37 protein-coding genes (1 of these 37 running past the window's edge) are annotated in these 57,671 nt (G+C 40.2%); 14 read left to right on the top strand and 23 right to left on the bottom strand.

Features of this window, described 5'->3' with window-relative positions; genetic code table 11:
• A protein-coding gene (locus tag F1E73_RS03875; protein WP_150451136.1) for a PAS domain-containing sensor histidine kinase crosses the window boundary here: on the top strand, positions 1 to 1,244 show its 3' portion. 844 nt of this gene lie to the left of the window's left edge; only the last 1,244 of its 2,088 coding nucleotides appear in the window; the start codon falls outside the window, past its left edge; the stop codon is at positions 1,242 to 1,244.
• A 203-nt stretch (positions 1,245 to 1,447) separates the two neighbouring features.
• On the opposite strand, the gene F1E73_RS03870 is transcribed toward F1E73_RS03875, so the two are convergent.
• Both F1E73_RS03870 and F1E73_RS03865 read right to left on the bottom strand, forming a co-directional pair.
• Positions 1,448 to 2,869 (bottom strand): nicotinate phosphoribosyltransferase, encoded by a 1,422-nt coding sequence (locus F1E73_RS03870; protein WP_086476914.1) that lies wholly within the window; start codon positions 2,867 to 2,869, stop codon positions 1,448 to 1,450.
• A 155-nt stretch (positions 2,870 to 3,024) separates the two neighbouring features.
• Positions 3,025 to 3,489, bottom strand: coding sequence for a copper resistance protein NlpE (locus tag F1E73_RS03865; RefSeq protein ID WP_176328478.1), 465 nt, complete (start codon positions 3,487 to 3,489; stop codon positions 3,025 to 3,027).
• 223 nt (positions 3,490 to 3,712) lie between these two features.
• Here F1E73_RS03865 and F1E73_RS03860 point away from each other — a divergent pair, with 223 nt between their 5' ends.
• Both F1E73_RS03860 and F1E73_RS03855 read left to right on the top strand, forming a co-directional pair.
• Positions 3,713 to 3,928, top strand: coding sequence for a hypothetical protein (locus F1E73_RS03860; RefSeq protein ID WP_086476916.1), 216 nt, complete (start codon positions 3,713 to 3,715; stop codon positions 3,926 to 3,928).
• A gap of 455 nt (positions 3,929 to 4,383) precedes the next feature.
• A complete protein-coding gene (locus F1E73_RS03855; RefSeq protein WP_086476917.1) occupies positions 4,384 to 5,304 on the top strand; it encodes an NAD(P)-dependent oxidoreductase in 921 nt (306 codons plus the stop codon).
• On the opposite strand, the gene F1E73_RS03850 is transcribed toward F1E73_RS03855, so the two are convergent.
• Together F1E73_RS03850 and F1E73_RS03845 are read right to left on the bottom strand one after the other, a co-directional pair.
• On the bottom strand, positions 5,282 to 6,082 hold the full coding sequence (locus F1E73_RS03850; protein WP_223883347.1) for an aspartate dehydrogenase domain-containing protein: 801 nt from the start codon (positions 6,080 to 6,082) through the stop codon (positions 5,282 to 5,284). The genes F1E73_RS03855 and F1E73_RS03850 overlap by 23 nt on opposite strands.
• A 230-nt stretch (positions 6,083 to 6,312) precedes the next feature.
• On the bottom strand, positions 6,313 to 6,579 hold the full coding sequence (locus tag F1E73_RS03845) for an ATP-binding cassette domain-containing protein (RefSeq protein WP_086476918.1): 267 nt from the start codon (positions 6,577 to 6,579) through the stop codon (positions 6,313 to 6,315).
• 978 nt (positions 6,580 to 7,557) lie between these two features.
• On the opposite strand from F1E73_RS03845, the gene F1E73_RS03840 reads away from it, so the two are divergent.
• On the top strand, positions 7,558 to 9,048 hold the full coding sequence (locus tag F1E73_RS03840) for an acyl-CoA dehydrogenase family protein (RefSeq protein ID WP_150451135.1): 1,491 nt from the start codon (positions 7,558 to 7,560) through the stop codon (positions 9,046 to 9,048).
• 235 nt (positions 9,049 to 9,283) lie between these two features.
• Here F1E73_RS03840 and F1E73_RS03835 read toward each other — a convergent pair whose 3' ends face one another.
• The 6 genes from F1E73_RS03835 to F1E73_RS03810 form a co-directional block, all read right to left on the bottom strand.
• Positions 9,284 to 9,697 carry a response regulator gene (locus tag F1E73_RS03835; protein WP_086476920.1) on the bottom strand — a complete coding sequence of 138 codons (414 nt, stop codon included), beginning with the start codon at positions 9,695 to 9,697 and terminating at the stop codon, positions 9,284 to 9,286.
• Between the two features lie 170 nt (positions 9,698 to 9,867).
• Positions 9,868 to 10,575 carry a hypothetical protein gene (locus F1E73_RS03830; protein ID WP_150451134.1) on the bottom strand — a complete coding sequence of 236 codons (708 nt, stop codon included), beginning with the start codon at positions 10,573 to 10,575 and terminating at the stop codon, positions 9,868 to 9,870.
• Positions 10,572 to 13,916 carry an alpha-amylase family glycosyl hydrolase gene (locus F1E73_RS03825; RefSeq protein ID WP_150451133.1) on the bottom strand — a complete coding sequence of 1,115 codons (3,345 nt, stop codon included), beginning with the start codon at positions 13,914 to 13,916 and terminating at the stop codon, positions 10,572 to 10,574. Before F1E73_RS03825 ends, F1E73_RS03830 begins: the two co-directional genes overlap by 4 nt.
• A gap of 56 nt (positions 13,917 to 13,972) precedes the next feature.
• The gene (locus F1E73_RS03820; protein ID WP_150451132.1) at positions 13,973 to 15,331 is read right to left on the bottom strand and encodes a SusF/SusE family outer membrane protein; all 1,359 of its coding nucleotides are present in this window, start codon (positions 15,329 to 15,331) and stop codon (positions 13,973 to 13,975) included.
• A gap of 15 nt (positions 15,332 to 15,346) precedes the next feature.
• A complete protein-coding gene (locus F1E73_RS03815) occupies positions 15,347 to 16,882 on the bottom strand; it encodes a RagB/SusD family nutrient uptake outer membrane protein (protein ID WP_086476972.1) in 1,536 nt (511 codons plus the stop codon).
• Positions 16,883 to 17,003: 121 nt separating this feature from the next.
• Positions 17,004 to 20,087 carry a SusC/RagA family TonB-linked outer membrane protein gene (locus tag F1E73_RS03810; RefSeq protein WP_086476924.1) on the bottom strand — a complete coding sequence of 1,028 codons (3,084 nt, stop codon included), beginning with the start codon at positions 20,085 to 20,087 and terminating at the stop codon, positions 17,004 to 17,006.
• Between the two features lie 266 nt (positions 20,088 to 20,353).
• Here F1E73_RS03810 and F1E73_RS03805 point away from each other — a divergent pair, with 266 nt between their 5' ends.
• From F1E73_RS03805 to F1E73_RS03785, 5 genes are all read left to right on the top strand, one after another.
• Positions 20,354 to 21,403: a LacI family DNA-binding transcriptional regulator gene (locus F1E73_RS03805; protein WP_086476925.1), complete on the top strand. Its 1,050-nt coding sequence runs from the start codon at positions 20,354 to 20,356 to the stop codon at positions 21,401 to 21,403.
• A 116-nt stretch (positions 21,404 to 21,519) separates the two neighbouring features.
• Positions 21,520 to 22,896 (top strand): MFS transporter, encoded by a 1,377-nt coding sequence (locus F1E73_RS03800; RefSeq protein WP_086476926.1) that lies wholly within the window; start codon positions 21,520 to 21,522, stop codon positions 22,894 to 22,896.
• A 173-nt stretch (positions 22,897 to 23,069) separates the two neighbouring features.
• Positions 23,070 to 25,376 (top strand): glycoside hydrolase family 65 protein, encoded by a 2,307-nt coding sequence (locus F1E73_RS03795; RefSeq protein WP_150451131.1) that lies wholly within the window; start codon positions 23,070 to 23,072, stop codon positions 25,374 to 25,376.
• A gap of 11 nt (positions 25,377 to 25,387) precedes the next feature.
• Positions 25,388 to 27,307, top strand: a complete 1,920-nt coding sequence (locus F1E73_RS03790; RefSeq protein ID WP_191088979.1) for a glycoside hydrolase family 13 protein — start codon at positions 25,388 to 25,390, stop codon at positions 27,305 to 27,307.
• Between the two features lie 16 nt (positions 27,308 to 27,323).
• A complete protein-coding gene (locus F1E73_RS03785; protein ID WP_086476929.1) occupies positions 27,324 to 28,754 on the top strand; it encodes an alpha-amylase family glycosyl hydrolase in 1,431 nt (476 codons plus the stop codon).
• A 230-nt stretch (positions 28,755 to 28,984) separates the two neighbouring features.
• On the opposite strand, the gene F1E73_RS03780 is transcribed toward F1E73_RS03785, so the two are convergent.
• The 9 genes from F1E73_RS03780 to F1E73_RS03740 all read right to left on the bottom strand — a co-directional run bounded on the left by F1E73_RS03780 (position 28,985) and on the right by F1E73_RS03740 (position 40,597).
• Positions 28,985 to 30,445 carry a potassium/proton antiporter gene (locus F1E73_RS03780; protein WP_150451130.1) on the bottom strand — a complete coding sequence of 487 codons (1,461 nt, stop codon included), beginning with the start codon at positions 30,443 to 30,445 and terminating at the stop codon, positions 28,985 to 28,987.
• A gap of 230 nt (positions 30,446 to 30,675) precedes the next feature.
• Positions 30,676 to 32,082, bottom strand: coding sequence for an efflux transporter outer membrane subunit (locus F1E73_RS03775; RefSeq protein ID WP_150451129.1), 1,407 nt, complete (start codon positions 32,080 to 32,082; stop codon positions 30,676 to 30,678).
• A gap of 4 nt (positions 32,083 to 32,086) precedes the next feature.
• A complete protein-coding gene (locus F1E73_RS03770) occupies positions 32,087 to 35,230 on the bottom strand; it encodes an efflux RND transporter permease subunit (RefSeq protein ID WP_086476932.1) in 3,144 nt (1,047 codons plus the stop codon).
• Positions 35,231 to 35,251: 21 nt separating this feature from the next.
• Complete coding sequence (locus F1E73_RS03765) at positions 35,252 to 36,382, bottom strand: efflux RND transporter periplasmic adaptor subunit (RefSeq protein WP_086476933.1); 1,131 nt, start codon at positions 36,380 to 36,382, stop codon at positions 35,252 to 35,254.
• A 227-nt stretch (positions 36,383 to 36,609) separates the two neighbouring features.
• Positions 36,610 to 37,095, bottom strand: a complete 486-nt coding sequence (locus F1E73_RS03760; RefSeq protein ID WP_086476934.1) for a GbsR/MarR family transcriptional regulator — start codon at positions 37,093 to 37,095, stop codon at positions 36,610 to 36,612.
• 180 nt (positions 37,096 to 37,275) lie between these two features.
• Entirely contained in the window at positions 37,276 to 38,172 is an 897-nt protein-coding gene (locus F1E73_RS03755; RefSeq protein ID WP_086476935.1) for a DMT family transporter, read from the bottom strand.
• A 115-nt stretch (positions 38,173 to 38,287) separates the two neighbouring features.
• Positions 38,288 to 39,118 (bottom strand): META domain-containing protein, encoded by an 831-nt coding sequence (locus F1E73_RS03750; protein WP_086476936.1) that lies wholly within the window; start codon positions 39,116 to 39,118, stop codon positions 38,288 to 38,290.
• 225 nt (positions 39,119 to 39,343) lie between these two features.
• Positions 39,344 to 39,832: a GbsR/MarR family transcriptional regulator gene (locus F1E73_RS03745; RefSeq protein ID WP_150451128.1), complete on the bottom strand. Its 489-nt coding sequence runs from the start codon at positions 39,830 to 39,832 to the stop codon at positions 39,344 to 39,346.
• A 261-nt stretch (positions 39,833 to 40,093) separates the two neighbouring features.
• A complete protein-coding gene (locus F1E73_RS03740; RefSeq protein WP_150451127.1) occupies positions 40,094 to 40,597 on the bottom strand; it encodes a GreA/GreB family elongation factor in 504 nt (167 codons plus the stop codon).
• 362 nt (positions 40,598 to 40,959) lie between these two features.
• Here F1E73_RS03740 and F1E73_RS03735 point away from each other — a divergent pair, with 362 nt between their 5' ends.
• Positions 40,960 to 41,778 carry an HAEPLYID family protein gene (locus tag F1E73_RS03735; protein WP_140157739.1) on the top strand — a complete coding sequence of 273 codons (819 nt, stop codon included), beginning with the start codon at positions 40,960 to 40,962 and terminating at the stop codon, positions 41,776 to 41,778.
• Between the two features lie 108 nt (positions 41,779 to 41,886).
• On the opposite strand, the gene F1E73_RS03730 is transcribed toward F1E73_RS03735, so the two are convergent.
• On the bottom strand, positions 41,887 to 42,726 hold the full coding sequence (locus F1E73_RS03730; protein WP_150451126.1) for a helix-turn-helix domain-containing protein: 840 nt from the start codon (positions 42,724 to 42,726) through the stop codon (positions 41,887 to 41,889).
• 237 nt (positions 42,727 to 42,963) lie between these two features.
• Here F1E73_RS03730 and F1E73_RS03725 point away from each other — a divergent pair, with 237 nt between their 5' ends.
• The 3 genes from F1E73_RS03725 to nhaA all read left to right on the top strand — a co-directional run bounded on the left by F1E73_RS03725 (position 42,964) and on the right by nhaA (position 47,421).
• Positions 42,964 to 44,163, top strand: a complete 1,200-nt coding sequence (locus F1E73_RS03725; RefSeq protein WP_150451125.1) for a CynX/NimT family MFS transporter — start codon at positions 42,964 to 42,966, stop codon at positions 44,161 to 44,163.
• A gap of 171 nt (positions 44,164 to 44,334) precedes the next feature.
• Complete coding sequence (locus tag F1E73_RS03720) at positions 44,335 to 45,918, top strand: arylsulfatase (RefSeq protein WP_150451124.1); 1,584 nt, start codon at positions 44,335 to 44,337, stop codon at positions 45,916 to 45,918.
• A 189-nt stretch (positions 45,919 to 46,107) separates the two neighbouring features.
• Positions 46,108 to 47,421, top strand: coding sequence for a Na+/H+ antiporter NhaA (gene nhaA / locus F1E73_RS03715; protein ID WP_086476943.1), 1,314 nt, complete (start codon positions 46,108 to 46,110; stop codon positions 47,419 to 47,421).
• A 228-nt stretch (positions 47,422 to 47,649) separates the two neighbouring features.
• Here nhaA and F1E73_RS03710 read toward each other — a convergent pair whose 3' ends face one another.
• The 3 genes from F1E73_RS03710 to F1E73_RS03700 form a co-directional block, all read right to left on the bottom strand.
• Entirely contained in the window at positions 47,650 to 49,245 is a 1,596-nt protein-coding gene (locus F1E73_RS03710; RefSeq protein ID WP_150451123.1) for a sulfatase family protein, read from the bottom strand.
• A gap of 277 nt (positions 49,246 to 49,522) precedes the next feature.
• On the bottom strand, positions 49,523 to 51,262 hold the full coding sequence (locus tag F1E73_RS03705; protein WP_150451122.1) for a RagB/SusD family nutrient uptake outer membrane protein: 1,740 nt from the start codon (positions 51,260 to 51,262) through the stop codon (positions 49,523 to 49,525).
• Positions 51,263 to 51,276: 14 nt separating this feature from the next.
• Positions 51,277 to 54,390, bottom strand: coding sequence for a SusC/RagA family TonB-linked outer membrane protein (locus F1E73_RS03700; RefSeq protein WP_150451121.1), 3,114 nt, complete (start codon positions 54,388 to 54,390; stop codon positions 51,277 to 51,279).
• Between the two features lie 260 nt (positions 54,391 to 54,650).
• On the opposite strand from F1E73_RS03700, the gene F1E73_RS03695 reads away from it, so the two are divergent.
• The gene (locus F1E73_RS03695) at positions 54,651 to 57,638 is read left to right on the top strand and encodes a ligand-binding sensor domain-containing protein (RefSeq protein ID WP_150451120.1); all 2,988 of its coding nucleotides are present in this window, start codon (positions 54,651 to 54,653) and stop codon (positions 57,636 to 57,638) included.
• Positions 57,639 to 57,671: the final 33 nt, after the last annotated feature.

Genomic DNA, 57,671 nt, shown 5'->3' with positions numbered 1-57,671 from the left:
GCACGGATATTCAAGACCAAAAAATGTTTACTTATGAACTGGAGAAACAGGTAAGGGAACGAACTTCGGAGCTACTCCAATTAAACGAGTCCCTAAAAAAAGGCGAACAACGCTATCATTTAATGGTAGAGGAAGTACAGGACTATGCCATCCTATATCTCAATAGACATGGGATTGTAGAGAATTGGAACACAGGAGCAGAAAAAATTAAAGGGTATAAGGCTGATGAGATTATTGGTAAAAGCTTTTCAAATTTTTATACCGAAGAGGACCGGAAAAACGGCCTTCCACAAAAACTATTGAAAAGAGCCATTAAAAATGATCGGGCGGTACAGGAAGGGTGGCGCGTAAGGAAGGATAAGACCTTGTTTTGGGCAAGTGTGGTGATCACCGCAGTGCATGGACAAAACAATGAGGTAATAGGGTTTTCTAAGGTTACGCGCGACTTAACCGCAAAGAAGGAGGCCGATGATGCCTTAAAAGAAAAAAAGATTGAGCTAGAACAAAAAAACAATGAACTTCAGGAGCTGAATAAAGAGCTTCAATCCTTTGCATATATCGCTAGCCATGATCTTCAGGAACCACTAAGAAAAATTCAGACCTTTACATCGCGAATTGCTGAAAAGGAAGGACATGTACTTTCTAATTATGGTAAAGATCTTTTTGCCCGTATGCGACTTTCAGCAGAACGCATGCAAACACTTATTGAAGATTTGCTTGCCTACTCTAGAACGCATAATCAGGAAGGGGAGTTGAAAAAAACATCCCTCAGAAATATTGTTGCACAAGTAGAGGAAGATCTCGCCGAAGAGTTGTTAAAAAAGGAGGCAGTAATAGACTTCCAATCAAATTACGAGCTGCTTATTATTCCCTTTCAAATAAAACAACTCTTCCACAATTTGATTACCAATTCCTTAAAATTCTCCAAGCCTAGTGTCCCCTTACGAATAACCATAGATACTGAAGTGGTTGCAGGAAGTGCTATTGAAAATAAATCCCTGTTAAACCACAAAAACTACTGTCGTATATCTGTTTCCGATAACGGAATAGGATTTGACCAACAATACAGCAAAAAGATTTTTGAGCTTTTCCAACGACTCCATGGGAAGTCAGAGTATCCGGGTACTGGAATTGGACTTGCCATTATTAAGAGAATAGTGGAAAATCACCACGGCGTAATAACAGCTACCGGAGAATTGGGTGTAGGGGCAACTTTTTATATTTATCTACCAGTGGAATCTTAAACACCTAACATCCTAAATCCAAACTATTTAATTTTACAAATAGGAAGCCATTTTAAAAAGTACGCTTCCTATTTGCTAAATCGTTACAACCTGCTATATAGGTAGTGGTTAGCTTCTCATCTTTGCCATTTAGGGGTAAGGAAGATACCAAAAATCTATGGTATGCATGGATACGAACTTCTTTTCCATGTATTTCACGGTCACTATTTATTGCTTTTGATATTTAGCAATAAGGAATCTCTCAATTCAATTAAGGAATTACTCAAACCTACCTTGTAAACATGGGGAAACTCAAATCTTTTATGTTCGTCCGATAACTGGGAAACCCTATGCTTTCTATACTCGGAGATTTCACTCACCTGTAGTTCTGGAATCAATACATTTCCATTTTCAACTACTTTTGAAGTCAAAACCTCACTCTTTAATCCGGCAATTACAGATTGCTTATCAGGATATTGGGGGTGATAAATAGTGTGTATATCCGATACCTTTTCTTCTGCCAATACAATAGCATCTGCATACAATTTATCTTCATCGGTGTAATACCTCGCAATCTTTTTCTTTCCTGGAAGTGTCAACTTATATACATCTTCAGACAGTTTTATAGTGGGTCTCTTGTTTACCTGACTAAGCTTATAGACTCCGTCTAAAGCTCCATCTTTTTGACCGGTAATAAGACTGGTACCCACCCCAAAACCGTCCAATTTAGCTCCCTGATCTATGAGGCTTTTAATGATATATTCGTCCAACTGGTTAGACGCAATAATTTTCACCTCTTTCAATCCGGCATCATCCAATAGCTGCCTAGCTTTTTTGGATAAGTAGGCCAAGTCTCCGCTATCTAATCTAATGGCTGCTAGTTGCTCTCCTTTTTCAGCCATTTCTTTGGCAACAATAATAGCATTGGGAACGCCACTTTTTAGCGTGTGATACGTATCAACCAACAATACACAGTTTTTGGGTCTGGTCTCTGCATATACCCTAAAGGCCGTTAGCTCATCTTCAAAACTTTGCACCCAGGAATGTGCTTGTGTCCCGGAAGCCTCCAGTCCGTATAAATGAGCACTAAGTACGTTAGAGGTAGCATCTACGCCACCTACTACCGCTGCTCTACTACCGTGAATTGCGGCCCACCCCTGGGCACGGCGCATTCCAAATTCCATTAATGCCTTATCCCCAGCTGAAAGGCGAAGCCGGTTGGCCTTTGTTGCGATCAGTGACTGATAATTAATGGTGTTCAGCAACAGTGTTTCTAACAATTGGGCCTCTATGATTGTGCCTTCCACAGTGATTACCGGCTCATTGGGAAAAATAACTTCCCCTTCCTTAGGAGCATATAGGGTTCCTTTGAACTGAAAGTCTTTTAAATACTCCAAAAAGCTACTTTGGAAGCCTCTTTGGTGTAGAAAATCAATAGCCTCTGAACTGAACTTAAAATCTTGTATTAGCTCTAATAGATCTTGTAGTCCCGAAAAGATGGTATATCCCCCTCCAAAGGGATTTTTCCTAAAGAAATAATCGAAATTAACCGTATCTCCCGCCCTTCCCGACAAAAAGTAGCCTTCGGCCATGGAGAGTTGATAGAGATCGGTGTAGAGGCCAGAAAATTTATTGGTTAAATTCATTATATCCAATTTTAAATTGGTTGCTCAGCTATTTAAGTTTATGGTAGTGAAATACCCACTAGAAAAGGTATACGCTCAAAATTAACGGTTATTCTACCTTCCTCCAAGCGGGTTCACTAGTACCGCAATACAACTACTTGCTATGCCCAAGCAGCCTATTGTTTGGATAGTACATAATGGGATGCCAGATCCCCGGTATTGACCTTCCCATCCTTATCTAACATAATGATGGCATTCTCTACTACTTTGTAATGTTTTGTTTCTCCGTTGACTTCTAGAAGTGTTATGGTATTCCCGTCCTCATTCCAGGTGAATTTTCCATTATCGGTAAACTTCCCATCTTCTTTCCCTAGGTACTCTAGCTCGGACTTATAGCTACCATCGGCAGTAAGGGTAATCTTGGTATGTATACCCTCACAACTGGCACAAGGTAGGGTCCCCTCATAGGTTCCTTCCCAATCCAAGGATATTTGCGAAGTGTGCATATCTGGAACTTCATTTTTATCTGCCGGAATTTCGGAAGTAGTTTCACTCTTTATGGAAGCGTATTTATCAGCGCTATTTTTACAGGAAACGGTTATAAGGCCCATGAGTCCTAATGCTAAAATTGTTTTTTTCATTTCTATATTATATTTCAGTTGCTTTAAAAATATCAAACTGCTTGCCAAAACAGGGTTATAAAAAACATAAAGTTTAATAAAATAGTTGTCATCCCCCATTATTTTTATTTATCCCTCTATTAACTAAGGGCACAATCTCTCATATCCCCGTAGGTGTCTATTCTACAAGTGATTATGACAACTTATAATATTATAACTTGAGTATAGGAGTAGGTTCTATGTTATGATCTCCACCATTGTAAAGGAATTAATACAATCTAAAACAACCTCTTTTCGGTATTTTCTTATATTTCCGGCCATTGTATTTATACTTCTTATAGCTAGAATTGGCTCTTACGATTTAGAAGAAACCAGTGAGACCAGATATGCGGAAATCAGTAGGGAGATGTTGGTATCTAGTGACTACTTACCTTCCCAATTATTAGGGATATACCATTAGCATTAACCGCCACTCACCTATTATTTCACCACCCTCGGTTACCACATCATTGGGTTAAACCAGTTTGGGGCCAGGTTCTTTCTTCAGCTGGCCTTTATATTACCATAACTCCTTTTGTACAGGATAGCCAAGTTTTTGTTTCAGGATTAGGAGATAGCTTTTTTTAGCTGGACTCATTTATTATTCTATTCCGATATTATTACTACCAAATCAATTTAAACATGGAAAAGAGTTTAAAAAGTGATGGGTGTATTACAATAATTAGGAACTATTTATGTTGCAATATTTTTTCCTATAGCTAATGCATGGGACTACAAAGACACCCTATGTAGCCTGATGAAATTTTGATTCATTAACCTTTTTCACCTCAATATCTTCCATACTTTTCCTACCCTTTCGTTTGTTTTTCCATAAAAGATGCGTTATCATACGCTAATAAAGAAATACGCTGTAGCATGTTCAATAAACTTGTGGCCATAGAGCCGTTAAATTTAATCCCATCAGCAGAAAAGGACCTTCATAATTACGCAAAAGAAGTAGTACTCTATAGGGACATCCCTAAAGACGATATGGAAATGGCAATGCGAATTGGCGATGCGGATGCAGTTTTATTAAGTTACACCTCCCATCTTGGGAAAGCCACATTAATGAAGTGTTTAAATGTAAGATATATTGGGATGTGTTGTTCCTTGTACTCCCCTGAAAGTGCCAACGTAGATATCGCCTATGCTACTGAACGCGGAATTACGGTGACGGGAATTCGCGATTATGGGGATGAAGGAGTTGTGGAATACGTAATTAGTGAGCTTGTCCGTTGCCTTCACGGTTTTGGCACAAAACCCAACGGAGAGCCCGAAAAACCTTGGGATGGAGTACCAAGGGAGATAACCGGAATAAAAGCAGGAATCGTAGGTTTGGGAGCCTCTGGAGGAATGGTGGCAGATGCCCTTCATTTTTTTGGAGCCGAGATAGCCTATTTTTCACGAGGTGAAAAACCGGAGGCCAAGGCAAAGGGGTATCGTTATTTGCCTTTAAAAACCCTGCTTGCAGAGTGTGAGGTAGTCATCACCTGTCTTAATAAAAACACCGTGCTATTACACGAAGAAGAATTTACACAGTTAGGAAACCGTAAAATTCTTTTTAATACTGGTCTTTCTCCAGCTTGGGATGAAACTCCCTTTCAGCAGTGGCTAGAGGGTGATAATCGTCTCTATGCAGATACCCTTGGCGCATTGGGAAACAAGAAGTTCTTAAGTCACCCTAATGTATATTGTATGCAGGTTTCCGTAGGGAGAACAAGACAGGCGTTTGACCGACTTAGCAAAAAGGTTTTAGCGAATATTGATGACTATTTTAAAAAACAATTGGCGAAGTAATGTTGCGTAGGGTGTTCACCACGCTCCACCCAGCAATCTGCGACGTTTTGCTATAGACATCCACTACTGCATCTATTTGCTCACTTTTAACCTCTATCCGATGCCTGTCACCAATGTAACCTGGTGTAGAAGTAACCGATACTTTCATATTTTCAGGACCAACAGTGGCAAGGGAGGCTGCAACCGACACATTCACTTTGGATGGGAAAAGAGCAATGGCCTCCTGAGCGTTCCCTTTCATAACCGTTTTCTTTTCGGTTTGTAGGGACTCTTCGTATACGGGGGTGTTTTTTAAGGAATCAGGACTTTTTTCAGTAGCAAAAGATGCCGTACATTTCTCCATGAGAGAAATGGTTCTCATTACATCAAAACCTCCAATAGCACCAGAAACCAAATGTACGCGAGTATTATTCTCACTGGCAGCCTTTTTTACCGCTTCATAGTAATCCGTATCGGCTAGGGCACCAATGGAAAGTGTTACAATGGAAGAACCTTTGGTTAATGCAGGTATGGCGAACTCTCGAAAGGCATCAGGAGATGCTGCCTCCACAATATAGTCTGGTTTAAGGGCAAGTAATTCATCCATCGTGTTACAGGCTGTACAGGTGTTTTTGGACTGTGAACTGGAAATCATATCCACAATTCGTTCGGCTTTTTCAAATGTTCGGGAATAGCATCCTATAAGCTTGTACTGGGGCAATAGTCCAGAATTCATTGCTTCTACAACAATGTGGGCAAGTTTCCCACAACCAACGATAGCTAGTGTATTTATTTTCATGCCGACCAATATAGCAAGTTCTTATCCATAAACCAAAATGGACTATTCTCCTTGAAGTTTAGTTAATGCGTAAGAAATATACAGGGATAGGCACCATGCTTTTTTACCAATTAAAGTATTCGGAATTATGGACATCTTAGCCACCCTACAGGGAAAGACGGGAAGAAGAGGATAAGCCATATACTGTAAGATGGGTAGTAGCAAGGCTACATTTTATAAGTCCGCATCCCTTAGTTAGTTCCTGCCAATTCCTCAAAGTTTAGAATACGATCACAGATTTTTTTCAATAAAGGAAGCTCGTGACTAATAACCAACATTCCAAGTTGCTGGCGCTCTACCAGCTGCAAAACAGTTTGCCATATTTGTGTTTGGGTAATGGCATCGAGCATAGTTGTCATCTCATCTGCGATTATAAATTTTGTTTCTGGTGAAATGGCTCTAGCAAGGCAAAAACGCTGTAATTCCCCACCGGAAAGCTGTGATGGGAAACGCTGCATCCACTCCTGTTGTAAATTGTATCCTTTTTTATTATGACCACCATTATATATGAGTTAGCTTAACCGCTACCCAATACATAACTCTAATAAAAAAAGCTACTTAGCTTATCTTAAATAATCCTTTGAAGTATTCTGGAATATTTTTGCTTTGCTAATCTTTTGAGTGCTTTTTGAAAAGCATAATCTTCAAATTTATTTTATTAGAATAAACGAGAAATTTGAAAAAATCTATTTTGCTAATCTTAACACTCATGGCAAAGTTAGTACCTTATATGTTGACAACAATAACAAACATCGCACATTTAGCAATTTTATAACACAATCATTAGCGAATCATTAATTATGCCTTACAGTATTTAATCCATCAAAAGTCCCTTTGAAATAAATTTGGGAAACATACTTACCTGACATAGAACATCCTTGGTTAAGGTACCTAGGTACACCAGTGTGATTTTGGCATAAAACAAAGCCAACCCAATTACAGGATCCTACAAAATATTTCTTAACAGAAATAGGACAACAACCCTATTTATAATGAATACTTTAACACATATTCCTACACCAAATCAAGTAGTATTCTGATTTTTAATTTTAGTGGAGGTACGCAAAGTCTAAATCCCAACAATTGGAGGCAACTTCTTATTGGGGGAATACTGATTAATATCAGCAGTTATATAAATTGACTATCCTAATTTTGCATATTTATAAAAGAGTTTATTAATTTTGATTACTTCTAAAAGGTCTACAGTTAAATGGCAACTACAGGCAACTAGATCACACATAGCTTTTTTAATTTCATTAAACTAATAGGCTGAGCAGTTACATTTTACATACATTTCTAGAATAAAGCGACTTCCTTCCCATAGCAATCCTATAATTCCGACATAAAAATTGATGTAAGGACTTAAAAAAGTATGGTTAATAAGGTATAGAAGGAGTAGATTTGCAAAAACAATTATTTATTTATTACAATACAGTATGCATAAAAATTTCCAAGAGTATATAAAGGAATTTGAAAAGGTTCTTAAGAGCGTTTTTCACGAAAGATATAATATTGATCAATTTAGTAACGAACGAGGGATACCCCCTGTAGCCCTAAGGGAAATTATGGGGAAGTCTCCTTTATCCGTGGCTATTCCTGAAGAATTTGGAGGAAGAGGCCTAAAGGTTAAGGAATGCTTGGGCATCTTATCCTCGGCTTCGTACGAATCCCTTTCCTTATCTCTGACCTTTGGAATAAACATCGCATTATTTTTGGAGCCGGTAGCCAAGTATGCCAATGCTGATATAAAAGCCAATATTTTTGATCGGTTTCTAAAGAAACAAAATATGGGGGGTCTTATGATCACCGAACCAGATTATGGTAGCAATGCACTTGGAATGGAAACCTATAATGAAAAGGAAGGCGACAGTTATAGGGTTAAGGGTACCAAACACTGGCAAGGATTAACGGGTATGGCAGACTATTGGCTTATTGCCTCTCGTGAAAAGAATAGTAAGGGGAACCTAAATAGAGACATCGATTTTTTCATTTGTGATGTAACCCAGCCCAATCAGCAGATTATAGTAGAGGAATACTATGACAATCTAGGGCTCTATATGATTCCTTATGGTAAAAACAAGGTAGATATTCTTGTTCCTTCGCAATATAAACTGGAGCCTGCTACCTCTGGAGTGAAAATGATGCTCGATATTCTTCATAGAAGTAGGATGCAATTTCCAGGGATGGCCCTTGGTTTCATTAAGCGAATGCTAGATGAGTGTATACAACATTGCGAAGCTAGGATCATTGGAAACAGCAAGTTAATTGAGCTAGACATGGTTCAATACCAAATATCAAAGGTACAATCGGCCTTTACTATTGCTTCGGCCATGTGCTTTAGAAGTAGTACCCATAGCGGTATTGATAAAGATCTTGCCGATGCGGGTGTTGAAGCCAATTCTATGAAGGCATTTGTAACCGACCTTATGCAGGAATCGGCACAAATAGCTACGCAGTTATACGGCTCTACCGGATTTAAGATGGAGAACATAGCCGGAAGGGGAATTATGGATACTAGGGCATTTCAGATTTTTGAAGGATCCAACGAAATGCTTTATACGCAAATTGCCGAAATAATAGGAAAAATAATGAAGCGTAAAAACGATTACAATGTGTATGCATTTTTAAAAGAGTTTAACCTAACCGATCGTTCGCATCCTCACTTTAAGGATATTATCGATTTCTCTTTTACTCCAGGCTTAAAACAAAGAAAACTAGTGGAATTAGGTAAAATATTCTCTAGAATTATCTCTTTGAATTTTGTGCTTGAAATGGAAGAAAAAGGATTCCGTAAAGATCTTGTTGCCAATTGCGTGGAAGTCATAAAAGGAGACGTAGCCAATTTGGTGAATTCTTTCCAAAATAAGAATACCGTAGTACAGGTTGCCGACTACCAAGAAAACAGTGATTGGTATAATTTTGTATAAGTAGGGATATCCTGCTCCTAGGCAGTCCCTACACAACCACTAAAAAAAAAGGCGCTTCCAATCCCTTGTATAAGGAATTGGAGCGCCTTTTTTAATTTGTTTATAAAGTTATAAGTCCAAAAACCAATGATCTATTTCCGGCTATCCTTAAGGGTGCCCGGCCTGCAAATTAAACTCAAACCTGGTGTTAGTACAATGATATACTCTAGTGCATGGTATTAGGAAAAGAGGGGAACTAGCCAGACGTGGTATTTAAGTTCTGTTTGTTGACCAATATTTTCTCCACATCCAGTTTCGTCAAGGGTTTATTGAAACACCCCTTTACCAAAGGGTGCTCCGATACCTTTTTCCTAAGCTCTTTATTACTAAAGGATGAAAGTACATAGATGTCCGTTGGAATATTTGGACTATAGATATTGTTAAATTCTCTTAGAAAATCCCATCCGTCCATATTTGGCATCTCTAGATCCAAAAACAGAATATCTGGAAGTTGTTTACCATCGGTGAGCTGATCGGTAAATGTTCTCAATCCATCTTTCGCAGAATCAAAACTTATAAAAGCACAGCTTTCTATAGCCTGTTTCATTCTATATTGCGTAGCGAATTGAGATACCAAGTCGTCATCTATAATATAAACAAGTGGATTCATAGATAATTGTAAGCATTCAATGATGAAAAATGCTTCCTCTATTACAAAAATACATCATAATCCAAATTTTCACGAGTAGATTGCTAAAGAAGAATCTTACTTGAGTTCTTCACTTTCTTGATTATTTCCTACTCTTTATACTTGCAAGCACCAAATTTTCTATCGTCATCCTAGTTCACCTTGAACTGAAATATTTCCGAATTGGACGTATTCCCCTCTGCATCGGTAGTGACCACCTGCCAATAATAGGTATTCCCAGAGGTAACCGTTGCTACCTTGTTCTGGTCCGTTACTGCCCCTAAACTAGACAGTGGTGGATTGGCCACATCCAAGAATAACTCATATCCTTGGATATCATTATCGGGGTCGGATCCCTTCCATCGAAGATTAATAGTTCCCTCGCTAGCGGTAACGCTAGCGCCCATTTCTGGCGCCACCACTTCAGCTGGAAAAGGAGCATAACTTTGGGTCCCCTCCCCTGCCAAGTAAAAGCGATAGGTAGTACTCTGTGCGGGTTGGTTAATTTTATTTGAAGTAGATACCACATACCATGAGTAAGGTTCTCCCTTGTTCAATTTAACGAAGATTGATTCCGTAGTACTGGAGTGTTTGGTTGTTTGTTGCGAATCTAGATTAGTGATTACCAAGCTATAATTGTCCGTATGTTTAGACGCCTCCCAAATAAATTGCACCTCGCTTTGGGTATCGGACACCGATTTTCCATCCAAGCATACCTCTTCGTTGGCCGGACTGATAGGTGTAGCAGGGGTTGGCGGTGTGGCTATGGGTTCTGTAGGACTATCATCGCCACCACCACCGCAGCTAATAAAAATAGTGATGAGGGAAAGGCCTAGTAGTTTTATGAAGGGGTTACTCATAATTTAATAATTTTAAAAGTTTCGTTAATCGTCTTACCTTTCACCTGTACCAGGTAGTTCCCAGAAATGAAATGGGCAGTAGCTACCCGTACCGTTCTATCAGCTCCAATTTGCTTCTTCTTTTTGTAAAGCATTCTTCCCGTAAAATCGAAAATGGTTACGGTTACCTCGTTATCCATGCCTCCGCAATAAATAGACAGTTCCGAATCTACCGGATTGGGATAGTACTTTACATCTTCGGATACAATTACCTGGGTTTCAAAGGTCCCTTGACAGGGAACTCCGGTAGTTACTTTAATACTGTTTACACCTGCCATTAAGGAAAGCGTTAGAGTATCCTCCTTGGTTATGGAAGTTTTCCCGTTTAGGGTTACGTAATACGATGCACCTCCTTTTAAGGAGAGGGAAACGCTTTTTGAAGATCTGTCTATTGCTGAAAAAACCGATAAATCCTCTGGTTCACTAATTTCGATAGAGAAACATTGTTCATAGGAAGACTCCCCTTCTACCTCAAAACAAAGGGAATAGCTACCCGGTTTTAAATTTTCTATTCCCAAACTATCCGTGAAACTACTAGTGAAGTTATAATCATTAGGGCCCAACAACCTTGCCGTATAATTATGGCTGGCAGTTGCCGAAATATCAATTTTGCCATTATTGGCCGATTTACAGTTTACGCTGGTAGATGAAATTCGGTAATTGGTAACGGGCAAGGTAAACACCTTACAACCGTTTACATCTACTGTTGCTCCGAGAGGGGTATTAGGACATTCATCTTCTGAATTAATTACCCCGTCACTATCCAAATCATTAGGGTCTACAAAAGGTTTATCCCCATAAATTAAAAACTCCCCAGGTTGCAAGCTAATGGGACTAGACACTTGGGTTACCTCCAAAGGACGGTTTCGCTTCATTAAATTATACCAGGTTCCGGTTTCCTGAAAGTCAGGAGCTACCTGCACTGTAGTCAACCCAAAATTACCAATAACCACCACGTATTTAATATCCGTTTCCGAGGCGTCATCGAGCGTTAAATGAATACGCTTCATCCCACTTGCATCGGAGAGATCCATTGAAAAATTGGAGGTGGAAAACACTGGAGCATCCGTTTTTAGTTGTATTAGTTTACGATAGGTATGGTATAGTGCCCACCTATTGGGGTCCTCTGCATATTCCCAAAGGATGGGCTTATTACCCACCCGTCCATTTTGATCTATGGAAATGTCATATCCCAACTCCCCAAACTGCCAAATTAATTTTGGTCCGGGGACAGTAAAGAAAAAAGCCGCTGCCGTCCCCATCCGTTCCAAGGCTATTGGCAAAGATTTGGTGGAATAGTTTTCCGTGGCGTTTCCAAAGTTTAAATTTTTAAACATTAATCGCTCCTCATCATGGCTTTCCATATAAGAAATTGCCGAAGGGGTGGTAAATCCTTTTTGCAAATAGGAGACTCCAGAAAAGTTAGATTTTCCGCTACTGTGGTAACCCATGGTGGCTTCATTATAAGGGGTGGTCTGCTTATTCCAGAGCATAATACCCTTCCCCTCATCAATCCTATATTCTGCCCATTCCCTTTCTTCCTGTATCCCTCCTAAATGCTCAAAAATCACATAAAAATTAGGGTTTACTTCCCATTGTTTATCGGCGTATTGCTTTAATACATCCACTCTATCTTGCTGATATGCATTGGTACAGGCATCGTTATTGGAAGCACAATTTTGGGTAAAACCCTTGGTGAGGTCCCATCTAAAACCGTCTATCTTAAATTCGTCAATCCAATATTGCGCCGTCCTTTCTACATAATATTGCGTAGCTGGAGATTGATGGTTAAAATCATTAAAAACGCTATAGGAGTGTTTTGCTTCCTGATTAAAGAAAGGATTATTGGTAGTTGCTGTTCCCCCAAGGCCGCCATTGGTATCGTTCCACAGTCTAAAATAGGGGTGCTGCCCAGTAGCATGATTATAAACAACATCTAAAATTACCGCCATTCCACGTTTGTGGCATTCATCTATCAAGGCTTTTAAGGCATCTTTGGTTCCGTAGTATTTATCCAAAGCCATATGGAAAGATGGATTATAGCCCCAGCTTTCATTTCCATCAAACTCATTAATAGGCATTAGCTCAATAGCATTTATTCCCAACGACTGCAAATAATCCAAACGTTCCTTTAAAGCATCAAAACTGTGTAACTCATCAAAATCTCGCAGTAAGACTTCATATATAACCAAGTCTTCTTTCTTGGGTGCTACAAAGTTGGTTATCTGCCATTCATATTCCGCCTCACCGGTACGCAATACCGTAACCGCTTCGGTGGTTAAATTAGTGGGATAATCTGGAAGATTTGGAAAGGTAAGCTCATTGATGTACTGATCGGAATAAGGGTCTAATATTAGGGTAGAATAAGGATCGGCAATATTAATTTCAAAATTGACCAAATATTGGTACAAATGATCTTTTTGCGGTGTTAAACCCGTTAGTTCTATCCAAAACCTGTCTTGCGAACTGTCTTTCTTCATCAGGTAAGTATCGTCTATTTCCCAATTATTGAAATCTCCAATCACGTGAACAAATTCCTTAAATGGGGCATAGAGCACCAAGGTAGCCTTAGTTGGGTCTAAAGGATCTAGGTTTATACCGTCTAACATTCCATCGGGAACAGGTACCTCCTCTACCGTTGGAGCAACCACTGCTTTAAAAGCTACGGATTTCGTTTCCCCGTCATGGGTAGCCTGCAAAACAAACTGTGTATTTTGAGTGACCGAATAATCGAAATTATAATCGGTGATGGCATCTTGTTGATCTATTTCTATTCCATTGGCAGTAAGTACAAAATTGGATGCCAATGAAGTGCTGCCCATAATATTCAATAATTCCCCGCTGTTTACCACAGTGGTACTTTCTGCGGGAGCTATTAAATTAAGTTGAAAAGCACCTACGGCAAAAATATGGTCCTGTGTTTTTTTATCACCATCCCCATTTTTGGCCTTAACCAAGACTCCAATCTCCCCTATATTGGTCCTATTGAAAAAAGTACTGGGAGTTAAAGAGAAACTAAAGGTACCATCCCCATTATCGCTTAATTTTTGTGCCTCATTGCTATTAGTCCATGTTCCATTAGTTGGGGAATCTTGGGAGTTTTGCCCATTGGCATCCAAGGACCAGGCCCAAAGGTAAAGGTCTGTCACCCCCCATTTTTCCGGATCTACGTTCCCTACGGTCAGGGTAATTTGGTCGTTCTCCCCAAAAGCTTCGGGTGATACAGCAAAGTTTGCCGTTTGCACCTGGGAAATAGCAAGGCTAGAAATTAGGAAAAGTAGTACTGGTAATAGTTTTCTCATACAGTTGGTATTAAAAAAGGGCCGTAGAAAATCTACAGCCCTTTATAAGTAATTGGTTATTCAATGGTATAGGTGGGGGAACTCTCATCTGAGAAATCGAGGGTAATCCTATACGTTCCTGCAGTGACTGCAATATTATTATCGGAATCCCTATCCAAAACCCCGTCTAAATTGGCGTCTCCATAATCTTCTCCCCAAGTATCGTTAGGGCGAATTTTTATTTCTCCATCCCCTAGGGTAATATCGATAGTCCACACACCAGGATTGGCAAAATCTGGCGTAAACTTACTATCCGGCCCATCCCATCCATTTGGAGTTGCAGAACCTACCAGCCCCCATATTTTAGTTTCAGTAATGGAATACTCCAAGGTATTAAAATTAACGGTTACCAAGTAGTAGCCAGCGGTTACAGCAATATTGTTATCGGCATCCTGATCCAATACTCCGTCTCCATTTGCATCCCCATAATCGCCACCCCAGGTATCATTCATTCTAACTTTTACTTCTCCATCTTTCAATTGTACTACCGTTTTAAAGGTGTCGGTATTATAATCATAAACCAATTTGGTATCCGGTCCGTCCCATCCGTTTGGCGTAGCGGATCCTACCAGTCCCCAATAGAAAGTTTCAATGGTATAGGAATTATCGCTCCAATCTATGGTGATCCTATAGGTTCCTTCGGTAACCGCAATATTGTTATCCGGGTCCTGATCTAAAATTCCATCGTTGTTTGCGTCTCCAAAATCGCCACCCCATGCGTTGTTTTGCCTAAATTTAATTTCGCCATCCACCAAGTTTGCATAGGCTACAATTACATCTGGATTATCGGTTGTATAAAAGGGAATATCTGGCCCATCCCATCCATTTGGGGTTGCACCACCCACAACACCCCAGGTAGAAACTTCAATACCACTACCTTCTCCCTTGGCTTCTGGAAGCACCACATTTAGAGCGGTTACGGTAGAGATACTTTCTGGTGCGTTTTCTCCCCCATCTCCAATAAATGCCCTGACCCTAAAATAAAGACTCCCGGAGTTTGGCATATCGGCGGTATCTGGATCATTATCCAATCCGGCAAGAGCTGCCAAGGCCAGCATTTGCTCTACGGTAACGCCGTAGTTGTTCTCTGCCGTTGAACCTAAAAGGGTAAATTCTGCGAAATCTTCGGTAGCTGCCCCATGAAGCTCGAAGCTATTGGGAGTAGCCACTCCAAAATTAGGAGCATTCCAAACAAAACGCTCCGCAATATTCTTTTTGGTTTCAGAGGTTAATACATACTCGTTTAAAAAAGTATTGGTAAACATCACCTCTTCCGACGGTTCCGGCGAGCTAATAAATAAATTATCATCTTTCTCACAAGACACCATGCCTAGTGCGATCAAGATAAATAGTCCTATAATTCTTATGTTTTTCATGCTTATGGTTTTTGTTTAGTATCCGTTATTTTGCTTTAAATTTGGGTTGGCTTCCAAGGCCTGTAAGGGAATTGGGAACAATTTATAGGTGTCTGGAATGGCTGTTCCGCCTGCGACACCACCTTTCCACGGCCATAAATAAGTACCGCCTGTAAATTTCCCAAAACGAATTAAATCCGATCTCCTATGACCTTCCAAGTTTAACTCCCTGGCTCTTTCGTCCAGAACGTAATCTAATGATAATTCGCCCTGGCTTATTGGGTCCGCATTAGAACGGTCCCTCACCAAATTCACGTAATTCAGTGCCTTCTCCAAATTAGTTCCCGTCCTAAGGGCACACTCTGCGTACATTAAATAGGCATCCGCCAATCTAAATAGGGGGAAATCCGTACCCGAAAAAGGAGTGGGTGCCATAACAGGCGACACCGCATTGGTATTTCTAAACTTGATTGAGGGATAACCATCCGTCCAAGTTTTGTAATCGGTCATTTCGTAAGAATGCCCCTCTGTAAAAAAGAGTTTAGCTCTATCGTCAGTAGCAGTGTCCAGATCCCCAAACAAACCATACCAGGCCTTGGTTGCCCTGTGGCCTCCCCAGCCTTCTGTTAACCCATAGTCTGCCAAGGTCATGGTTTCGGAACTACTGCCACCATTTACGATATACGTAGTGTTTCCGTAACTCTGACTATTTAAAGCATCTGCAATCAAAGGAAAAATAATCTCTGGCGAGGTATTATTATCCCCAGAAAAAACACTGACAAAACTATCTGCCAGACGGTAGTTACCATTATCGATTACTTTGGAAATGGCTTCCATAGACGCGGCATATTTAGGAGTACCCACATATACTTCAGCATTGATATACAGCTTGGCCAATAGCATTTGACCTACTGCTTTGTTGGCTCTACCATAATCATTGTTCTCTGGCAAGGTCTCCACAATCTCCAATAATTCGGATTCCACGTAATTAAACAGCTCTTCCCTAGTGGCTTCGGGAAGGGGTGCCGAGGTACCAAAGTTTTCTTCGGTTGCCAAAACCCCTTTTCCAAAGGTATCTATGAGATAATAATATGCCAATGCTCTAATAAATCGTACTTCCGAAATTACGGCTTCCTTATTTTCCGTATCCACATTATTGAGCACGGAAAGTAGGTTGTTACACTGGGGAATGGTATAATATATTCTATTGTACAGGTACCTAAAGAATTTATTATTCTCATCCCAGTTAGAGGTAGTCGTCAATTGATCTAACCCATCATCTCCCCATCTATTTTTCATGGCATCGGCAGTGAAATCCTGCAAGTTTACAATTCCACGTAAAAAGGGCGATTCCCCAGCATCATCACTAATATCGGAGCTACCTGGCCCATCTGGCCCGGACAGCGCAAAGGAGCCGTATAATCTGGATACGATCCCCTCTACCGCATTGGGGTCTTTTCTTAAAAGTTCAGCCAAGGTGAGTTCCACCAAAGGGTCGGTATCCAAATCTTTTGTACAGCCCATATTTATAAAGAGGGCCATTCCTAAAAATGCGGTTATTATTCTTTTCATTTGTTTTATTTTATATGTTTTTCTAACGTCACCCCAAATTCTCTTGGGAGCAAATTTCCATTCCACCTTGTGCCATCCAATCCCATGGGATTTTAAACTTTCCAAGGTGATTCCCCTCTTCCTAAAAATCTAAATTTAATCCTAGACTAAATACTCTTGGCCTTGGATAGAAATTTGTATCGATTGCGTTGAAATTCTCCGGATCTTGTCCACTATAATCACTTATCACAAATAGGTTATTGGCAGCTCCATAGATTCTTAATGAAGCATTCTCCAAGAAATTTGGAATACGATACCCCAAAACAATATTCTCACTTCTTAAGAATGAAGCATCCTCTAAAAAGTAATCCGAAAAGGGAATGTTCCCCTGTACGTTTACCATAGCGGTATTGGCATCACCTCTGTAAAAATCCAACACATTGCTTAGGCTATTGCTATTATTAGGAATGGCATTGTCTATCCAACCGGTAGTTAGCCTCTTGGCATTATATACCTTGCCTCCTATTTGCCCCCTAAAACTTGAGCTTAGGTCCCAATGCTTATAATTTAGGTTTATTCCAAAACCATAGGTCCAATTAGGCCTTAAGGGTTGGTAATACCTATCATCATTATCTAATACATTATCTCCATTTAAATCTAAAAACGCATTGGATATGGGATTGCCATCTACATCATAGATCTGCTTAAACACCCATGCGGAGTAGGGCTGGAAACCTACAGTATGGTATCCAATTCTAACTCCAGTCCCTGTAGGTAAGCCAGACTCATCTGCAGTAATTCTAGAAACGTCCTTAAGACTGGTAACCTCAGACCTATTATACCCCACGTTAGAATTAATCTCGAACCTAAAATCTTGGGTGTGTATTGGTTTTAAGTTTAGGTTAACTTCAAAACCTTTACTTTCTGTTTCTCCCACATTTTGAACAAATGCATCGGTCAAGGCCTGTCCTGGAGGAACCGACGTCCTAGCTAATAGGTCTTTGGTTTCTTTTTTATAAAAATCTACAGCACCTGATAAAATATTGTTGTTGAAGAAATCGAAATCCAGCCCAATATTATAGGTAGTCGTTTTTTCCCAAGTAAGATCTGGGTTAAATGCCCTAGCAGAATATAAGGATACGCCAGACAAATATTGACTGGTACTGCTACCCACTACAAAAAGTGGAGAGGATGGATAGTATCCTACGGCCCCGGTAATATCTTGCTGTCCGGTTTTCCCGGCCCCTAGCCTTAGCTTTAGGTCGTTAATGACATTGGAATTCTCAGCAAAATCCATATTTCCTAATTTCCAAGCCACTGCGGCGGCAGGGAAGTAGCCCCATCTATTTTCCTTGGTAAATAAGGAAGATCCGTCTGCCCTAAAGGAGAGGGTTAGCAGTACCTGATCCAAGACATCTATATTGGCCCTTCCAAAGTACGACTGCAGGTTTAGCACATTATAATATCTGTTATTAGGGTTTTCCAGATTCTCCTGTACCTCCCTAATTCCCGTTTCATTATTGTAGCGGTAAATTTCCTTGTTCCCGTCATTTTTGAAATTTTGATAAGAATAGCCACCCTGTACTTCCACTCTTCTTAGGAAACCATCTAATTCCTTGGCATAGACCAAATAGGCATCCAAGGTGGTGTTGGTCATATCTTGATTTTCCCGGTAGTTAACCCCAGGGTTAAACAGATAATTGGTGTTAATATCCGTATTGGCATTATCAAATCGGTAAGTAGCCAATGAATTATCGGAAAACGTTTCCTCTATCTTAGCCTTGGATCCTTCCACACCTAGATTAAGGACTGCCCTCAATTCTGGTAGCGAATGCAATTTATAATCGAGTTCCACATTCCCGAGGAATCTTGCTACCTGCTCTGGTCTTTGTCGCTGTTTTAACAAGGCCAAGGGGTTATATTGTCCGTCTAATATCAATCTATTTCCGTCTACCACCGTATTTTGGTAATAACCTCCAAAACGGTTATCGGGATTAAGATCGAATGCAGGTTTTGTAGGATCCATATTTACGGCTCCTCCAAGAGCGCCCCCCTCATCAATGGCATTTTTGTCTGAGAAAAGTCCCTTTGCATTTACATCTACTTTTAAATGATCGTCAAAGAAAGTGGGTGTTAATTTAACGGATAAGCTTACTCGCTCATAATCATTCGTTTTTACCACTCCGGCCGTATTGGTATAGCCAATGGAACCTCTGAATGGTACCTTACCCCCTAAATTTGCTCTGGCACTAAAGTTATTATTGGAAGAGATGGCAGTTCTATAAATCTGATCTTGCCAATCTGTATCGTAAATGATTCTTCCTTCTATCTCTTCTGTTAAGGGATCATCGCTTAAGGAGCTGTTAGGGTCCTTCACTCCCAACAAATTGGTAAAAGATGGGTGATATTCCTTGATGAATCGCACATAACTATCACTATCCATCACATTTACCCTTCTATTTACCTTGCTTACAGAAACATCGGATGAGAAGTTAAATCTGGCCTCTCCAGAAGTTCCCTTTTTGGTGGCGATGATAATTACTCCATTGGAAGCCCTAGATCCGTAGATTGCCGTGGCCGATGCGTCTTTCAACACACTAAAGCTTTCAATATCATTAGGATTGATAAGCGATAGTGGGTTTCCTACTCCTGCCGGATTGGTGTTATCTATTGGGATACCGTCTATTACAATAAGAGGGTTGTTGTTCGCCGATAGTGACGACCCACCTCTTATCCTAATATTAGGAGCCGAATCTGGCTGTCCGCCGTTTGTAGTGATTCGTACTCCAGCCATTTTACCGGTAAGCAACTGATCAGCAGACACCACTGCCCCTTCATTAAAATCTTTGGAGGACAAAACATCTACCGCTCCGGTTAAATCAGATTTTTTAGCGGTACCATAACCAATAAGGACTACTTCGTCCAGTGCTTCCACGGATTCGGTCATTTCCACATTTAAGGTAGTGGAGGTTACGGCTACCTCTTTATCGTGATACCCAAGGGATGTAAATACCAAGATATCGCCCATATTGATATTGGCAATTTCAAAATTTCCATCAAAATCGGAAATAGTACCCTGTGTGGTACCTTTTACCAAAACATTGACTCCCATTAAGGGAATATTGGATGTTTTATCCGTTATTTTCCCTTTCACCATTTCCTGGCCAAAAAAGAGCAAAGGAAAAAAGAGAAACACACCTATAAAGATGCTTTTTAGCTTATTCATACAGTTAGATTGAGTTAATAATTGGTTAATACCTAATACACTTCTACTTTTTCGCATGGTGAAAATATGCCCTTAACTTTAAATTAACAAGGTGCAGCATTCACGCAACGCGTTGCATGTTGACAACTTTTGTATTTTAGGGATTTTATTCTGTCATATCGATAATAATAAAAAGAAAAATCCCCCTACTTTGCAATGCCAATAGCTTTGGCCTATAGTGGGGGCATTGTTATTAACCATATTAAATAAAGTATTACCTATAAAAAATGAGGCCTAAAATCACCATAAAAGATATAGCAAAAGAATTAGACGTATCCCCCTCTACCGTATCCAGAGCATTGAAGGACAATCCTGAGATCAGTGAGGAGACAAGGAGAAAAGTACAGGCATTTGCAGCCCTGCACAACTACCGACCCAATATGCTTGGTCAGAAGCTGCGCAACAATAAAACGATGGTTATCGGGGTGGTTATCCCAGAAATTGTACACCACTTTTTTTCTATGGTTATAAGTGGAATAGAGAAAATTGCCAATGATAGGGATTACAATGTAATGATTTGCCTATCTAATGAATCCTATGAAAAGGAGAAGCTAAACGTACAAATGCTAGCCAATGGTAGCGTAGATGGTCTTTTAGTCTCCATTGCCAAGGAAACTTTAGAGCGAGGGAATTTTGACCATTTAAAAGAATTACAATCCTATAATATTCCCTTGGTGCTGTTTGATAGGGTGGCGGACGAAGTGCCTTCGGACAAAGTAGTAGTGGACGACTTTGGGGGCGGCTATAAAGCTACCAAACACCTGATGGAAATGGGCTGTAAGAACATCGCAATTATATCTACCCCAGATTATATTAATGTAGGGGCATTGAGAACCAAAGGCTATATCAAAGCCTTGGAGGAAAATAAAATTCCCATAGACAATCGACTTATACTAAAGGTGGATGATAAGTTAGACCTTAGCCAACAGATAGCCCAATTCATGGACAATAAGGAGGTAAGGATTGACGGCATCTTAGGGGTAAATGAAATATATGCAGCGATCGCCATTAAAATTGCCAAGGAAAAAGGAATCTACATCCCCGATGAACTAGCGGTAGTTGGATTTACGGACGGATTGATATCCCTATTTTCCACACCGGAAATGTCTACCATTAAGCAACACGGGAAAACCATTGGAGAACAAGCTGCCGAGTTATTATTAGATCGTATTCAACAGCAGGATAAGAACAAAGGGTATGAACGAAAGGTAATTTCAACGGATTTAATTGTTAGAAAATCATCCCAAAAAACAACAGGTATACCGATCATTAATTAATTTTTATATATTTACCACGCTAAACTTAAAGTTAAGCACCTAGTATTCTTTTCACTTCGCACCATTTCCCCTTCCATTTTACAGGGTAGGGACGCAATATTTTATACAATAAAATTATGGAAAAACAGAAACTAGGTTTCTGGCAAATCTGGAACATGAGTTTTGGATTTCTCGGAATTCAATTTGGATTTGCTCTTCAAGGTGGCTTTATGTCAAGGATATTTCAAACCTTGGGGGCAGAAAAGGAAACCATCCCTTTAATATGGATTGCAGCTCCTCTTACAGGTTTAATTGTACAGCCTATTATTGGCTATCTCAGTGACAAAACATGGAGTAATCGCTGGGGACGAAGAAGGCCTTACTTTTTAATAGGGGCTGTCTTAAGTTCCGTAGCCCTATTTTTTGTACCCTACTCCCCTACTTTGTGGATTGCAGCCGGATTTTTATGGATATTAGATGCCTCCATCAATATTTCCATGGAACCCTTTAGAGCTCTGGTGGCCGACAAGCTCCCGGACTCACAACGGTCCTATGGTTTTGTGGTTCAGACCCTGATTATTGGGATTGGTACTTGGGTGGCTAGTAACCTACCCTGGATGATTTCCAAACTAGGCGTAAGTGATTCTGCCCCCTCTGGAGTGGTCCCCATGTCTGTAAAAATAGCATTTGCCATAGGTGCTTTCGTTTTCTTAGCGAGTATTCTTTACACTGTTTTCACCACTACAGAGTACCCTCCAGAAGATATGGAGGCCTTTGAAAAGGAGAAGGCCAAGAAAAATAGGTTTGTTTCAGATATGGTAAACAATATAGGGAACATGCCTTCTACCATGAAGAAATTGGGGGTTATCCAGTTTTTTAGCTGGTTTGCCTTTTTTACTATGTGGAGTATGGCCAATCCGGCCCTTACCGAACATGTTTTTAACGATCCGGCACCCATAGAGGCCCATTTTAATATGAACGATCCCCTACAAGTAGAGGCATTTAATGAAGAAAACACGGCTTTCCAAAAATCGTCTAACTTAGTAGGTGCCTATATGGGCGTTTACGGACTATCTTCCATGGTATTTGCATTGGCCTTGGTCTTTTATACTTCCAAGAGAAATGTAAATCGAAAATGGGTGCATATGTTCTCCCTCTTTTTAGGAGGAATCGGGTTTATATTAATGTACTTTATTCCCTCTCCGGAGTACCTTGCCCTCTGTTTTATCCTTATAGGGATTGCCTGGGGAAGTATTTTATCTATGCCCTACGCCATGTTATCAAGCTCTGTAGACCCTAAGAGAATGGGCGTCTTTATGGGTATCTTTAATATGTTTATTGTATTGCCACAGATTATTGCGGCATTGGGAGGAATTAATATTATATCGAAGCTGCTGGGGGAAGAAACCATCAATGCCATGGTGATAGCTGGCCTAAGCCTGCTTTTGGCTGGTTTATTCAATTTGTTGATTACCGATAAACACGCCATCTCTTATCAAATAGAGGAAAATTAAAAACGTTGGGCAATGGGAATGGTTTGGAGATGAGAATCCACACCCGTAGCACAATTACCAAAAACAAGGGAATGCTTTTTGCGAAACCCACCTTTTACCGATTTTATAAACAGGGTGACTTAAAGCATCAAACAATTTAAGAACACAATCTTATTTTTATTAAAAACACTGCAATGAATCAAGATTATATAGTACCTAATGAGTGGTCCATTATTGAGGAAGGGTTTAATCCGGAAATGGTTAAATCTTCGGAAAGTTTATTTAGTCTGGGCAATGGCGCCATGGGACAAAGGGCAAATTTTGAAGAGCATTATTCTGGTCCCACCTTTCAAGGGAGTTATATAGCTGGCGTCTACTATCCAGATAAAACAAGGGTTGGCTGGTGGAAAAACGGGTATCCTGAGTATTTTGCCAAGGTATTGAACGCTCCTAATTGGATTGGAATCAACATTAAAATAAATGGGGAGGAATTGGACCTATTCAGCTGCAAATCCGTATCACAATTTAGGCGTGAGCTAAATATGAAGGAAGGCTGGTTGTCCAGAAGTTTTACAGCAACCTTAAAGAATGACACCAGTATTAAGGTAGAGACCAAACGTTTTTTAAGCCTAAGCTTAGACGAGGTTGGAGCCATCTCTTTTAATATTACCCCATTATCTGGAGACGCTAAGATTACCTATAGTCCCTATTTAGATGCGGGCATTACCAATGCAGATAGCAACTGGGACGATAAGTTTTGGGAAATTACGCAAGTCTCCCAAGAAGATTCCATGGCCTTTATTGAGGCACATACCCTAAAAACAAATTTCCACACCTGCACCTTTATGCAGTCGCAGTGTTTTATCAATGGCTTGCAAGTAGATCTCAGTCCCACCGTAGAAAAGTTAGATAAACAGCTAACTTTTCATTACAGCGCAGAAATAGAACAGCATCAGATATTTAGCATCCATAAGTACGGAGGCTACACTACGGATAGGTATCACAACAAGGAGAATTTGATCCCAGCAGCAAAAAAGGCCCTTAAGAAAGCTATAAATTTGGGGTTTTCCAATCTTTTGGAGACTCAGAGAATTGCTTGGGACAAAATCTGGGAAACCGCAGACATCACCATTACAGGTGATATTAAGGCACAACAGGGCATTAGGTTCAATATCTTTCAACTAAACCAAACCTATTTAGGTACAGATGCCAGATTAAATATTGGCCCCAAAGGCTTTACTGGTGAGAAATATGGAGGTAGTACCTATTGGGACACGGAGGCCTATTGTCTTCCATTCTACATGGCTACCAAGGAGCAGCAAGTAGGGAGAAACCTTTTGGAATACCGATATAACCATTTAGAAAAAGCTATAGAGAATGCTGAAAAGTTGGGCTTTACCAATGGGGCTGCATTATATCCCATGGTTACCATGAATGGGGAGGAGTGCCATAATGAATGGGAAATTACTTTTGAGGAAATCCATAGAAACGGTGCCATTGCCTTCGCAATGTATAACTACTATCGCTATACGGGTGACTATTCTTATATCCCTGAAAAAGGTTTGGAAGTTCTGATTGCCATTGCGCGCTTTTGGCAACAAAGGGCAACCTTCTCTACTTATAGGAATAAATATGTAATACTAGGCGTAACGGGACCCAACGAGTACGAAAACAACATCAATAACAATTGGTACACCAACTATATTGCACAATGGTGCTTGCGATACGCCCTAGAGACCTTGGCAACGGTAAAAAAGGACTATGAGGCAGATTACCATAGGGTTGTATCTAAAGTAGCGCTTACCTCAGCGGAAACTGATATGTGGAAGTCGGTGGCCGATAATATTTTTTTTCCTTATTCCGAGGAACATCAGGTGTTTTTACAGCAAGATGGCTTTTTAGACAAAGAGCTTGAAACGGTAGAAAGTCTAGACAAATCACAGCTTCCAATAAATCAGCATTGGTCTTGGGACCGAATTTTAAGGTCGCCCTATATTAAGCAAGCAGACACCTTACAAGGTTTTTATCTGTTTGAAAATAAGTTTACGACGGAAGAAATAGAACGTCACTTCAATTTTTATGAGCCTTTTACGGTGCACGAAAGTTCGCTATCTCCGTGTGTACATAGCATCCTTGCTGCTAAATTGGACCGTATGGATCAGGCCTATGACTTTTATTTAAGGACATCCAGATTAGATCTGGACGATTACAATAAAGAGGTGGAAGAAGGCCTACACATTACCTCAATGGCAGGTACTTGGATGAGTATTGTTGAGGGATTTGGGGGAATGCGAGTAGTAGAAGATACTTTAACGTTTCAACCCAAAATTCCAAGTCAATGGGAATCGTACTCCTTTAAGGTTATTTTTAGAAACCGTACCATTAAAGTCACCGTTTCCAAGAATGAAACCAAGTTTACCTTGGTACAAGGAGAGGAATTACAGCTATCCGTGAACGGTAAATCGGTAGCTATTTCAAAAAATAACAGTGTTACCCTATAAAGTAAGCTTAAATGAGATATAAACATTTCGCTTTCTGCTTTGCGATACTGTGGATCACTTCCGCTTGCTCCACGGAAGGCAAGGGGAAGTCAATGGATCCCCACATTACCGAAGGGATTGGTGTTGAACGGGTAGAGCCTCCCCATTGGTGGATTGGTTTTAAAAACAGGGAATTGCAATTGTTGGTAAAGGATCCGGATATTGCTAAAAGTATTCCAGAGATTAACGAAGACGGAATTTCCATAAAAAAAATAACTGAGGGCAAAAGTCCCAATTATTTATTTTTAGATTTGGAGTTTTCCCAGGATTTAAAGCCCACAAAGTTCACTATCAACTTTACCTTCCAGAACGGCCTAATAAAAACGCATACCTATGAACTAAAAGGGCGGAATGGATCTAGTGAAGAATTTGTTGGATTTAATAGTTCGGACGCTATTTATCTGATTACTCCCGATAGGTTTGCCAATGCTGACCCTAAAAACGACCGACTCCCCTTTCTAAGAGAGCAAACGGTAGATAGAAATGAGGATTATGCCCGCCATGGAGGCGATATTAAGGGAATTACAAATCACTTGGACTATATTGAAAAGATGGGTTTCACCGCAATTTGGCCCTCTCCCTTATTAACCAATGATATGGAGGAACAATCCTATCACGGCTATGCCATCACCGATTTTTATGGCGTAGATCCCCGCTTTGGAAGCTTGGAAGATTATAAGGAACTGGTAAACAAGGCCAAGGAAAAGAGTATTAAAATAATAATGGACCAAGTGGCCAACCATTGCGGATTGGAGCATTGGTGGATGAAAGACCTTCCCTTTGATGATTGGGTTAATTATCAAGGAGAGTTTGAAAACCAGGAAATCATTCCCCATTCTAACCATAGGAGAACTACTAATCAGGATCCCTATGCTTCGGAACAGGACAAGAAGGCCATGACTCATGGATGGTTTGTGGATACTATGCCCGATTTAAATCAGCGTAACCCCTTTATGGCCAAGTATCTTATTCAAAATAGTATTTGGTGGATAGAGACTTTGGGACTCGGGGGAATTAGGCAAGACACCTACCCCTACCCAGACAAAGAGTTTATGGCTAAATGGGCAGGTGAAATTATGACAGAATATCCCCAATTTAGTATTGTTGGGGAAGAGTGGAGCAACAACCCTCTTCTAATTGCCTACTGGCAACAGGGCAACCAGAATAAGGACGGCTATAATTCCAATTTAAGGTCTACGATGGATTTTGCTATGCAAAATTTAATTATTGAAGGTATTAAAGAAGAAGAGAATTGGAATTCTGGCCTAATTAAAATGTATGAAGGACTCGCCAATGATTTTGCATACCCTTCTCCCCAAGATATTGTGGCCTTTTTGGACAATCATGATATGGACCGTGTATATACGCAGTTGAACGAAAACCTAGTGGATACCCAAATGGCCCTTAGCTATCTTTTGGTATTGCCTCGAATTCCCCAGCTGTACTACGGAACAGAAATATTGATGCAAAACTCCAAAAAACCTGGAGATCACGGTTTAATTAGGACCGATTTTCCTGGCGGATGGGAAGGAGACGCCGTAAATGCATTTACAGGTGAAAATCTAAGCACGGATCAAAAAAACATGCAGTCTTTTCTAAAAAGTCTATTGAATTATAGAAAAGAGAGCGAAGCGATCCACAAAGGAAAAACCATTCATTTTGCACCAACTAATGGGGTTTATTTACTTTCCCGAATGTATGAGAACGAAATTGTGACCCTCATAATCAACAAAAACAAGGATCCTTACACCTTGGATCTCACTCCTTACGCGGAACTTGGACTTCAAGGAAAAACCTTGAGAAATGTGTTAACCAATACGACCCATGTCTGGAAAGACAACATAGATCTTTCCTCTAGGGGAGCTACCCTATTAACCACTAAATTAAAGTAAACTTAAATTGAATATAATGAAAAACCCATTTGCCATTTTCTTCCTTATTGCGATATTATTTTCTTGTAAGGAAAAACCCCAACCAGCAACGGTCTTAAAAGACACGTCTCCCATTTCTATTACAGAAGCTAAAGAAACGGCCGTTATATATGAAGCCAACATCAGGCAATATTCCCCTGAAGGAACTTTTCAAGCTTTTACCAAAGACCTTCCTGTACTTAAAGAACTAGGCGTAAAAGTATTGTGGGTAATGCCCATAAACCCCATTTCTGAAGTTAAAAGAAAAGCCACTGGGGATACGTTTACCAGCGATATAGAAGATGAGGAAGAACGTAAAAAGTATTTGGGAAGCTATTATTCGGTTTCGGATTATAAGGCCGTAAATCCAGAATTTGGGACGCTAGAAGATTTTAAGGAGTTGGTAGATACTGCTCACAAAAACGGGATTTTGGTTATTGTAGATTGGGTGCCCAACCATACAGGCTGGGACCACCCTTGGATAACAGCGCATCCAGAATACTATACTAAAAACGACCAAGGGGAAATTATAGACCCTCTCAATCCCGATACGGGAGAGTCTTGGGGCTGGACCGATGTGGCAGATTTAAATTACGACAATATGGAGATGCGTAAGGAAATGATTAACGATATGAAGTTCTGGGTAGAAGAGGCCAATATTGATGGATTTCGTATGGATGTAGCCCATCAGGTACCTCCTGCATTTTTTAAGGAGGCCATAGCCAAAATGGAAAAAATAAAACCTCTTTTTATGCTAGCGGAAGCTGAGCAACCAGAATTATTGCAAAATGGATTTGATATGCAGTATGGATGGGAAGTACACCATATATTTAATGAGATTGCGAAGGGCACAAAAAATGTTTCCGATTTTGATGAATACATGGTTAAAACCAGTGCCACGCTAAAAGATGGTGGAATCAATATGAATTTCATTACCAATCACGATGAGAATTCTTGGAGTGGTACTTTGGAGGAGAGAATGCCCGACAGCAAAGAAATCTTTACGGCCCTCACCTATCTTATGCCTGGCATGCCCTTAATTTACTCTGGACAGGAATACGATATGAATCATCAACTCAAGTTTTTCGAGAAAGATTCCATCCCCAAAACAAAAGGTGCCTATTTTGATTTATTGGTGCGTTTAGGTGCTCTAAAAAACAACAACGGAGCCTTAAATAGCAGTGAAGAACTAAGTACTTATCAGCGTATAAACACCTCCGAGGATGCCTCTATTTTAGCGTTCAGCAGGGAAAACAAGGAAGACAAAGTTATCTTTATTGGCAACTTCAGTGATACTGCCATAAAGTTTAGCCTACCCTTAAGCGAAAAGTATCAGGATTATCTATATTCATCAGACCTAGAGTTTGAAGGTACTGCCAACCTGGATCTGGCCCCTTGGGAATATTATATCCTCATTGCCAAACCTTAGTCCATAACCTCTGTGAAAGCCCGCCTATACAGTACGGGCAAGCCCGCCTGAATTGTACGGACAATCCCAAGTGGTATGGGAAGGTAACTACTGATATTAACTGAAAGTCTTCCTGAACGAAACGAAAAGCTAAATGTTAGTAGGTTCAAATATCACTTAGTGAGTAAAACAAAGGAAGTATAACATACAAGAAAGCCCATGTTAGTTATTATTAACATGGGCTTTCTTATTTATTTTCTCAGCACCCTATTCACTTCGTCTATAATTTCCTCCTTATCTGCTAGCACAAATAAGGTATCCTTATCTTCAATTATAGTAGATCCATTAGGAGTAATAAACTCGCCGTCTCTTTTAATCATGGCAATGATAGCGTGCTTTGGAAAGCCCAACTCTACAATTTGCTTATTCGCCGCATAACAGTCGGTCCCAACAGGGATTTCCTTTAGCAAGGTTTTTGGATTATCCATCAACAACATATCGGTAGCGGTCATTCTTTTCTCCTGTGCAGGTAGGGCAACTCGTAACCATTTTGCCACCACAGACAGCGTGGTCCCTTGGATAAGTACGGAGGTAACGGAGATAAAGAATACGATATTAAAAATCATATCGGCCTTATCTATCCCCGCAAGCAACGGGTAGGTGGCAAATACGATAGGCACCGCACCCCGTAGACCAACCCAAGAGATATAAACCCGTCTCCTAAATTTCATTTTAAAGAACATAAGGCTTAGCATTACACTAACGGGCCTGGCAACAAGGATTAAAAAGAGTGAGATAAGCAAACCTATCCCCATTACCGGAATAATATGGGAAGGATACACCAAAAGACCCAGGGTTAGGAAGAGTACAATCTGCATCAACCAAGCCAAACCATCAAACATTTTTAGTATAGAGCGCTTGTGTATAAGATCTTGATTACCAAGGTACACCGCACAGATATAAATGGCTAAGAAACCGTTTCCGCCTACAAAATCGGTGGCGGAAAAGGTGATGAACATCAGGGCGATAACCAAAACGGGGTAAAGCCCTTGAAAATCCAACTTTATTTTATTGATAACATATTTACTGATTTTTCCAAAGGCAAATCCGGCAATAGCACCGACTACCATCTGCTGTAAAAACTTGGGTACAACGGACCAAATACTTTGGTCTTGGTACACCACCAAAGTTAAGAACGAAATGGTAAGCACATAGGCCATGGGATCGTTACTTCCACTTTCCAATTCCAAGGTAGGCCTTAGATTCTTTTTAAGGGCGAGATTTTTAGATCTTAAAATAGAGAAAACCGCTGCTGCATCCGTTGAGGATACAATGGAGCCCAACAACATGCTTTCATAAATAGTAAAATCCGTAATATAATAGACAAAGGTCCCTATAGAGACTGCCGTTAGCAACACCCCTACCGTAGATAGCACCACCCCTTCCCTAAGGATGGGCCGCACTTCGCCCCAGTTGGTATCTAACCCTCCGGAAAACAGTATAAAATTTAAGGATACAATCCCTATAAATTGCGCGATCTTAGGATCGTCGAAGTGTATATCTACAAGTCCGTCTGCACCCGCCAGCATTCCAACCCCCAAAAACAGTAATAAGGTAGGAACCCCAAATTTGTAGGAGGTCTTTCCCACCACAATACTGATTAATAGGAGTAATGATCCAACTAATAAAATATTCTCGATGGTTAAGTGCATAGGTCCCTCTTTACGGTTTTCGCAAAAATAACCCTTCTTTATAAATTAGGTGAACATCTGGGTCTAAATTTAAAATTAATGGTAAAAATCACCGCTTATTACATTTTTTTTATAGATTTGTTTCCATTATCTGTTTTTGAATGGCCAAAAGGTACTTTTGGCCATTACATCCTAATCTATTTATCCCATCAGCACAACACCGTTTTTTGAAGTACTAAGTACCCTAAAACTTAATTCCAACCGCCGCCCAAGGCCTTATATAAATCTACCACAGATTGCAACTGTCCATTTCGTGTATTTGCCAGATCTAAGCTGGAATTCAAGGTGTTTTCCTGGGCTCTTAGCACCTCTAGATAATTAGCCAATCCATTGTTCAATAATTCTTGTGAATACTCCGCAGCCATGGCATAGGCTTCATATTCTTTTTCTTTTATGGCGATTTTCTCCGTTGCCAAATTATAGGAAAACATGGCATCGGAAACTTCTTTGCTAGCAGTAAGTACGGCCTGTTTAAAATTTAAACTAGCCATTTCCTGCTGTGCCTTAGACACTTCATATTGGGTGCGGATTTTTCTTCCATTTAAAATAGGCTGCGCAAGCCCCCCTACCAAATTGGCAAAAAGGGAATTAGCACTGAACAGTTGGTCAAAATTCAGGCTCTGAAATCCTCCTGTAGCCGAAAGGGTTAGGGATGGATAGAAATTACTCCTTGCCACATTGCTAAGCTCAAAGGCCTTTCGCAATTCCAATTCGGCCACCATAACATCCGGACGGTTGCTCAATAACTGCGCAGGTACCCCAATAACCAATGCTGTAGAAATCTCCTGATCTGCCAACACAGTCCTTTCCTTGGCTTTAGGCGTTTCCCCTAGTAGCACGGATAGCGTGTTTTCTAATAAGTATGCCTGATTTTTAAGGTCGACCAATATCGCTTTAGCGGTATGAAGCTGTGCCTCTGTCTGTTTCACCCCCACTTGGGAAACCTGTCCCGATTCCATCAATGCTTTAGTAGTTTCCAAGCTGTTTTTACGAGTAGCTATGGTTTGCTTTGTAAGGGTCATCTGCTCGTCTACGGTAAGCAATTGATAATATACGGATGCAATGTTCGCTATAAGTCGGGACTTTACAGCCTGATGAGCGGCTACCGTCTGTAGGTAAGAAGCTTCAGAAGCTCTCTTATTACTTCGGATCTTGCCCCAAATATCTGCCTCCCATGCCAAGCTTCCTGTAAGTTCGTACTGATCTTGTGAACTACCTACAAGGGCTCCCATAGGACTGTTTTTTGACAATTCCTGATGAATATACCCTGCATTGGCGGAAAATGTTGGCAAATAGCCCGCTTTCCCTTGCTTTAGGATTGCCTCTGCAGCAACAATTTGCTGCAAGGCTACCCGGATGTCCATATTATTGTGCAGTCCCTGCTCTATATACTGTGTAAGTATAGGATCTGTAAAGAGATCTCTCCAAGATACCTCCGCTATGCTTACACTATCCTGAGCAATTTGATCTGTTCTAAACGCGGCTTCCTCAATAATAGCCTGGTCTGATTGTACATAATCCTTTGCGGAAAAACAGGATACCAATAGTACTGGCATACTGGCGATAATTAAATACTTTGTTAAATGTGATGTTCTCATATGTTTAAACTTCTTCTGTAATTTCCAAAACTTCATTTTTTGACTTTCTGCCTACTTTTTCCTGTAACCACTGGAATAGGATAAATAGAATAGGAATCACAAAAACTCCCAACACAGTACCTATCAACAATCCTCCAACCGCTCCAGTTCCTATGGCTCGGTTACCCTCGGCCCCCACACCTGAGGCCAATACCAACGGCAGCAGTCCAAAGATAAAGGCGAAGGAAGTCATTAAAATTGGTCGTAACCTTGCTTTAGCAGCATCTATGGCAGAATTTACGATGGTTTCTCCCCTTCTTCTTCTTTGAATAGCGAACTCCACAATTAAGATAGCATTCTTTGCCAGCAACCCGATTAACATAATTAAGGCAATCTGGAAGTAGATATTATTTTCCAGCCCTGCGAATTTGGTGGATATAAAGGCCCCGAAAATTCCCAATGGTAAGGAAAACAACACGGCAAAGGGCAATAGATAACTCTCGTATTGGGCACTTAACAAGAAGTAAACAAAAACGATTACCAAAATTAATATAATAGTGGTTTGGTTACCTGCATTGATCTCTTCTCTAGTAAGTCCGGAATAGGCCGTACTGAAATTTGCTGGAAGCTCCGCTGCTACCTCTTCTACCGCAGTAATTGCATCTCCTGTGCTAAACCCAGGATTTACCGCTGCAGTTACCTTCGTTGAGTTAAAGAGGTTAAAACGTGTTACCGACTGTGGACCATACACCCGCTCTACACTTACAAACTGTGTAATGGGCGCCATTTCCCCGCTTTTAGTTTTCACATAAAGACTGTTTAGATCTTGCTTTTGGGCCCTACTCTCGGGCAGGGATTGAATATAAACCCTGTACTGTTTCCCGAAACGGGAGAAGTCTGCCGCATAAATACTTCCTATATACCCCTGAAGGGTATTGAAAATGCTGTTTATATTGACCCCATAATCCTTTGCCAAGGGCACGTTGATATCCAATTTATACTGAGGATATTGCGTACTGAAGGACGACTGGGCATACATAAGTTCGGGCCTTTGCATCAACTTCCCTATAAATTCTTTATTCACTTGATCTAACTCACTAAAATCCCCACCAGATAGGTCCAGTAGATTCACTTCCACTCCCGAAGAATTTCCAAAACCAGGAATACTTGGGGGTGAGAAGAATATTATTTTAGCATCGGAAACAGTGGCGGCGATACCAAACAGCTTTCCGGTAATGGCCTTGGTAGACAGGTCATCAGTAGGTCTGTCCTTCCAATCGTCCAATTTAATAAACCCTAAGCCATAGTTATTACCTGCTCCGTTAATTAAACTAATTCCGTTAATGAGGGTAACACTATTTACTCCAGGTAAATCTTTTATTTTACCATATATTTCACGGTTTACTTCGGCCGTTCTATCTATGGAGGCCCCTGGTGGCAATTCTATGTTCACAAACACCAACCCTCTATCCTCATCCGGTACAAATCCAGATGGCGTGGTGTTAGAAGCCCATACGATCCCCGCAACAGAAACTATAAGAATAGCTCCCGTGATCCATTTATGACGGTATAAAAATCCGAGCGATTTCCCATAGCGTTTTACAGTAGCATCAAAGCCTAGGTTAAAGGCATGGAAAAACCGCTGTAGGAATGTTTTTTTCTTTTCTTCCTCTGTGTGGGGCTTTAATAATAGCGCACATAATGCCGGACTTAAAGTAAGGGCATTAACCGCAGAAATTAAGATGGCCACGATTAGCGTAATCCCAAACTGCTCATAGAATACCCCGGTAGGCCCTGTGATAAAAGTTACAGGTACAAAAACTGCAGCCATGACTAGGGTGATAGATATAATAGCTCCGGTTATTTCGCCCATAGCCTCTATGGTGGCTTTTTCCATATCCTTGGCACCCTCGTCTATTTTGGCGTGGACTGCTTCTACCACTACAATGGCATCATCTACCACAATACCGATGGCTAGTAACAGTGCAAACAGCGTTAACAGGTTAATAGAATAACCAAAAAGATTTAAGAAAAAGAAGGTACCTATAATGGATACTGGTACGGCAATAGCCGGAATTAAGGTGGATCTAAAATCCTGCAAGAAAATAAAGACCACCACAAAAACTAGTAAAAAGGCTTCTATAAAAGTTTTTATCACTTTGTTGACGGAAGCATTTAAAAACTCGTTGGTATCATAAGGAATTACATAGCTGATGCCATCGGGGAATCCTTTTTCCAATGTCTTGAGTTCTGTTTTAATCTCCTCAATGATCTTTTGGGCATCGGAACCAGGAGTTTGATAAATGGCCATAGCCACACTAGGATTTCCGTCGGTTTTGGCGCTACTGGAGTACGATTGCGCATCCAACTCAATGGTTGCCACATCCTTTAATCGGAGGTACTGTCCATCCCCTAGGGCCTTGATCACAATATTTCCATATTCCGCTTCGGTTCTATAGCGACCGTCATAGGTAATTACATAGGAGAATGCCTCTCCATGATTTTCACCAATGGTTCCTGCTGCCGCTTCCTGACTCTGTTCGTTTATAGCCTGATTAATATCGGAAGGCGATAATCCATAAGCCGCCATTTTGTTGGGCTGCAACCACACTCTCATCGCGTAATCCTTACTTCCAAATACGTTTACATCCCCTACTCCATCTACCCGTTGAAAGGCTGGTACTACATTAATCTTTAGGTAATTCTGCAAGAAAACATCGTTGTACTCTTCAGAATCGGTATAAAAACTAATGAACATTAGGGCGCTGGTCTGTTGCTTTTGGGTAAGCACCCCCGTCTGCCTTACCGCTTGGGGCAGCAAGGGATTTGCCCGGGCAACACGGTTTTGCACGTTTACCGCCGCAATATCTGGATCTACATCCTGTTTAAAATATACGGTGATGGCCGCGGTTCCGTTATTGGTGGCCGTAGAGGTGAGATAGGTCATCCCCTCTACCCCATTAATCTGTTCTTCTATGGGAATTATTACACTTTCCAATATGGTAGCCGCAGAGGCTCCAGGATAGCTTGCTGTAACCTGAATGGTAGGTGGGGCAATATCCGGATATTGGGTTACGGAAAGGGAACTTAATCCCAGCAATCCCAAAATTACTATGATTACGGAAATTACCGTAGATAGTACAGGACGGGTGATAAAAGTCTTGATCATGCTTTCTCTGTCTTATGAATTTTAATTTCTAAACTCCGTTTTTCTTAACTGTGCCACCTGGTCAAAGTCTACTTTCTGTGGCGTTATGGGGCTTCCGTTTCTTAATTTACCCACCCCTTTGGCAACAATGGTCTCCCCTTCTACGAGGCCCGATTCTAAGATGTACATAGGTCCAGCATTACCTTTTACCGCAATGGCTTTGGCGCTAACCGTATTATCTTCTGAAACGGTATAAACAAAAGTCTTCTCCTGTTGTTCAAAAGTAGCCTCTTGTGGAACCACCAAGGTGTTCTCAAAAACAGTGGGAATTTGAATGGTACCGCTATTACCATTGGTTAACAATGCGGCATCATTATTAAAAAGTGCCCTAAAGCTAACAGTTCCCGTATTGGGGTTTATTTGGGAATTAATAGTTTCGATCTTCCCTTTTTGATTAAACTCCCTTCCGTTGGCCAGTAAGAGAGTTACTTCTGGAAGGTTTGCAATCTTCTCTTCCTTGGTAGTCCCAGCAGCATTTTGTAAAAAGTCTAAATATGCCTTCTCATTCATGGAAAAATACGCGTAGACTTTACTAATGTTGGAAACGGTAGTTAAGGGAATTTGATTGGTAGGACTTACCAAAGCTCCCGTACGAAAGCGTATAGACCCCACATAACCGTCTACCGGACTTACTATGGTAGCATAGCCAATATTGGCTTCAATACTATTATACGCACTTTTGGCTTGCTGTAATTTAGCTTTCGCGGTTTCCAATTGCACCTGACTAATAATATTTTTAGCCACCAATGGCTTCAATTTATTTACTTCTACCTCAGCAGCAACAACGTTTGCTTTTGCCGCTGCAGCATCCTGAGTCATGGATTGGGTTTCCAATCTAAAAAGAGGCTGGCCCTTCTTAACTTTTTCGCCTTCATCTACCAGTACCTCAGTAATATATCCGGATATCTTGGCGCGGACTTCACTATTGACAATACCCTCTATTTTAGTAGGATAATTGGTGTAAGAAGTAACGGTTTTGATAGGAACCTCCATAACAGGAAAGGGAAGTGCAGCCATGGCCGCTGTTCCGGGTTGTCCCGATTTATCGCTTCCGCAAGAAGCTAAGAAAGTTAATATTAAAATGGGAATGGCAGATTTAAAAGTTGTTTTCATTTGTAGATATTTATTGATTTATAACGGTCATACCAGCCCGACTAGGTCGTTCTGGCGGGTGCGATTCGCATATCTTCATTCGCATTTGACCGCCAGAATGAATCTTTCGGGCTGGCGACCAGATTTCGGACATGCTCATTTCATTTGTTGAATAATTGATTCTTTGTTTAAACTAAGATGGTAGTCCGAATTAGTTTGGACTATCAATTTTGTGTGATTTGAAGTGATTATTGTTGATTTTGGAATTGCTCTATTTCGTTTATTTTGAGTCGAGTGGAATTTAATTGTTCTTCCAAGTATTCCTGAAATAAACCACCCACGAATAGGGTGTCATTAAATTTTTCTGAATTGTTATGTTGGTAGAAGTCTTTAATTTTACGTACAATATCCAACTCCTTAAGAAGCATACTTTCGTATTGCTTTATTGCACTGCCCACATAATTATTTGTAGTTTTAAAATAACGCTTCCTGTCCCCTATTTTGGTGTAATAATCCAAATACCCCAATTGCAACAGGACATTAATATTACTAGAAACAGAACTTTTACAAGCTGCAGTAAGCGCTATAATCTCATCAAATGTTAATCCATTACCGAAGGAAAGTAAGGTTGTGGCATATATGCGCGCAGCTAAAGGTGCCAAACCAGCCCTTTCCTCTAAATTAAGTCCTATTTCTTCTATCAGTACGTCCTTTTTTGGAATTACCTCTTTCATCTCATTATAATTATCGGACAAAATTACGATTAGTTCGTAAACTTACGAACCAATAAAATTTAATGTTTTGTTAAATTTAACGGAAGGAATAATTCGACCCTTATCTATTAACAATCAACTCATTACACAACAGTACATAGTTGCAGAATTTCTAAAAGGGAAATCAAAAGGGCTTAATTACTATACAGTAGAACCAGCTGATTGTTTACTTTTACCAATCAGATAGATTCCGACAAGAATCAACAATCCGCCTAACATATACCATACGGTAAACTTTTCACCATCTAAAAGTCCCCATATAACGGCTACTAAGGGAAGTAAATAAGTTACGGTACTGGCAAATACCGGAGAGGTATTCTGTATAAGCCTATAGTATAGCACCATAGCAATGGCGGTACCCATAATAGTTAAAATTGCCAAGTATCCCACAGCTTCATAGGCTTCTGGGGTAGCTTGAAAGTTTTGGAAAATACCGGATAAGATTAGGATGAGAAAAGAAGGAAGCATCCATACCGTAAAAACAGCACTAGATAGCTGCAGAGGGGGAAGATTCTGTAATTTTTCTTTTATAATTAGGGCACTCACAGCATAACTAGCCGTAGCCAAAACCACTAGAAAAGCATAAAATAATTGGGAGTCTTCCGTACTTGTTTCCGAGAAGTACATTAGGCTGGCCGCTCCTAAAAAGCCAATTATTGCACCCACAAATTGGATATACCTGCTGCGGATCCCAAAGAATATAAATCCGAAAACCAAAACAAACACTGGGACTAGTGAATCCAGTATTCCTGCCAAGGAACTACTCACCTTTGTTTGCGCCAAGGGAAAAAGGAACATTGGCAAGAAATTTCCGAAAAAACCGGTCACAATCACCCAAAACAGCACTTTTTTAGACATTTTTCTCAATGCTGGAATCCCCAAGTAAGCCATAATAAGGCCCGAGACACCTACACGAATGGCACCAATCTCATAGGGTGAAAATACTAAGAGCGACTTTTTAATTAAGATAAAAGAACTCCCCCAGGTCAGTGCTATTACGATGAGGAGAAACCATTTGTTATCGATTAATTTTCCCATAATCCGCAAAGTTAAAAAGCAATTGCTCCATGCAATTGCTTTTTAAAAATATTTATATTTTAATTAGAATCAAGTAAGTTAAACTCCTGATTAATTGCAGGTTGATAAACCAAGCTTAATCAAAATAAACCGCCTCAAAAACTGCCAAAGGAGCCCTTCTTCCCACATTAAGCATCAAGGTATCACCGTTTATGGTATAGTTATCCGCTAACTCCAACACCTTTAGAAATTCTGATTCGTTAAACGGAACATCGGGACAAGCCTTAAGAGTAGCTAATACTTGGGAAAATCTAATGCGATTCCCTTCTTCGAGGGTATATCCCCCTTGAAAAGTATTACAACCTGCAAAACCAGTAACCCTGTTTTCATTTGCCTTAAGAATAAAATAAATCTCACGTTCTTGATTATCGGCCATCTTCACTTCCTTACCTTCCAAGGTTTTCAATTTCCAATATTTTTCTGTGATAAGATCTTTTTGCACCGCTGCTTTTTTAAAAACTGCCAAGGGTGCCCTTCTTCCCACATTTAACCTAAGCGTGGTACCATCAAAGGTATAGTTATCGGCAAGTTTAAATACTTCCAATACCTGTGACTCATCTATAGTCTGATCTGGACAAGCCATACGAGTTACCCCCATTTCACTAAAGCGAATCCTATTTCCCTCTGCTAGAGTAAAACTCCCAAAACCTGAATTACATCCAAAATATCCGCTAAAAGTATTATCCTCACCGTTTAGTGTGAATCGGACATTTCTATCATGTGCTTGGTCTAGAGCCACTTTTTCCCCTTCTAGTTCTGTAAGGATCCATTCTGTATTAGTTATTTCTGACTGTACTTCCATTTTACTTTCATTGTTTGGAGCCGATTCACCAGCAATATTTTTCTGGGTATTACAGCTTATGGTACTAAGGACAATGCTTAAAACAGCTATCATTTTTATTTTCATGACTTCAGTAGTTGTGTTTTTGAATTAAATTCTCCACAAACTTACACTTTAGTTCGCTTCATTAAGAACTAATCGAAATAATGTTTTGTTAAATTTTATTCACTAAGTGCAGGTTGAATGCTCCCCGTTCCACTCAGGATGGCGTTAACTATTCAAAGTAGTTTTCGTCCCATGCTCAATGGGCTTGCCCAGAGGTAAGTGATTGGTAGCTAATAAATATAGGGGTTATTGTTCTTGACCGTCTAGGAAGTGGGTCATTTTCTTTAACGTAAGTTCCACGAGCTCTTGTTGGGCCTTTGTATACTCTTGCATAATGGTGCCCATAGATTTTTCGTTCACAAATTTCTCGGGATAATGCGATAGATTATAATCGTTAATTTTAGAGATAAGTTCTACTTCCCTATTCAATGTCTGTGCGTATTGCTGTAAATAGTTTTTTTGAAAGTACCTAGCTATTTTAAAAAACCGTTTTCTATTCCCTGGCTTGGTAAAGTACTCTACATATTTTAATTGGGTAAGTACATTAAGATTAATGGAGGTAGAACTCTTACTTGCTCCCAAAGCATCTCTAATCTCTTCGAAGGAGAGTCCGTCATAGGATGATAATGTTAACAGACCGTAGATCCTTGCCGCCAGCGGGGAAACCCCCATGCGTTCACTAAATCCAATACCTATTTCTTCTATAAGCTGTTTTTTCTCCTCTGAAAGATTCAAACTAATTGTGGTTTTTTAAAATTCTGCCCGAAAGTAATAATTATATGCCTCAAGTTATTGAAAATTGTAAGAATACCGACAATTAATCCTTTGGAATCCCCTTTTTAATGAGGAAAGTATAGCCAAAGATCTGTGCCACCTTAAAAATTTCTCAGGATTAAAAGTAGTCAAGAAAAGAATTGCAGTGATAAGGCATCATCCCCCAGTATCTTTATCTTTATGTTTCCAGTCCAATTAGCCAATAGGTTTCCTCTGGGGATATTAAACGTAACTAATTTCCAATATTTCAAAAACCCGTTCTTCCTTTGCTAACTTTAAAATGGCCTTCTCCCCTACCTTTTTCTGGATTAAGGTCCTAGCCAAAGGAGCGATAAATGCAATCTTACCCTTTGTTATGTCTGCTTCATCCACGCCCACTATTTGGAACCTTTGAGTTTTGTTAGTCGCCTTTATCTTTAAACTCACAGTTGCGCCAAACCTAACCTCTTCCTTGGGCTGATCTTCTAAAGGGATTATTTTAGCGGTTGCAATTCTATTGTTCAACAACTGAAGTTTTGCATTGATATGGTTTACGGCAATCCTACGCTCGTTTTCATTTTCACTTTCTACCATTCCCAATTCTCCCATAAGTACTTCCTTTTCTTCCAACAATGCATTCATACCCACCTGAGTTACATAGTTGGTAGTCCCTTCAGGTAAATGCGCCCTTGGAGGCACTATTGGAATTTCTTCCTGATCTTCTTCTTTAACAAAACCCCTGCTCATTTTATTATTTTTATTGTGAAATGTAATTACCTAGGCCATACCTACTACATAAACAGCCAACCACAGTTTATAGATTTTTAATTAGACAAACAAATATTCTCGTGAATATGCATTTGTCCAGCGAGATTTCTTTTGGACTAATAGGGGTAGTTTTCAGGGATAAATCATGGAAGAAGGATTGTTTTATAAGGAAGTTTAAGACAATACATATAGTAAGACTATAGAAATACCCGGCTTGTTAAAAACGCAATTTTTAACTATTTCCAATGGTGAAAAATCACTATCTTTAAGGAATATATCACATATCCTCTCCCAAACACGATATATAGCACTTTAACTACATAACCAAAAATTAGACATCTATGATGAAAGTAGCTTATATTAAATATGGGATGCTACTCGTTGGTTTACTATTTCTAAGCCTAAATGGGATTGCGCAAACAGAGACTGAGCCAGAGCTCCCCGTAAAAGTACACCATATAGAGCCACTTTTTATAGATTTGGTTCGTGATCTTGGAGCTAGGAAAGGAGAAAAGGAGCTTAATTTGGGGGCCGATTTTGCCAACACAAGTACCTTTAGTCAGTTTGACGTTTTAGCCGAGTATGAATTTGCGCCCATTCACCGATTAGGCCTCGAATTTGAAGTGGGTTTTTCTTTTTTTGATGGATATGGCGATAATAAGAATATTCCAAAAAACAAGATGGAAGCCCTAAAACTTTCGGCACAATACTCCTTTTACGTATCGCCCAAACATAAGACCACCTTGGCTCTCGGATATGCACAAATATTTGAGCTTACAGATTTTAGCAGTTATGACAGCAGCCTGTTTGTTAAGGAGATAGTATACAGTCCTTTTTTCATTGCAGCCAAAGGATTAGGCCAACAGCTACATGCATTAATTTTTACCGGTCCCCTTTTTAAACATGAATTAGGTACCGATGTTACCCATGTGGATTGGCAGCTAAATACCTCATTTCATTATGAAATTCCAAATACTTCCCATTTCCTAGGGATAGAATTCAATAAAGAATGGATTCATGGTGAGTTGGAAATGACCATGCGTCCCCAAGCAAAACTGCAGATTAATGAGGACTTGGCCTTAGGGATCGTTACCGGATTTCCCATTACCAAAAGTGAGGAAAAGTTTAGTTCCTTTTTTAGGGTCATCTACGAATTATAAGCTTTATTTAGAAAATATTATTGAGACACCCTTGGGATGGTCGTAACTACCACTAGCTATTTTGCCAAGTAATTTAGGTAAAACGGATGTTTGGTGGAACGATAGTATCTAATTGGGTATTTCCGTTGGACTAATTCCAAACTTGTTTTTAAAGGCTGTACTGAAATTAGATAGGTTATTATACCCTATTTCCATATAAATATCTGAAGGGGATAACTCCCCCTCCTGCAGCAGGTCCTTCGCTTTTTGCAGTCGTTTATCCTGAAGCCACTTTCCTGGCGCTACCTCATATTCCATCTTAAAGTGGCGTTTAAAGGTAGAAAGACTCATATTGCATAAAAAGGCGATTTCTTCCAATTTTAAATTTGAATACACATTACTCTCCACTACCTTTTTAAAGGAGGACACTTCCTTGCTGATCAATGAGTGCAGGTAATACTCAAACTTATCCCCGTATTTATTGAGTAGATACAGCATAATTTCTTCAAATTTCAGATTTAATAAGGTATCCCCTGATCTGTGCGAAGTTTTACAAATCACGGCCAAGGTTTTTAGGTAAGAGGCGATGTACGCATCATTTTCAATCACAAAATAAGGCACCTTTTCCTGATAGGGTTCTACATCATTGGTGTATTTACTTAAGAATTGACGTAGTTTAGTTTCGAAAAAAAAGAAAAGTTTGCAATAATAAATGGCTTCCATATCTAACAATTCGGTCCATAGCCAATTTCCTTTTTTAAGTAGTAACGACTGCTGTTGATTAACGGCAACTGCTGTATCCGCAAAGTGCACCTGCTTTTTCCCCACTTGTAGGAAACTGAACATATTCATACTTAAATTGACCTTGCTCTTTACCACATCACTGGTCATCTTAAACTCGTGCACAAAAAGGTCTGTAGTGGTGTTAGATTCGCCAATATATATCTCAGGTATGTTCTCTATGGACATTGGAAGCTGCTATTTCTTATAAAAGTACGTTAATCTAAAGTGGTATAAAACTTAATCTGTAAAATACCTGATGATTCACCTGGAGCAATTAAGAGATTCATTGGTTAAATATCCCAATTAGGAAAACTTCCAAATTCGTTGAACTCTGGTGGGCCAAATAATACAGCTGCAGGAAGATATCCTCCTTATGTTTGCTTATTTTTACGTTTCGCATAGCTTTAAATTATTAATAACTCCATGCCAGTAACCAAGCCCACAAAAAAGGAAAAATCGTTTAGCCGTAATGATATTTTATTGATTATTGGCATCCTTTTTATTGCTATTAACCTACGGCCTGCCCTTGCCAGTGTTGGGCCGTTGGTAAGCCACATACGGACTGCTACCGGTCTTTCCAGTTCTATGTTGGGTTTGTTAACCACCCTGCCTTTAATTGCCTTTGGGGTAGTCTCTTCCCTCACCCCATTGTTTACAAGGCGTTTTGGCATTGCTGGCACCTTGTTTGGAGCCTTGTTCCTATTGGCCATTGGCATAGGAATTAGGTCTATACCAGGAATTTTACCCCTTTATTTAGGGACGCTACTGTTTGGAATTGCCATCGCTTTTGGAAATGTACTACTGCCTAGTCTCACAAAGCGGAATTTCTCTACCAGATCTGGTTTTGTTACCAGCCTTTACTCTAGCGTTATGGCCATTGGAGCCTCCTTAGCCGCCGGGGTAAGCGTTCCTTTGGCAGACGGCACAAATTTAGGTTGGAGAGGTTCCTTAGCTGTATGGGCCATCTTGGCTGTAATTGGTTTCCTATTATGGATTCCCCAACTTTCGAGGATAGGAATCTCGGACCAAAAACGAAGTTATAGAGCCGCTATGAAGGCGCTGGGAAAAGCCCCAAAAGCCTGGAAAATCGCTTTTTTTATGGGCTTGCAATCCCTCACTTTTTATGTAATTCTAGCATGGCTCCCAGCCATGGTACAAAGTAGAGGGTACGATGCCGATTATGCCGGATGGATGCTCTCTCTTTCCCAGGCAACGGGAATTATTGGCTCTATAATTATTCCCTTGTGGGCCGGTAAACGAAAAGACCAACGCCATATTGTAATTGTTTTAATGCTAGTGGAAATTATTGGGGTGTTGGGATTATTGCTACCTACACTGGGCTTTATTGCCCTATGGGTATCCTTGATTGGGTTTGTTCTAGGGGGCACTTTTGGCTTGGCCCTTCTTTTTATAGTTTTAAGATCCAAAGATTCCGATACCGCCACGGAATTGTCTGGTATGGCGCAATCCATTGGATACGTGATTGCAGCTACCGGCCCCATTGTTTTTGGCAGCCTGTACGACTTTACCGGTGGATGGACCACCTCCTTACTACTTCTACTTGTGATCATCGTGCTTAAAATGTATATGGGAATAGGAGCTGGAAAACCGGGCAAGATTTAGGGACTCAAGTCCTATGTCTCTAAGCGGTGATCCTCTCTTTAATTTAGGGGAAGACTCAATCCGTCATTGAATTCTTCCCGTGGACGCTATAAGGCACCTACTTAAAAATCTACAGCTACTGTTCTTTGGGATTTTCTATCTTTATCCAAATAGTATCTTATAAGTAATTCAATGACCAAGCATTCACCTTCTTATACTTCAGGGAAGCTCTTTTCCCATGACACCTCCATTTTTTACCTTTTACCCCTTTTACTGATTCTTTTAAGCTGTTCAGAGCCCGTAGAACATGCGCAACCCAACATCATATTAATTTCGGTGGATGACATGGGGTGGTCCGACCTAGGGTCTTACGGCGGAGAAATAAATACTCCAAATTTAGACCAACTTGCCCAAGGTGGAATGCGATTCAGGAGTTTTTACAATGCAGGGAAATGTTTCCCCTCTAGGGCCGCAATGCTTACCGGTGTATACGCACAGGATTGCGGCTATGATAAAACCCATACCAACCCCATCCGCAACGCGGTAACTTTGGGAGAGGTTTTGCAGGAGGCAGGCTATGCCACTTATTTCTCTGGCAAACACCATGGAATGGAAAATCCTTATGACAGGGGGTTTCAACGGTTTTACGGATTAATAGACGGAGCTTTCAATCATTTTAATCCAGGGAAGCAGAGAGAAGGGGAACCAAAACCGGCTCAAAAAAGAAATGATCGGCAATGGGGCATAGATAGCACCGTATTAAGACCCTATACACCTAAGGAACGCGATTTCTATTCCACCGATTACTTTACCAACTATGCCCTGGAATTTTTGAACAGTCCTCGCAAAAAAGACGAACCCTTCTTTCTCTACCTCTCCTATACCGCGCCACACGACCCACTAATGGCTTGGCCAGAGGACATAGCAAAATACAAGGGGAAATACGATCTGGGCTATGAACAGGTTAGACAAAGAAGATTTGAAAACCAAAAACAACTTGGACTATTGGGTGAGCAAGTAACCCTCTCTGCTCCTACCCATCAAAAATGGGAAAACCTGTCTCCCGAGGAACAGGCGTATGAGGCTTCCGTTATGGAAGTATATGCGGCCATGATAGATAGGATAGATCAAAACATAGGGAAACTTTTAAATAAGCTAGAACAATTAAATGCCTTAGACAACACCTTAATTCTATTTGTGTCGGACAATGGCGCTTCGGCAGAGGTGGTAAACCTAAAGGATGACGATGATACTGCGGCACTTGGCTCTATGGCCAGGTGGACCTCCCTACGGGGCGACTGGGCCAATGTAGCCAACACCCCTTTTAGGCACTACAAAAACTACAATAACGAAGGGGGCATAAACAGCCCTCTAATTGCCTACTGGCCTAAAAAAATAAAACCCAACACCTTTACGGACTATCCAGGACATTTTATAGATTTTATGGCTACCTTTCTAGAGGTCTCCGGGGCCCACTATCCTCAGAATTATAATGGACAGCGAATAACACCCCTACGGGGCAAAAGTTTATTGCCGGTCTTTAATAATCCCAAGCTAACCCGTACTGGTCCCCTATTCTGGCAGTGGAGGGAAAGTGAGGCCATGCGCTTGGACCAATGGAAAATAGTCCGCCATCAAAAAAACGCCCCTTGGGAATTATATAATATGGCCCATGACCCAACGGAAATTTACAATAATGCATTGGAAAACCAAGAGAAGGTGAAAGAACTCGCTACTATGTATGGAGAATGGATATCCCAATATGTTAATGAATGACAACTTTTTAGCAAAATCGAGGTGGCGATTAGGGATTTGATTTCCTTGAATTTAGCAAGAGTCCCCTTGTAAATACAGCAGTATAGGATGGTTATTAAAAGATAAAAATAAATACTCAAGCCTAATTAAATTCTAAAGAATATTACTATTTTTGAGAGTAACTACGTATGAATGCACTAAACTCCAACCATGATAAAGCGAAGAATACTCATTCCTTTACTGAATTTCTCTAAAATAGAAAGCTTTAGTGGCATCCTTTTGTTTACTGCCACCATTATAGCCATGATATGGGCAAACTCCAGTTATGCCGATTCCTATCAAGCTTTATGGCATTATCATTTGGGTATAAGTTCGGAAACCTTCGAATTTACTTTGCCTTTGCACTATTGGGTGAATGATGCCCTAATGGTCTTCTTTTTCTTTTTAATTGGGTTGGAAATTAAACGGGAACTTTTGATCGGAGAACTGAACAGCTTGCGCAAAGCGGCCCTCCCCATGTTTGCGGCCCTTGGCGGAATGCTAATTCCCATGAGCTTGTTCCTTCTCTTGAACGACTCTCCGGAAACACAGGCGGGATGGGGAATTCCCATGGCCACTGATATCGCTTTTTCACTTGCTATTTTAAAGGTTTTGGGCAACAGGGTTCCCTTAAGTTTAAAAATATTTTTAACGGCCTTTGCAATTGTAGACGATTTAGGCGCCGTAATCGTCATCGCCCTGTTCTACAGCTCAGGGATAGATTGGATGCTACTTTTTTATGCCTTTCTACTCTTAGGCTTACTTTTTTATCTCTCTTACCGCAATCTATACTCCAAAAACGTTATGATTGTCTTAGGGATAGTGATTTGGATCCTATTCTTTAAGTCGGGCATCCACCCCACCATTGCTGGGGTATTACTGGCTTTCACCGTACCGTTAAGACAAAAGATTGATATGGATTCCTTTATGGAACAGCTTTCGGATATCTCCAAGGGATTTGCCAAAACAGAACGAGACTACCTTCCTGTACTATCCAGTGAGCAAATTGTTAAAATGGACGAACTGGAGGCCTTAGGTAACAAATTTAAATCGCCCTTACAACGTTCGGAGCACAAGCTGCATGGATGGGTAGCCTATTTTATTATGCCTGTCTTTGCATTGGCAAACGCTGGGGTAGCCGTAGGTACCGGTATGGAAATGGATACCGCCTTATTGTTCCATATAGCCATTGCCTTGTTTGTAGGCAAATTGTTGGGAGTTACCTTATTCTCCTGGATAGGAGTAAAATTGAAGCTGGCCATTTTACCAGACAATATTTCCTTTAAACGAATTATGGGAGTTGCCATCTTGGCTGGAGTTGGATTTACCATGTCTATTTTTATCGCGAATCTGGCATTTGCAGACAACCCCGTTATAGTAGACTCCGCAAAAGTAGGTATCATGGTTGGTTCCGGAGTTTCCGGTATTGTGGGTTATCTAGTGTTGCGATTTAGTGGGCAAAGAAAAAAGCTTGAAACAAGCTAATACTTCCTATTTATAACCACAGGACATAATCAAGACTACCTATACCTAGGGGATTAAGCCAATAAAATGCCCTTAGAGTTCCATTCACCGAGACACATTTTAGCTGGGGCTAATAGTAATGCAGAACAACATATGTGTAAAAGAAATGGCCCTGTGACAGGTGATGTTCATAGGGCCATTTTTTTTGGTAACCAAAGCTTTAAGCTAGCTTGCCTATCCGCCTCAAATTTAATCTTCTAAATTCCTATGCGTTTTATCCTTGTACAATTGGATATAGTGATTGTCCAAGGTTTCAGAGTCCTTATATTTCTCACGGACTTCTGTCAACTTTTGTTTCATTTCTGCTACCACCTCTGCATACTTAGGATCGTTATACACATTGTTCATTTCTTGAGGATCATTGAGTCGGTCATAAAGTTCCCAAACATCCACATCGTGGTAGAAATGAATAATCTTGTATTCCTTGGTAGCAATACCGTAGTGTCTTTTCACCGCATGTTCTGCAGGGTATTCGTAATAGTGGTAGTAAACAGCATCCCTGTCCCACTTTTCCTTTTTTCCGGTCAATAATGGCACTAAACTCTCCCCTTGCATATCTTCGGGTGCATGTACGCCAGCCATTTCCAAAAATGTCTGGGCAAAATCTAGGTTCTGCACCATTTCATCCTCGGTAGTTCCAGGGGTAATTTTATTAGGCCATTTTATTAACAAGGGTGTTTTAAAGGACTCGTCGTACATAAAACGCTTGTCGAACCAACCATGCTCTCCTAGGTAGAACCCTTGGTCCGAGGTATAAATAATTACGGTATTATCGGATAGATCATTATCATCCAAATAGGTCATTAATCGGCCTACATTATCATCTACGGAGGCTATGGTTCCCAAATAATCCTGAAGGTAGCGCTGGTACTTCCATTCCATCAACTCCTTATTGTCCATTTCAGGATACCTTTTCTCAAAATCCTCGTTTATAGGTCCATACACGCTGTCCCAGCTACTACGCTGCTCTGGTGTCATTCGGTATACCTCGTTCCTATTCAAGCCAGACTTAATATCCAGTCGGTCTAAAACATCCTCTGCTATCTTATTATCATAAGAAAGATGCATATGGTTTAAAATATTCATCTCGGCGGTTTGTGCTGCCACCCTCCCCTCATAATCGTCAAACAGCGTTTCTGGCAAGGGGAATGTTTTTTGGGTAAATTCCTTATAATGCTTTTCGTCTGGATACCAAGCCCTATGCGGTGCCTTGTGCAAGTACATTAGTAAGAATGGTTTTTCTGGAATCCTGCGGTTTTCCATCCAATCCAAAGCGAGATCTGTAGTAATATCGGTTACATACCCATTGATAATGGTATCGCCCTTTTGTGTAATAAACCTAGGATTGTAATAGCTACCTTGTCCAGGAAGTATTTTAAACTCATCAAAACCTTTGGGGTTATTGCCAAAGTGAAGCTTACCAAACATGGCTGTTTGATAGCCGGCCTTTTGTAGAATCTGTGGAAAGGTAACATTGGTAGTATCAAACTTACTGAGGTTATCTATCTTTCCATTGAGGTGACTGTGCTTTCCAGTAAGGATTACTGCTCTAGAGGGAGCACATATAGAATTAGTGACCGTAGCATTGGTGAAGAGCATCCCTTCATTGGCAATACGATCTATATTAGGGGTTTGGATCAGCTTATCACTATAGGCGCTAATGGCCTGATACGCATGATCATCGGACATTATAAAAATAATATTCGGTTGCTTTTCTTTCGCCTGTTCTTTTTGGGCACAGGAGGTTAAAACCAACAAAAAACCAAGGATGTATAAATATTTCATAGCTAATTAAATTAAAGAAAAATCCTTCATTAAAAATAATCTTGAAAAAGCATGTTCCCAAAAGAATCTTAAACCCAGCAGAGTTTTTAACGATGTAGGGAATAATAAGTTTCTATTTTATTAAAAAAGGATTAAAGTTGATCCTTTTTTATACTCGTAAATAAGAATCTAAAATAAATCCCGCCCAACAAAATTCGTCGAGCGGGATTAACTAATTAACAACTAATAAAACTAGCTGGAATTAGCATCAAACTATGGGTATAGTCGATACTAATCGCTATTCCCAGCCAGGATTTTGTGTAACAGCACCATCGGTCAGAACAATTTGCTCTGTTGGAATAGCTGATAAATAATCCCTGTTAGGGTTAAATCCAAATCCACTAGGAATGGCATTGATATAAGGATCAATATAACCTTCCTCATTTACGAGGATAGAACTTCCAATTAGATCGGCAAATTCATCTTCCATATCACTACCGATAATTTTAAATCCTTGATGTCTTTGACCAATGATTAGGTGATCTGCTTTCCAACGCATAAGGTCGTCAAAACGCTTACCTTCCAAAGCCAACTCTACTCTACGCTCTCTTCTAATTTCATTAATAAGGTCACTTACCTCTGGGAATGCTTTATTAGGATCTGCAACTGGAGTTAGCGTTAGCGGTGGCATACCCACACGGGCACGCAACAAGTTGATGGATTTATCCAAATCACCTTGTGTTAATGTTCCCAATTCCGCTTTAGCTTCAGCAAAATTTAAAAGCACTTCCGCATAACGGTAGATAATAGCTCCAATAGTACTTTCTGTTCTTTGTCCCTCATCGGTGCTTCCACCTTTATAGATTTGGTATCCGGTAGTGGAAACCACTTCATTGTTATCCCTAAAAGTAGGATATTCGAAGAAAATATCAGGATTTCCAGCTCTTTCTGTGATTAGATCTCCAGGCGTTGCGATGGTCTGTGCCAACCTAGGGTCTCTATTCTCAACAATAGTGCTTAGACTACTTTCCTGACTAGAGCTGTAGAGCGGACTAATTGCTATGGGCTGTCCGTCCACACTTAAGTAAGAATCCACCAAAGATTTTGTTACTCCGGTACCCGCTCCGTTTTGTGGAATATAGTGACCAACTCTATGGTCTACACCTTCGGAAGTATCGTATTTTTTCCAGAACATCACTTCAGAAACTCCAGAATAATCAACTTTATTGAAAAGACTCCAATAGGTGTTTTCCTCTCCGTTGTTATAAAGCGTGTAATTCCCTTCATTGATCAAAGTTTCGGCAGCATCTGCGGCCCATTGTAGAAACTTGGCACTTTCATTGGTCGGTGCTGCAAAAGGAGTCCCCTGATGGTACTTTTCCCAAGTACCTTCGTAAAGCGCAACATTGGATTTTAATGCCAACGCCATTCCCCTATGTACCCTAAACGCTTCCGTAGATGATTTGGGCTTTAGGTTGGCAATTGCCTTATCCAGATCTTCAACAATTTTTGTGGCCAATTCATTTCTAGGTATTCTAGGCGACATCAATTCCGGAGAATCGGTATTGAGCACCTTGTCTATGTAGGGAACCCCTCCAAATTTCTGCAATAATTCAAAGTAGAACATCGCTCTAAAGAAGTAAGCTTCCCCATTATAGGCCTCAATTAGGTCTTGTGGACCTTCTGCGGTGGCACTGTTTTCTAAATAGTAATTTACACTTCTAATTCTACTGTAATTACTATTCCAAGTACCATCGGAAGTAGGTGCTGTATTATTACTTCCAACAAATCTGGTATTAATATTAATATCGGCTAGGTTGTCACTATTATTATCAAATTCGAAGATTCCTCCGTTCCAGCCGCTATGCACTGGAAAGGTAGTATAGAACTGATTTAGGAACAACGCCAAGTCATTGGGTGTTTTCCAATATTGCTCCGGAGAAATCTCGTCTTCCGGAAGCTTATCCAACAAGTCATCGCTACAGGATACGGCAAAGACTGCTAGCAGCAAAAATGTAATGTGTCTTATGTTTTTCATATGTTTTGTATAATTTAAAATTGTACGTTCAGACCCACTGAGTATGATTTCTGTAAAGGATAGATTTTTCCATTCCCCCAGTATCCACCGGTAGCCTCTGGATCAAATATTCCAGAAATTTCAGAAAGGGTGATTAAATTCTCTCCGGTCATGAAAATTCTTAGCTTTTTCAACCCAAGATTTTCAAGAATATTGGACTGGAAGTTATATCCAAGACTAATATTCTTTAATCGGAAGTAAGCTGCATTCTGCAGATACCTAGTCTGTGTTTGCTGGTTTCTCCAAGTAGACCTAAAGGTTGGTCTTGGGAAAAATCCATCAGGATTCTCTTCGGACCAATAGTTTAGATGCTCTTTCATCCCTGCAGATTGCCATAGGTTATCCACGGCACCAAAGGTATACGGTCCACCCGTCCATAAATCCCTTTTAGCAACACCTTGCCATAGCATGGAAAAATCGAACCCTTTATAATCCAAGCCAGCGTTAAAACCAAAACTATATCTAGGGGTAGAGTTTCCAATTACCTTGCGGTCTCCAGGATTATCGGTAGTAGAATCCCCATAATCTATTCTGCCATCCCCGTTTAGATCCTTGTAATGAACATCACCAGGATACCAAACACCTCCATAAATCGGGGTCTGATCTGGTCCGTTGTCAATTTCTTCTTGACTTTGGTATAGGCCTACCGTCTCAAAACCCCATATTTCCCCTAGTTTTTGACCAGTTCTATAGGTATTCAATAAGTTGTTAGGGTTAGAGTACTCAGTTACAGTAGTTACCGCATCAGAAAGTACTAATCCTAAATTATAATTAACCTCACCAATCATATCCCTCCAAGAAACATTAAAATCGAAACCTTTAGTTTCCAAGTTAGCGTTATTGGATTGTGGCGCAGAGGTACCTAAAACAGCAGGAAGACGCTCGGCCGGACCAAACATATCTTCTGTAGTTCTTATAAAGTACTCAAAAGACAACTGTAAACGGTTCGTGAAAGCCGCAATATCTATTCCGTAGTTATCCGTAGTAACGGTTTCCCAAGTAATATCTGGACTAATAATTCCAGGAGTTAGGGTATAGTTTGGTCTTCCATTGTTACCCAACCACCATAGGTTAGTTCTTACTGGCATACGGCCAATGTATAGGTAGTTAGATACGTTTTGATTTCCGATACTACCAGTGGAATATCTCAATTTAAACATTCCAATCTGATCTATTCCCCAGAAGTCCTCCTTCGCAATGTTATAACCTGCAGAAACGGAGGGGAAGAAATCCCACCTGTTTGCTGGTGCAAAACGGGAAGAAGCATCATAACGTCCATTAACTTCAAAAAGGTATTTTTCCTTGTAGTTATAGGCAAACCTACCAAAGTATCCTTGGGTTGCAAAAGAACCTGCAGAGTCGTTCACATGGTCTTCACCTACAGCAGTAGAGATAGATGGCACCCCATCTGTAATTAAATCGTTTTTAGCACTGTAAATGCTAGAATACTGTGTATCCTCTTGCTGATATCCAACTAATCCGGAGAAGTTATGCGCTTCATTAACAGATTTGTCATAAGATACTACCAAGTTTGGAGACAAGTAGGTGTTCTCGCTAGCGTATCTAGAAAAACTATTGTTATTTCTTACAAAACGCTCTCTACCATCGGGTTCAATAACAGATACCCTGGCAAAGTGATTACTATTATTAAAATGCTTAGTTCTATACAGCAAGCTTGGCTTAATTTTCAAATCCTTAATAGGCTCAATAACCAAGTTGATAGATCCATCTAAACTTTGATCGATACCGGTGTATCGGCCACCATCCAATAGAAAAGGAATTTCGGAACCATCACTATAGTCACCATTGGGCATAACCACACCATTAACTGGCCATCTTCTGGCAATGTTATGTAGGTACAACCCACGGTCATAACTCGGTCTATCGGTCTCTGCACGCGCTAACCTTAGATTAGCAGCAAAGCTCAACCAATCATTCACCTTACTGGATACTTTAGAGTTAAAAGTGTAACGTTGGTAAGAATCGTCCCCGTAATTCATAATTCCAGGTGCATCCAAGATAGATCCAGATACGTTATAGTTAACGTTTTTCTGTTTTCCAGAAAAACTAAGGTTGTGTTGCTGACGGTGAACAACACTCTTATACATTTCCTTAAACCAGTTGGTATTGGCATTAGATCCCGTGTACTGTTGCCAACGAGTTCCATCTGAATTGGGAACGGTTACAGGAGTATTTACCGGATCTGCCAAATAGGCTTTGATACGGTCCATTACCTCGTCGGAAAAAACCACCCCGCTTCCACCATTGGTGGCAGCCAAATTAAAATAATTGGCAAACTCCAAGGAGTTCATCATATCCGGCGTATTTAGAGGGGAAGAAAAGATAAAGTTATTGGAATAGGTAAACGTATTACCATCCAATGCCTCACCACTCTTGGTTTTTACAATAATCACCCCGAATGCAGCCCTAGAACCATAAATAGCGGAAGAGGCAGCATCTTTAAGAACGGATATATTATCTATATCATTAGGGTTGATATTGTTAAGGTCATTAGGGTTATCCAAAGGGATATCATCTACAATAACTAGAGGAGAACCGGTTCCTTGTAAGTTTCCAACTCCACGAATACTAATATTCATATTAGCACCTGGCTCACCTCCAGAGTTACCTACAGTTAGGGAAAGCCCTGGAGCAGCACCTTGCAGTCCCTGCATAACGTTGTTTACAGGTCTACTTTCTAGTTGCTCACCTGATACAGTACTTACAGATCCTGTTAAGTTCTCCTTTTTCTGCGTTCCATACCCAACTAGTACCACTTCTCCTAGCTCTTCTGCCTGTGGCTCTAAGGAAATATTTATTTGAGTTCTTCCATTTACGGCTATATTTCCTGTTGCATAGCCCAAATAGCTCACCACAAGGGTTGCATTCCTATCCACTTTAATCTCAAAGTCACCATCAAAGTCGCTCACCACTCCTCTGGTAGTCCCTTTTTCTACTACACTGGCCCCTGGAACGGGATCCCCGGTTTCCGCGTCAGACACCGTACCTCTTACGGTAATCGTTGGCTGCTGTGCAAATAGGTGCGCTTGCACCAATAATAAACAGCAATAAAATAAGATTTTCTTCATTTGAATTGTTTAGGTTAATTAATTAGTTAAACAAATAAAACTTCTTAAGCAGGAGCTAAAAAGTCATATTTCTGATTGCCAAATTAGCCAACGTTAAATGTATCTTAAAGTTTTAAGGGTATAAATTTAGGTTACATGGGGTTACAAACAGGTTACATGCACTCTTTATTTATTTGGTGAAAATCTTTGAAACCATCATGTTAATTAGGATGATTGAGGATATTTCCCTTTATTTGTTCCTCATAATATTAAGTTAACATATGAATAAATTTAAGTTAACATCTACGATTGTTTTATTAATACTCCATGTACTTGCATACACTCAAGAAAGAATACTCCCATTCCAAAATCTATCCTTTCAGGATGGGTTATCGGACAATAACGTGAGCACCATTCTACAGGATAGTGATGGTTTTATATGGTTGGGAACCAAATTAGGAATAGACAAATACGACGGACAAAACATAAAGACCTATTTCCTCCCCAATGAGAACAACCAAGTAAACTCCTTAGTACAGGATCATAGCGGTAGACTTTGGGCAACAACTACGGAAGGGTTATATTATTTTAATATAAAAAGCGATCAATTTGAACGCTATATCTCCTCACATCCCTCCATTGACAGCAGCTTGCAGGGATACATTCCCAATGTACTGGTACTGCAATCCGGAGCCCTGTGGTGCACCACCACCAATAATGAAATTGTTTCCCTATTTCCTTATGAGGACAAGGCCGATGAAATCATAAAAATGCCTGTGGAAGATGGTGAAGAGAATGCAGGTAGTGCAACGGACCTTTTACAGGATAATAATGGTGTTATATGGATAGGCACAAGTAACGGTAAGCTTTATAAGTATTTGGACTCCAAATTTACCCAGACTAACTTTCGAGGAAACGAGGCCCATATCAACTCCCTATCCATGGACCCATATGGCCTCTTATGGATTGGAACCAACAGCAATGGCTTGTTTAGCTACCACCCTAAAATCCAAACAACCCAACATTACGCTACCCAAGTAGAGGAATTAGACAAGCGCATATCCAATAATATTGTTCTGGATGTTATGGCAGATAGGGATAACAATATTTGGATAGGAACAGATGGAGGCGGACTAATTCTCTATGAATCCAAGAACAACAGATTCATTACTTTTAAACAAAACTCATATACCAATTACCCTATTGCGGACAATTCTATCTTGAGCATCCATCAGGGAGAAGACAACGTAATTTGGGTGGGTACGGTGCATGGTGGTGCCAGCTATTTTAAATATTATGCCACCATAAGTCATATTCCCGCTTCGGATTTAGCTTTTGACCAGATAGATGAGCAGAGCTCGCAAATATTAGAGGCTTCCAATGGAGATATATGGATTACGGCCGGTAGAAATGGATTGCGAAGATACAATCCAAGTAGTGGAAAAGTCACTGTATTTAAGGACGATCCTTCAAAGGACAACGACCTTAACGGAAATAATATTGTGTCCTTGCTTCAAGACAACCGAGATAGGATTTGGATTGGGACTTACAATGGTGGATTAAATATTTATGACCCCTACAACAATAGGTTTTTAGAGGCTGAGGATCGATTTAACAGCATTGCTATTTTTGCTATGGAGCAAGATTCCGAAGGAAATGTCTGGGTAGGAACCAATAATGGCATTCGGGTATATAATTCCGATTTAAAGATTGTGAATCACTTTAATTTAGACAATACCCCTAATCTCAACTCTAACTTTATTACCAGTTTATACGAAGATATAAAGGGCGATATGTGGGTAGGCACCAATTTAGGGCTGAACGTTTTTAAGCAAAATAAAGTACTCTCCTATATTTCAGATAAAAACAATCCCAACTCTCTTAGTGGCAATCGAATTAGATCTATCACGGAAGACGATGATCTTTCAGTACTTATTGGCACTTATGGCCATGGATTAAATAGGTATCATAGAACCAAGGATACGTTTACTAGGATTGGTAAGAAAGATGGATTGGAAGCCAGCATCATTGGGGGAATATTTTTAGATAAGGACAAAAACATATGGTGTAGCACCAACTTAGGGCTCAGCAAAATTTCTCCGGATGGTACCATAGCAAATTTTGGCCTTCGTCACGGAATCCAGGCTTATAGCGGTGGAAGTGCCATTATCAGCAAGGACAACCAAATACTAATGGGAGGCAGACTAGGGCTCACCTATTTAAATGCATCTGAATTTAAGGAAAACAATTCAGACGAACCTAAAAAAGTGTTTTTTACCACAGCAACCGTAGTTGGGGAAAACGGAACAGAGGAAATCAATTTGGCATCCAATGCAAGCAAGCATATTACGCTCTCCCCCCAAGACAAGCTTTTATCCATCCGATTTTCCAGCTCGGATTATTGGAGTCCACAGGACAATAATTATGCCTATAAGCTAGTAGGATTAAATAACGAATGGCAAACCATTGGGAACCAACAAGTACTAACTTTTTCCAATTTAGATCCAGGCAAGTACTCTCTAATGGTTAAATGTGCAGATGCCATTTCTAACGAAGAAAGGTCTTTGGCTTCTATTTCCATAACTGTACTCCCCTCCTTCTGGCAAAAAGCCTGGGTAAGGGCATTGATTGTACTAATTGGCATCCTTCTTATACTGTTATTTATAAGGTGGCGGATATCGTCCATTAAAAAACAGCAGAAACAATTGGAATTGTTGGTTGCATCCAAAACCAAAGAGGTAAAGGCGCAGCAAGAGAAAGCGTATCAGAGTGAAATTGCTCTCTTAAACGTAGAAAAAGAAAATCAGAAGCTAAATCAGCAAAAACTGAGGGAAGAACTTAATTTTAAAACGGAGGAACTCACTAATTACACTTTACGAACCGTTCACAAAAACAACCTCTTGACCCAAATAAAGGATAGTTTGATCCATGAGACCAAAGCAAGTACCCCCAAAAAAGGTAATCTAAAAAAAATAGTACATCTTATTGACGACAGCTTAATACTAGATGAGGATTGGGATAATTTCTATCACCTTTTCAATCAGATCCACACCACCTTTATCAATAGCCTAAAAGATTATTGCCCTCAACTTAGCGATCGGGAAATTAGATTATGCGCTTTAATCAAGCTCAACTTTACTTCGCAACATATAGCCACCCTCTTTGGAATTTCATTGAGTTCTGTAAAGGTTGCGCGACATCGTCTACGGAAAAAATTGAATATTGCGGAAAACCAAAGTTATGAGGACTTTTTTGAAACCCTTACCTAATAAGGAGAAGACTACCCTCTACGGTATTTGTTG

The organism is Arenibacter lacus, from assembly GCF_008711145.1.
Lineage (GTDB): Bacteria > Bacteroidota > Bacteroidia > Flavobacteriales > Flavobacteriaceae > Arenibacter > Arenibacter amylolyticus.
The sequence above is the reverse complement of the archived record's forward strand: the minus strand, read 5'-3'. Positions and strand labels throughout refer to the sequence as shown.

Bases quoted from the DNA above. Each gene is read 5' to 3' on its own strand.
- F1E73_RS03870 (WP_086476914.1), bottom strand. From the start codon at position 2,869: ATGAATTTAACCAATAAATTTTCTGGCCTCTACACCGATCTCTATCAA.
- F1E73_RS03865 (WP_176328478.1), bottom strand. From the start codon at position 3,489: ATGAAAAAAACAATTTTAGCATTAGGACTCATGGGCCTTATAACCGTT.
- F1E73_RS03860 (WP_086476916.1), top strand. From the start codon at position 3,713: ATGATCTCCACCATTGTAAAGGAATTAATACAATCTAAAACAACCTCT.
- F1E73_RS03855 (WP_086476917.1), top strand. From the start codon at position 4,384: ATGTTCAATAAACTTGTGGCCATAGAGCCGTTAAATTTAATCCCATCA.
- F1E73_RS03850 (WP_223883347.1), bottom strand. From the start codon at position 6,082: ATGAAAATAAATACACTAGCTATCGTTGGTTGTGGGAAACTTGCCCAC.
- F1E73_RS03845 (WP_086476918.1), bottom strand. From the start codon at position 6,579: ATGCAGCGTTTCCCATCACAGCTTTCCGGTGGGGAATTACAGCGTTTT.
- F1E73_RS03840 (WP_150451135.1), top strand. From the start codon at position 7,558: ATGCATAAAAATTTCCAAGAGTATATAAAGGAATTTGAAAAGGTTCTT.
- F1E73_RS03835 (WP_086476920.1), bottom strand. From the start codon at position 9,697: ATGAATCCACTTGTTTATATTATAGATGACGACTTGGTATCTCAATTC.
- F1E73_RS03830 (WP_150451134.1), bottom strand. From the start codon at position 10,575: ATGAGTAACCCCTTCATAAAACTACTAGGCCTTTCCCTCATCACTATT.
- F1E73_RS03825 (WP_150451133.1), bottom strand. From the start codon at position 13,916: ATGAGAAAACTATTACCAGTACTACTTTTCCTAATTTCTAGCCTTGCT.
- F1E73_RS03820 (WP_150451132.1), bottom strand. From the start codon at position 15,331: ATGAAAAACATAAGAATTATAGGACTATTTATCTTGATCGCACTAGGC.
- F1E73_RS03815 (WP_086476972.1), bottom strand. From the start codon at position 16,882: ATGAAAAGAATAATAACCGCATTTTTAGGAATGGCCCTCTTTATAAAT.
- F1E73_RS03810 (WP_086476924.1), bottom strand. From the start codon at position 20,087: ATGAATAAGCTAAAAAGCATCTTTATAGGTGTGTTTCTCTTTTTTCCT.
- F1E73_RS03805 (WP_086476925.1), top strand. From the start codon at position 20,354: ATGAGGCCTAAAATCACCATAAAAGATATAGCAAAAGAATTAGACGTA.
- F1E73_RS03800 (WP_086476926.1), top strand. From the start codon at position 21,520: ATGGAAAAACAGAAACTAGGTTTCTGGCAAATCTGGAACATGAGTTTT.
- F1E73_RS03795 (WP_150451131.1), top strand. From the start codon at position 23,070: ATGAATCAAGATTATATAGTACCTAATGAGTGGTCCATTATTGAGGAA.
- F1E73_RS03790 (WP_191088979.1), top strand. From the start codon at position 25,388: ATGAGATATAAACATTTCGCTTTCTGCTTTGCGATACTGTGGATCACT.
- F1E73_RS03785 (WP_086476929.1), top strand. From the start codon at position 27,324: ATGAAAAACCCATTTGCCATTTTCTTCCTTATTGCGATATTATTTTCT.
- F1E73_RS03780 (WP_150451130.1), bottom strand. From the start codon at position 30,445: ATGCACTTAACCATCGAGAATATTTTATTAGTTGGATCATTACTCCTA.
- F1E73_RS03775 (WP_150451129.1), bottom strand. From the start codon at position 32,082: ATGAGAACATCACATTTAACAAAGTATTTAATTATCGCCAGTATGCCA.
- F1E73_RS03770 (WP_086476932.1), bottom strand. From the start codon at position 35,230: ATGATCAAGACTTTTATCACCCGTCCTGTACTATCTACGGTAATTTCC.
- F1E73_RS03765 (WP_086476933.1), bottom strand. From the start codon at position 36,382: ATGAAAACAACTTTTAAATCTGCCATTCCCATTTTAATATTAACTTTC.
- F1E73_RS03760 (WP_086476934.1), bottom strand. From the start codon at position 37,095: ATGAAAGAGGTAATTCCAAAAAAGGACGTACTGATAGAAGAAATAGGA.
- F1E73_RS03755 (WP_086476935.1), bottom strand. From the start codon at position 38,172: ATGGGAAAATTAATCGATAACAAATGGTTTCTCCTCATCGTAATAGCA.
- F1E73_RS03750 (WP_086476936.1), bottom strand. From the start codon at position 39,118: ATGAAAATAAAAATGATAGCTGTTTTAAGCATTGTCCTTAGTACCATA.
- F1E73_RS03740 (WP_150451127.1), bottom strand. From the start codon at position 40,597: ATGAGCAGGGGTTTTGTTAAAGAAGAAGATCAGGAAGAAATTCCAATA.
- F1E73_RS03735 (WP_140157739.1), top strand. From the start codon at position 40,960: ATGATGAAAGTAGCTTATATTAAATATGGGATGCTACTCGTTGGTTTA.
- F1E73_RS03730 (WP_150451126.1), bottom strand. From the start codon at position 42,726: ATGTCCATAGAGAACATACCTGAGATATATATTGGCGAATCTAACACC.
- F1E73_RS03725 (WP_150451125.1), top strand. From the start codon at position 42,964: ATGCCAGTAACCAAGCCCACAAAAAAGGAAAAATCGTTTAGCCGTAAT.
- F1E73_RS03720 (WP_150451124.1), top strand. From the start codon at position 44,335: ATGACCAAGCATTCACCTTCTTATACTTCAGGGAAGCTCTTTTCCCAT.
- nhaA (WP_086476943.1), top strand. From the start codon at position 46,108: ATGATAAAGCGAAGAATACTCATTCCTTTACTGAATTTCTCTAAAATA.
- F1E73_RS03710 (WP_150451123.1), bottom strand. From the start codon at position 49,245: ATGAAATATTTATACATCCTTGGTTTTTTGTTGGTTTTAACCTCCTGT.
- F1E73_RS03705 (WP_150451122.1), bottom strand. From the start codon at position 51,262: ATGAAAAACATAAGACACATTACATTTTTGCTGCTAGCAGTCTTTGCC.
- F1E73_RS03700 (WP_150451121.1), bottom strand. From the start codon at position 54,390: ATGAAGAAAATCTTATTTTATTGCTGTTTATTATTGGTGCAAGCGCAC.
- F1E73_RS03695 (WP_150451120.1), top strand. From the start codon at position 54,651: ATGAATAAATTTAAGTTAACATCTACGATTGTTTTATTAATACTCCAT.